This is a genomic window from Bacillus sp. NEAU-242-2 (assembly GCF_027853835.1).
In the GTDB taxonomy this organism is placed as follows: Bacteria; Bacillota; Bacilli; order Bacillales; family Bacillaceae; genus Bacillus; species Bacillus velezensis.
This window is the reverse complement of record NZ_JAPNNY010000005.1, coordinates 115344-173014: the sequence shown is the minus strand read 5'-3', so window position 1 is coordinate 173014 and position 57671 is coordinate 115344. Positions and strand designations below refer to the sequence as shown.

Here is a 57671-nt window from a genome sequence, read left to right as displayed (position 1 = left end):
GTATCACGGCAAATATGATGAAATGAAGAAATTTATTGAAGAACAATCGGTAAGTATTGAGGATGATTATAAAAAAGCATTTTTTCTTGCGTGTTTAGGTAGGTGGGAGGAATCCTATGACCTTTATTCAAAAATCATCTTAAATTCTATAGAAGATGAGCCAAATTGGTGTGTATATTATCTATCACAAATAAATAGATATAGGATCTATCAATCAATAACACAAGCTGTAACGCAGTTTAATGGTTCTGGTTTATTAATATTCGGGAGGAATTATAAACCATTTACTGATGATTTTCTTGCTAGGATCGAAAGAGAAATGACAAATTTTAGTATCGGTGATTTGTTTAATGGTATGTCATTTGAGTTTCAAAAGAAATATAAGATACTTGAGTTTTTAAGTGATAATCAGTTTTTATATGATGATACTGTAAAACTTTTTGAGTTGACTAATAAAGTGCGTTCTGAAATGAGTAAAGGATCTTATTCTTTTGGAATGTCGTCTGATATTGTTGTTCTTCTTCGGCTTTATGATAATTTACGGTTTTTATATGAAAATTGCTTATGGTCTGTTTCTTTTCATGAATTTCATCAATATATGCGAAACTCAATGAGCCTACTAATTGAAAAGGCTGAATATGAGCGAACGAGGGATATAGATGAATTAGGATTCTCTTTTTTTGGAACAAAAACAGGTTTTTTTATTGAATATTACGATTTTGTTAATATATCAAGAAACTTTAAAATTGATGACATAAAGAACCTTGAGAGAAGTTGCTCAATTGATAAAATTAAGTTTGGTGAACAGGAAAAAATAGAAGAATACTTAGTTGGTATAGCAGAAGAAATTACTAAGCAATTTTCTGCTAATGGAATGAACGTCGTTTTTTATACTCAGTTTATTTCAGAAGCAAAAGCAGCACTCTATTTTGCTAAATATGTAAAACTATCTGAAGAGGGACTTGGGAAAATAGTGAAAGCATTGTTGTTTTATTTTCCTGAGAGAGATTTGGATATAGGAAAACGCTATGTATGGTTAGAGAGGTTAACTAAATTTAATGGTTTACCTAAGTCAATAATTTCAATTATTGATGATTTTCTAGTGTTACATGCAGAGAAACATATTGATCAAAATTATTCAGAGGTATCATCAAATGGTTTATATTCCAGGGACTATGGTGCTTTAATTAAGCATTTTGAGAAGAATTTCATTTCAAAAAGATTATCAGAAATCACCTTATGTTTAACACAAGATAAGCAAAAACAATTTGATTTTTTGTTTAAATTATTACCCATACTTTCCACTAATGCAAAAAGTCATCTATTAAGTTTTAAAAAAGTTGAAAATATAAATGATTTAATGAATGGGATTAGAATAGGCTTAATTGATGAGTTCACTCCGGAGTATGAAGAATTAATTATTGAATATCTGGAGACACGAAAAGCAAATTATATTGTTGAAAAGGGGATACAAACTTTTTCTTCTAACGACTATATGAGTACCTTTGGTCTATGGTATTTTCTTGAGGAAATAAATAATTCAAAAATGGAAGAATTTATCGGAATGGATGATCAGTATGACTTTTTTGTAGACCCAGAGAACTTTGATTACAAAAAGTTTATACCTTCGTGGCTAAAAAATTATAATGATAAATTACTTGGTAAAATCGCTGGAAATAAACATATGAAACATCATGTGATTGAGGTACTAAAAGAAAGAGTTAAAAACTCAAATGATAAGAGGTATTTGGAAATTTTAATGAACCACTTTATCTAACTCGTTGTAAATCTTTACTAAAGGCGAATTCCACTGCTCAAGAAAATTTGCTATGATTTGTCTACACCTAGCTCTCTACGCATGTGGAGTGTGTGGCTGGACTGGAACTTAGAGAAGGGCAGCTAACCTCTTTGTGGGGTGTTGCCTTTTTTAAATAAATTTATATTTAAATCACTAATTTCTGATATATGCCATTCAAGTGAGGTCATCATTTTGGGGATCTCAAGCAGAAGTTTATCAACATCTTGAACATTGTTAGGATTAGTGTGTTCACTCTTCTTGAGAAGTTTGTCCATGGCGGCTAATAATACAGATAAGTCGGTTAGGTTGTCTTGTTGTTCTTTGAATTCTTCAACAGGCAGTATATTTGTTTGACCATTGTTATTTATCTTTTCTAAAAGGTTTACAATTTCTTTTAATTGGTTAAACTTTGCTTTCTCTTATCTTGTTTTTTAAGTCTTTTATTTTGTTTCATTCATAGTGGTAGTGAAAATCATAAACTCTGTCCATCGATTCAAAAAACGCCAGAGTCCCTGTTGGTAGAGCAATGAAAAATGCTTGTTTAGGCAATAGATTTTATATTATGTGTCAAGGTGATAAAGCATTAAATGTTTGAGATTCTTAAAGGACGATCTGGAAAATAGGTTTCTCTTTTCCACTATTTAAAACTTCTTCCACTATATTCAGTAAATAGGCCTATAGCTGATCAACTAGGTCCCGATATATAACCATCCAACATATACTGATTCCTATATTTGAATTGAATGGCTCCGTTTATATAGTTGAAATCAAGATCGGGTTTTACTTCTCTTAGTTCATGGAAATTATCAATTTGTATAAAATATGTATCGGTCTTATTAGGCAAATCAGATAAATTGGTTATGGTTTTGTTTGGTCTACATATGAGAGTTTGAATATAAAACATTCTATCACCTTGTCATCGTAAACTTATGAAAAAGAGATGCAGCCTAAGCTGCGTCTTATCCTTTTTAAATTCCACTTAAACATAGGAAACTGCACCAATAAATTTAAATGAATAGTTTTTTGCAGTTATTTCTTTCTCCCTGCCGTCATATTCAAAATTATATAAAAGAACAGCAGCATTGATTTGTTCAGGGAGTGCGATACCTACCATGTTTTCGAAACGAGGTAAGATGACACTATCGTATGAACAGCCGTCAATTAGTGCAGGTAAATTGTTACGATTATTTTCATGTGCAACTTTTTCTATAAAATCCTCATCTAAATCATCGATATCTATATCAAAGTCAATTAAAAATTGTGAAGGAAGAAAATCACCTTCATCTTCATTGTAAACTAATTCAACATATTTACTTAATGATTCATTATCCTTTATACTTCCAATCCACAATGATACGTAATTTTGGCGTTCCATATAAACCTCCTATTATTTAATCCTCAATCCTTTTGGCAGGGCTTCCACTCCACCTTTAAGTCTATAGTTTGCCCAATTATTCAATCTGCGGACAAATATATTATAGTTTAGAGAGGAATCAATAATTCCTAGCAATTCATTATGGGCAGCTGTAGAACCCAATCCCCCGTGTTTACCAACAGGATTTACGAACTCAACTTCGTTTATGGCAGTTCTTAAATCTCTTATTTGTTCCGCTGTAATATTCCAATGTTTAAAGGAAGGAGCTCGGGAAACTAAATGCCATTCGTGCATGCCGCTGGGTGCTCTTAGTTGTCTTTCAATTGCTCTTCTAACTTTTTTATCTGCCCAAAGTTCATTAAGTTGGGAAAGATTAAGAAACTTATCAGAGACTGTGCAAACATAGGAATAGGGTTTCCCTGAATCTATAAAGCCTCAATATTCTTTTCGATTTTTTGAATGACTTGTCCGAGCCATAGTATTGGGGATAGTCCGTAACTATTGATATCTACACCATCTGCAGACTCGTCTATAAAATTATTTTTTTCTTCATCTGGGTAATCGCTATTTATAAACGTTTTGAGTGCTACTACATCGTTTTCTTGTTCTTTTTTAGGTATCTCTGCTAAGTATTCTTCTAGAGCTGACTCAGGAGTGTCTATATCTTGATGGAAAATACCTCCTAAAAATTGAAATGCAGGTTCAGAAATATTTGTTTCAATCATTGATTTCACCTCGTGGGATAGCCTGTTAATATAAAGCTACCATCATTATTCTTTTTCAATATAATTTTAGCATTAGTTAAGTCAGAAATTTCGGCTGAGCCTTTGGTAATTCCTCTGCCTAACACTTCTGATCCTTTATAGGAGAGAACTAAAGGTTTTTTCACATCATAATTATTTAACCATTATTCTATTTTATCTTTATTATTTAATAAAGTAATATTAGCAACCTTTTCTGCAGTTGCTCTATCCTTAAAAGATGATGATCCGGATATTTTCTTGTTACTCATTTTGCTTTTTTCAAGCCTTTTCAGGAGTTCTTGGTCAGTCTTACCAACATGTCTTTCTATAAGGTGTCCGCCTTTTGCCTCGTGAGCAGCTAAACCCCCACCCGGTGCGAGAGGACTGCTGTCTCCTTGTTTAACACTATGTATATCGCTATTGCCAGAATTCACAGATTTTCTGAGAACACTCTCTTTCTGCTCTTCAATAATACTTTTCAATAAAGGCGTATTCTTCACATTGTGAGTATTTTCAATATCCTGTGCTATTCCGGCAAGCGCGGGTTCGTACTTGTTTTTCGAAAAGGAATTGATGTAGTTTTGTCCTTTTTCAATCCCGGTTTTTACATGTTTTGCAGTCGCTTTTTCACCGGCTTCCAAGACGTTATCCACTTTGGCGGCGCCTGTTTTGGCGAGCTTGTAGGTCATTGTCATTACAGCCATCATATTTACCGTCATATCTATTTTCATATTTAAAAAACAAAATAAATGACCTCTTCAGACCATACATAACGATGTAACAGGCAGCACCCGTTTACTGGATGCTGCCTGTTTTGTTTATCATTATTCTCGAAGCCATTACTTAATATTTAGATAATCCTTAACAAATTCCTTGTCCTCTTCATCTTCGGGGAAGATACCCAAGTTATTGAACTCCCAAATCATTTGTCTTTCGTATTCGTCCAAATCAGACTCAATAACATCTTCATAGTCATAATCAATTGAAAACGTTCCAGAGCTTTCAAGATTCAGTGTCAAATTTGTCCATGCTTCAGGATTATTTTCTTTAAATTCATTGTGTAACTGTTTAAATAACTCTTGAAGATCTAATAATAGTTCTGTATAAATTTCTTTACTAACTTGAAATTGTTCTGGAATGTCATGAGAGTATATATATTCATCGTTTTCGGGTGTTTGAAAGAAAAAATACACTTCTCTGGAACCGTCTAGTATTTCCGCATAAAGAACAACTTTGCTCCATTCGGAAGGGATCATATCATTAATTTGTTCAGCAATCTTTTGATATAGCACTTCCATCTTTTTTGTTTCCATTAGATTAACCCCCTGGTTTATTTTCTATAGTAACTTGTCTCGCTCTACGATTACCTATCTTATATTCAACATTAAATAATACAGGTCTTAGTGAATCTCCCTGATAAACGGGTTCTATATTAACTTTTACTTGCTTAGGAGGTTTTCCGTTTAATGCCTTTGACCACACTTGCTCCATTTTATACCATTTCCCGCCGCTCCTATTAATCTGAGAATTCATCGGCACGATGTTGTCAAATTGGCCTGAGCCTTTGAATTGGGTGGCGATTAGGTGACCTCCGTCGTCATCTGTCAGACGGTCTGGTTTACCTGCTTTTGACTGTGCATATTGGTTGCGTTTTGCTTCTCCCAGCTGTAAGTCTGCTTTGACACTTGTAATTCTACCATAGTTGTCAGTGGTGTACGTGTAGCCTTCTTTTGTTTTGTAGATGACATTCGGCTTCAATACTTTCTTTCTGGTCCATTTCGCAAAATGCTCGCCGTATTTGACCGTTACCGGCGGTACATGCGGTGCCGGTGTCCGTCTGCCGCTTGCGGAGGTTCCGTACGGTTTCGGCAGGATGACCTTGGCGAATTTCTGCAGTCCCTCTTTAAGTGTGACCCCGTTGACTGCGTTGTAAGGAACGCCTGCCGGCACTAAGTCGTGACGCGGATGATAGGGGAGAATATCAGCCAGGGTGAGATCTCCAATTTGATTTAACTTGGTTTTGACACGTTTTTTTGATACTTCCATGCCTGTGTTTACTTTTTGTTTGATGTGATCAACGGTTTGTTTTGAGACCGTTATCACTTTTTGTGCTGCGGCGGATTTGCTTGCTGCTGTTTTGACTTTGGTTGTCACTTTGGCGGCTGTGCCTGTTTTTGAGACGGCTCCGACGCCTTTTGTGCCGAGGACTGATGTCACAACGGTGCCCACTGCATATGATACCCATCTTGCTCTGGAGTAGGTGTCGCCATTCACCATGTCTTTTTGGTACGATTCTTCGATTGCCGCTGAAATGGCTTCATACGTTTTGATCGGGTGAGCCACCGCTCCTGTAATGGCTTCAACCGTTCCGCCCGGATCTGTGACCATATCCCATAAGCCTGTGACCGCGTCTTTTCCGGAATCATAAAGGCCGACGGCAACGCCTTTGAATCCGTCTGTGAGTTCACGCGTGTTTTCAATTTGAGTGAAGTAGCGCTTCTGTTCTTTTGTCAGGTTTTTATAGCCGATTGTTTTGGCCATTGAGTAGAATTCATCGGCATTCGCATAATCGTAGTTTTTCAGTCTTTCTTTCAGTTTTTCAATCTCTCGTTCTTTCGCTTCCTCTTTCTTCATCTTCAAATAAGCATCCGAATGTCTTGCGATATCGCCTTTTTTCTTATGGATGTCGCTTTCTCGGTATGCCTTGGCATTGTAGTGAAGCGGCGTGGCGTTTTTTCCTTTGCCCGTAGCGTTTTGAAGCTGTTGAAAGTCGGCTTGGATGAACTGTTCGTTTGCTTCGGTTTCTGCGTATTCTTTTGTTAGATCGTGATCAAGCTTGCCGAGTTTATGTATCGTTTCGCTTCTTTTTTTGTCAGCTGAAGACAGCTTTTGATCTGTGCTTTCGGTTGAAAACAGATCAAGCGAGATGATGTCTTCGATCTCACCGAGGATGGAGCGCATGTCTTTTTTCTGCTCTTCCATAATCGCCTTTGATTTACTGAGGGCGTGGGTGAGCTCATGCTCCAGGAAAGATTCCTCCACATGCGAATTGGAAAGTCCGGCGTCTTCGACCTTGCCGGGAAGGCTTGTGAGAAATGCGATTTTCATATCGATCAGATCAAGCCAGCTGTCTGTGACGCCGGCGTGGTCCTTGAAAAAAGCTTTGATGTTGTCGGCGCCCCGGCCTGAGAAATCGCCGTCACCGAGGTCAGCCATGCCTTGAAACGCTTTTTTCAGGTTGACCATCTGACCGCGCAGTTCTTTGTATTCACCCGCGCGCTTTTTGGCGGCGGCCAGGAGGGTGGTTGCTTCGAAAACTTTCATGACCATATCCTTTCTTTTATTCGATATCAAAATTTTACCACGTGAGTCAGGATATACAGTGTAGGAAATAGGTAATAAGAATAAAATGAATCTTTTGGCTTGCGACTTCCTTCCTGTATGAAGGGGGCTTTTTTATGTTTTGTACAATAATCCTCAAATTCGGCTTACTGCGCTCCGGTGATTTTAAGCGTGCCTGTTTTTTCTAATGTCTTACACTCGAAACAACCCAACCGCTGAGGTATAATAGAAGCAGAGTATTTATCATACAGATTCAATTCGTGAAAGAGAGTGGAACAAAATGGGCCGTAAGTGGAACAATATTAAAGAAAAGAAAGCATCAAAGGACGCAAATACGAGCCGGATTTACGCGAAGTTCGGCCGTGAGATTTATGTGGCGGCAAAACAAGGCGAGCCAGATCCGGAATCGAACCAGGCGTTAAAAGTGGTGCTTGAGCGCGCAAAGACGTACAGTGTGCCGAAAAATATTATTGAGCGTGCGATTGAAAAGGCGAAAGGCGGCGCGGAGGAGAACTTTGACGAGCTGCGTTACGAAGGTTTCGGGCCGAACGGTTCAATGATCATCGTTGATGCGTTAACGAATAATGTAAACCGCACGGCGCCTGAAGTGCGCGCCGCATTCGGGAAAAACGGCGGAAATATGGGTGTGAGCGGGTCTGTCGCTTACATGTTTGATGCGACCGCCGTTATCGGCGTTGAAGGCAAGACGGCGGATGAAGCGCTGGAATTGCTGATGGAAGCTGATGTGGACGTGCGCGATATTTTGGAAGAGGATGACAGTGTTATCGTATATGCCGAGCCTGATCAATTCCATGCCGTACAGGAGGCATTCAAAAATGCCGGCGTTGAAGAGTTCACGGTTGCGGAGCTGACGATGCTTGCGCAAAATGAAGTCGAGCTTCCGGAAGATGCGAAAGCTCAATTTGAAAAGCTGATCGATGTGCTGGAAGACCTCGAAGACGTACAACAGGTTTATCACAATGTGGATTTAGGCGAATAAAGACAAAAAGGCCGGGACGGCATAAGTTCCGGCCTTTTTATTTTGCTTATGCGGCCGGCCTGTATCGTATTTCTCCGTAAGCAATTATTGATTATTTCACCAAAACTGGGCGGATGCCCATACGTTTCCTTCCGCATGTCATAAACTGGACTGTAACCTATGTGAAGGAGCGATAAATCATGAATGAAAGAAGACCGATTTACGGCGGCGGCTATGGAGGCTACGGAGGCTACCCGGGGTACGGTTTTGGCGGCTACGGAGGCTACGGTGGCTACGGTGGCTACGGCGGCTTCGGAGGATATCCGGGATACGGTTTCGGCGGAGGCTACGGCTACCCGGGATACGGTTTTGGCGGTTACGGCGGTTTTGGCGGCTACGGCGGCTTCGGAGGATATCCGGGGTACGGTTTTGGCGGCTATGGCGGAGGCTACGGCGGCTACCCGTTCCATCATCATCATCATCGGGACAGCCAATTTATCTGACCATTCGGGAAAAGCACTCTTGGAACAGCAAGAGTGCTCTTCTCATGTTCTTGCAGCTGTGTTACGATTGGAGCAAAATCATCAAGTACATAGGACTTTTCTGTAAATCATGAGCAAGTTGTTTATAAACTGAAAAGCATGATCTGTAAAAATCTCTTTATCGGGAGGTTTTACATGTGAGAAGTGAAGACGAAATGATGAAATTGATTCTTGATATTGCGATGAAGGACGAGAGAATCCGTCTTGTCACTTTAGAGGGATCAAGAACCAATAAAAATGTACCGAGAGACAAATTTCAAGACTATGATATTTCTTATTTTGTGACCGATATGGACTCTTTCACATCTGACGAAAGCTGGCTGGATCAGTTTGGCGAAAGAATGATGATGCAAAAACCTGAAGATATGGAACTTTTCCCTCCGGAACTCGGAGACTGGTTCTCCTATCTCATGCTTTTTAAAGATCATCATAAAATCGACTTAACTTTGATCCCTCTGAGTCAAACAGAGGATTATTTTACACAGAGTGATGGTTTGGCGGAAATAGTATTAGACAAGGATGACCGAATCAACAGTAAGATGATTGCGAGTGATGAACAATATCATATAAAGAAACCGACCCCCAGAGAGTTTGATGATTGCTGCAATGAATTTTGGATGGTTTCAACCTATGTGATTAAAGGATTAATGCGTAAAGAAATACTGTTTGCGCTGGATCATATGAATGACATTTTAAGGCCTAATGTTTTGCGTATGATTGCGTGGAATATCGGGATAGAGCATCAGTTTTCATTAAGTGTAGGGAAGAATTATAAGTATATTCAACATTACATGAATGCGAAAGATTGGGAAATTCTGCTGAATACTTATGTCGGCAATACGTATGAAAGCGTGTGGAAGGCATTGTTTGACTGCCAGGATCTCTTCAGAGCATATTCAACGTCAGTGGCTGTTTTATTGAGATATGAATATCCTGAATATGATCAGCAAATTACGGAATATACAATTAAACATTATCAGCGCTTTCAATCAGATTTTTCATTATGATTTTTTACTTCAAATTCCAGATGAGCTGCATTGAGTCCGTTTTTAACGGGCTTTTTTTATTTTCTTACAGGGCATAAATGCCGATACGGATTCATACCTATTAAGGTCATGTGTTTAGGAAAGGAGGATCGTAATGAAAGAAAATCAGCCGTTTACACCGGTCAAATCCTATAAACCCTTCCACAGCCGGTTTGATCCCTGCCCGCCGATCGGAAGAAAATACTACAGAACGCCGCCGCATCTTTATATGCGGTTTCAGCCGTATCACTTGGAGCAGTTTTCTCCGATGGAGGCATTGAGAAAAGGAACCCTTTGGAAGGATCTTTACGATTTCTATGATAATCCTTATCGGGGGGGAATCGAATATGGCGAAAAAGATTGATGATGAATACTATCGGCTGCTGGAGCAAATTCAGGCGGCGGACTTTGTCTTGGTGGAGCTGACGCTTTATCTGGATACGCATCCCCATGACCGTCTCGCGCTTCAGCAGTTTCATGAATATTCCCGGTACTCAAGACAGCTGAGAAAGCGGTTTGAGCCTGAGTACGGACCGCTTCTGCAATTCGGCGTGAGTCAGGTCGGCGCTCAATGGGACTGGGGCCGCGGTCCTTGGCCATGGCAAGTATAAGGAGGGATCTGTAAATGTGGGTATATGAAAAAAAGCTGCAGTATCCGGTTAAAGTGAGTACATGCAACCCGATGCTGGCTAAGTTTCTCATTGAACAATACGGCGGGGCGGACGGCGAATTGGCCGCAGCGCTCCGGTACTTAAACCAGCGCTACACGATTCCTGATAAGGTGATCGGCCTGCTGACGGATATCGGCACGGAGGAGTTTGCGCATTTAGAAATGATTGCGACGATGATTTATAAGCTGACAAAAGATGCGACACCGGAGCAGCTGCGTGATGCAGGGCTCAGTGATCATTACGTCAACCATGACAGCGCGCTGTTTTATCACAATGCGGCCGGAGTTCCGTTCACAGCGTCTTACATACAGGCGAAGGGAGATCCGATTGCTGATTTATATGAGGATATTGCGGCTGAAGAAAAGGCGAGAGCGACGTATCAATGGATTATTGATATTTCCGATGATCCTGACCTGAATGATTCACTCCGTTTTCTGCGTGAGCGTGAAATCGTTCACTCTATGCGTTTCAGGGAAGCGGTTGAGATTTTAAAAGAAGAACGTGATAAGAAGAAAATTTTTTAAACGGCCCTCAAACATGACGGCTGTTTTTTTCCTTTCTGCGTTTGGTCTATAATAAAGGTGTCAAATATTCTGATTACAGGAGGATTTTATGACACCATTTACGATTACGGAGGAGAAGGCGGGGGCATTCCGGGCCACCTCCGCCCGGAAGGATGATGAAGAAGAGGTTATGGATCTGCTCGTGCAAGCGGCAGAATGGCTTCGCGATAAAGGGTCGAACCAGTGGAACGGCCTTCTGCAAGGGGAAGATACCCACAATATGCGGGAGGCGATCGCCAAAGGGTATGTTTTTTTATTCAGGCAGAATGAAGAGCTGGCCGGCGTCGTCATGCTGCTTCCCGAAGCAAGCGGGTGGGACAGACGTCTATGGGGCGATGAAGGACATGAGGAGTCCGTATATCTCCACCGGCTGGCGATTAACAGGCGGTTTGCAGGCGCGGGGCTCGGCCGGACAATCATGACTTGGGCGGAGACGGGTGTGTCTTGTCCGGGAAAAACGAAAATCCGGCTCGACTGCGTGGCCGAAAACAAGGCGCTTCAGTCGTTTTACAGCGGAATGGGTTACGAATCAAAAGGGCTCGCGCCGGGTTATCATTTGTTTGAAAAAAAGGTGAGTAAATAAAAAGCTCCTTATGACGGAGGTGCAAAAGACATGGGGTTTTTTTATCTGATCTGTCTGGCCGCATTTTGTCTTAACTTTGCCGTATCGGCTGTGCTCCGTAAGAAATGGCCGAAAAAGATGTGGCCTGAGTGCCTTTTGGCGGTGCTGGGCCTGACTGCTTTCGGTACGGTTGTTTACAGCATTTTCGGTGTCGGCGGCTGGGAAGGAATGGGCTTAGGGCTTGCCGCGATGTTTGCCGGTTCCGGAGCGGCAGCCGGTTATGCCGCTGAGGTGTGCTTACGGGTCGTCAGATCGAATCAAAAACAGTAAGCAGAAGTGAAAAAAACGCAGCCTCGGCTGCGTTTTTTTGTGTATTGCCGGCCGCTGTATAGAAAACAGGCGGATGTCCATAATGGTAATGACTTTTAAGAAGAAGGTGCGAATATGGGACATTTACTTACAGTGGCTTGGGAGTTAGTATGCGGCTTGGGTATTTTATTTGTGATTTTAAAATTGCTTGGAAAAACCCAATTCTCGCAAATTACGCCGTTTGATTTTATTTCCGCGCTCATCCTCGGCGAACTGGTCGGAAATGCGGTGTATGATAAAGGCGTCAGGATTATTGAAATCATTTTTGCTTCTCTGTTATGGGGGGTTTTAATTTATCTCATCGAACTGATTACGCAGAAAGTAAAAAGCTCCAGAAAGCTGTTGGAAGGCGAGCCGAGTATTATCATACATAAAGGAAAACTGAAATATGATGTGCTGAAAAAGAATAAGCTGGACATTAATCAATTGCAAAGCCTTCTCAGACAGGCGAATTGCTTTTCCATACAGGAAGCGGAGTACGCGATTTTAGAAACAAACGGGATGGTCAGCGTCCTGCCGAAATTCCAATATGACACGACGAAAAACGGCGACATGCAAATAAAGCCGAAGCAGGTCTCTTTGCCGGTCACGCTGATTATTGACGGCGAAGTGCTGTATGAAAATCTGAAAGAAGCCGGGCTGGAAGAAAAGCAGCTGACTCAGGAGCTGAAAAAGCTGAACATCAAAAGAACGGAGGACGTGCTGTATGCGGAATGGAAGCCCGATAAACCGCTGTTTGTCCTGCCGTATGAGGAGAAAAATTAAAAAGAGCATTGCCCTGGGGCAAATGCTCTTTATTATTTTTCGTGTACGCCTGTTTTAACGGCTCTGACATGATACATACCGACATCCGTTCCAAGCATATAATCAGGTTTCGGCTTGCCTTGGTTTGCTTTGTGGGCCGCGATGTGGTCTTCGCTTTTTTCCCATTGTTTCCAATGGTCTTCAGACTCCCAGCGGATTAACACGACGACTTCTTCATCACCGCGGCGGACTTTTTTTTCCAGAACCGTTACGTCTATCAAACCTTCCTGCTTTTCAATCACGCCTTCTGAACTGAAGCGTTCGATTACTTTGTCGGCATGTCCTTCTTTTACGGTCATTTTTCTGATTTGCACAAACATCTGGCAGCTCTCCAATCCTTTTCACGTTTTATCCAACATTTTAAATGAAAATGATTCTCAAAGTCAATTGAGATGCCTGACGGATTACGATTTCAGGAGAAAGACATGACCATCCTCATCTTTAAATTGCACGAAGCTGCCCCATTCCATTTGTTTCGGTTCATCTAAAAAGGTGATGCCGTTCTTTTTCATCTGTTCGTATGCGGCAAAGACATCTTCACACTCAAATACGATAGAAGCCTTCATATGCTCGGCGCCTTTCATCATCGATTTCGGATAAATAACCAAATGAGTGGCGGCCCCTTTGGGCGCTACCTCAAGCCAGAAGGCGCCCGGTCCCATCGGATGCTCGGCGACGGTTTCAAACCCCGCTTTTTCCGTCCAGAATGTTTTCGCTTTTTGCTGATCATCAGTGTATACGGCAACTGTCGCGATTTTTTTGATCATCATACTGACCTCCTGTTTCATTTCTTTTATAGTGTGTCCTCCTGCCGAAAAAAGCAATCAAAAGCTTTAATGTGCCGGCTTTTTTTAATTTCTCTAGTGCGATTGGCGATTCCGATTTATAATTTAGACAAAAGTACATATTCTTGAAAGAGGAGACGGCAGTGAACAAAGACCAATTACTTCATGATTATATTATTACACATTCGGCAGAGCTGACGGAAAAATGGCTTAAGCTGAGACGGAAGCTGAGAGGGCGTTTTTATTCTGCGGATCAATTAAGTGAGGAAATGAAACGGCTGCTGATCGAGCAGCATACCTTTACAAACACGGTCATCGCAAGCGCTTTTTTGGAAGATCCGGCCGTTTTTCAGCATAACAAAGAAAAATGGGCCGCACAGGTAGCGAAAAGCAGAGTGGAGCAAGACGCGGAGGTTCATGAGGTCGTTGAGGCGATCGGCAATTCAAGAACCGTCTTTTGGGAGGCGGTCACCCGTTTTATGGATGAGCATCAGGACATTGTAACAAATGAGGATGCCCGCCGCTGGAATTACATTGTCAACGGCTCGTTTGATCAGCTGATGACGGATTTTACTGAACAGTTTCAGAAATTAATGATCGCGAGGCTGTCATCTCAGCAGGAGCTTATTTCCGAATTGAGCTGTCCGGTTATTTTGATCGCGGATACGATCGGCACTCTGCCGCTTATCGGCGCGATTGATACAAGACGGGCGCGTGTGATTTTGGAGTCGGTGCCGGAAAACTGTGTCGCCAAACGGATCACAAACCTTGTGATTGATCTGTCCGGTGTGCCCATTGTCGATACGATGGTGGCGCAGCAATTGTATATGCTGTCGAAAACGTTATTTCTCCTCGGCATCAGAACCGTGTTTTCCGGCATTCGGCCTGATGTGGCACAGACTTCTATCCAATTGGGACTTGATTTTTCAGAGTATCAAACTTACGGCTCCCTGGAGCAGGCGCTCGCCAGCATGGGTGTCACATGTGTGATCGAGGAAGCAAAAGCATAGAAAAAAGGTGCTCCGGCCAGAGGCGGGGCGCTTTTTTTGTCAGCGGAAAACAATTTAAATATTCTAAAACTTAGTTGACAGCTAGGGATAGTTTGAATTATTCTTATACACATCGAACCGGCACAAATAGCTGATCGTACACAAACGAAAGCTGGCCGTTCTGTCCAAATCTGATACCGGTATAATTGCCCATCAGTCAACTGAAGGCATATTATTTCCCTTTTTTGAAAGGGGATAATATGCCTTTTTTTATGCGGAAAAAGAGAGGAGAAATCAGGCACATGAAAAAAACAGCGGCATTTTTAGTATTGATCTTATTGGCAGGGGCGCTGTCAGCCTGTCAATCTGAGTCCGGCAGCGCGTCATCAGACGGAAAGACCGTTCAGCTGCTGAATGTATCGTATGATCCGACACGGGAGCTGTATAAAGAGTATAATCAGGCCTTTTCTTCCTATTGGAAAAAGAAAACGGGTCAAGATGTAACCGTTCAGCAGTCGCACGGAGGTTCGGGGAAGCAGGCCAGATCCGTAATAGACGGACTCGACGCTGATGTCGTAACGCTTGCTTTAGGTTATGACATTGATTCGATAGCAGAAAAAGCCCGGCTCATTGATCAAAACTGGCAGTCACGTCTGCCGGATCAATCAACTCCTTACACGTCAACCATCGTATTCTTAGTCAGAAAAGGGAATCCGAAACACATCACTGATTGGGCTGACTTGGTGAAAAAGGACGTTTCGGTCATTACGCCCAATCCGAAAACATCGGGCGGAGCCAGATGGAACTATTTAGCGGCATGGGCATATGCCGATGAAACGTATCATCATGACGACACGAAAATCAAACAGTTTATGAAAGACCTCTACGGCAATGTGGAAGTGCTTGATTCAGGGGCGCGCGGAGCCACGACCAGTTTTACAGAAAGAGGGATGGGGGATGTGCTGATCGCCTGGGAAAATGAGGCCTATCTCACACTGAAGGAATTCGGCAAGGAGAAATATGAGATTGTCAATCCTTCAATCAGCATTCTGGCTGAGCCTCCTGTCTCTGTTGTCGACAAAACCGCCGATAAAAAAGGAACAAAAAAAGCGGCTGAAGCATATTTGTCCTACCTCTACAGCAAAAAAGGGCAGGAGATCGCCGCGAAGAATTTTTACCGGCCCCGCGATAAAGAGGTTCTGAAAAAGTATGAAAAACAATTCCCGCAGATTAAAACGGTGACGGTCGAAAAGGAATTCGGCGGCTGGAAAAAAGCGCAGGAAACCCATTTCAATGACGGCGGAACCTTTGACAGCATCTATGAGAAATAGAAAGAGGAAACGAGTATGAGAACGTTACTTTTCAAAAAAACAAAACCGTCCGTGATTCCGGGGTTCGGATTAACGATGGGATTTACATTTTTATATATGGCCGTTTTGGTTATCGTGCCGCTGTCCATGGTGTTTTTTCATACGATGTCAATGGGGCCCGGGGACGTCTGGCATATCATTTCTGAGCCGAGGGCCGCGGCTTCCTATCGGCTGAGCTTCTTGACGGCGGGCTGCGCCGCTTTGATCAATGCGGTTTTCGGCGTTGTCATCGCCTGGGTGCTGACGAGATATGACTTTCCGGGGAAAAGGCTGGCTGACGGCCTGGTTGATCTGCCGTTTGCGCTGCCGACCGCCGTCGCAGGCATTACATTAACGGCAATGTATTCACCGGACGGCTGGATCGGACAGTTGTTTCCTTTCCGTATTTCCTTTACACCGATCGGCATTGTCATCGCATTGACGTTTATCGGGCTGCCTTTTGTCGTCAGGATGGTTCAGCCCGTCTTAGAAAATCTCCAAAAGGAAACGGAAGAAGCATCTGCGTCACTTGGAGCTTCGAAATGGAAAACCTTCCAAAAGGTCATTCTGCCGGAGCTTTTTCCTTCTATTATATCGGGTTTCGCATTATCTTTTGCCCGCGCCCTCGGGGAGTATGGTTCTGTTGTATTTATCGCGGGCAATATGCCGTTTAAAACCGAGATTTCCCCGCTGATCATTATGACGAAATTAGAGCAATACGATTATGCCGGGGCAACAGCTGTTGCGGCAGTCATGCTTGTCATCACATTTTTCATTTTATTCATCATCAATGGATTGCAATGGCTCACCGCGAGAAAATACGCAGGAAGGTAGGGGATATGCCATGCAGCTGGAAACAGCGAAAACAGCCGTGCCTAAGCGGGAGATACGGGAATCACCCGTTGTGAAATGGGTGCTGATCTCAGCAGTTCTGCTCTTTTTGTCCATATTTTTAATCATGCCGCTTGCATTTATATTTATTGAAGCTTTTAAAAAGGGAGCGGAAGCATATATCCTCTTTGTCACGCATCCGGATTCCCTTGCCGCGATGAAATTGACGCTCCTCGTCGTTTTCATCACGGTTCCGCTGAATACGCTGTTCGGCGTCGCCGCGGCGTGGGCTGTGACCAAATATGAATTCAGGGGGAAAAGTCTGTTTTTGACACTGATTGATCTGCCGTTTGCCGTGTCTCCGGTAATCGCGGGCTTAATCTTTGTCCTTTTGTTCGGGCTTCACGGCTGGCTTGGTCCATTTTTACTTGATCACCAGATAAAAATCGTCTTCGCAGTCCCGGGAATCGTGCTTGCATCCTTGTTTGTGACGCTCCCTTTCATTGCCCGGGAATTAATACCGCTTATGCAAAGCTTGGGAAATGCTGAAGAAGAAGCGTCCGTCACCCTTGGTGCTGGTGGCTGGAGAACGTTCTGGCATGTGACGCTTCCTAATATCAAATGGGGGCTGATCTACGGGGTGATTTTGAGCGCGGCCCGAACAATCGGCGAATTCGGCGCCGTATCAGTCGTTTCCGGTCATATCAGGGGTGTTACCAACACGCTCCCGCTTCATATCGAAATTTTGTACAACGAATATCAGTTTACGGCCGCTTTTGCGGCGGCCTCCGTCATGTCGGTTTTTGCGATTATGACACTGTTTTTGAAAAACATCATTGAATGGAAAGCCGGTTATCGTTCTGTCAAAGCCGGATGAGGAAGGAGTCATTATGGAGATTACGATCGACACTATTTCTAAGCATTACGGAAACTATCAGGCATTGCGGGATATCAATCTTCACGTCAATAATGGCGAGCTGGTTGCGCTTCTCGGCCCGTCAGGCTCAGGCAAAACGTCATTATTGAGAGTCATTGCCGGCCTCGAGCAGGCAGATGGGGGACGTGTCCTGTTCGGAAAACAAGATGTGACGGATACGCATGTGAAAAGCAGACATGTCGGTTTTGTGTTTCAGCACTATGCGTTATTCAGCAAGATGACGATTTTTGAAAATGTCGCCTACGGATTAAAAGTCCGTCCGCGAAAGCAGCGTCCCGCCAAAAAGGAAATTGCCGAAAAGGTGAGAGAGCTTCTGGCGCTTGTGAAACTGGAACCTTATGAAAAGCGCTATCCCCCGCAGCTGTCAGGCGGACAAAGACAAAGAGCCGCCCTCGCACGCGCCTTGGCCGTAGAACCGAACATTCTGCTGTTGGATGAACCGTTCGGCGCGCTTGACGCCAAAGTAAGAAAAGAGTTAAGGCAATGGCTCAGACGGCTTCATGATGAATTCGGCATGACAAGTATTTTCGTCACTCACGACCAGGAAGAAGCGCTTGATGTGGCCGACCGCATCGTCATTATGAATGAAGGTGCAATTGAACAGATCGGAACGCCGCAGGAGGTGTATGATCACCCCGCAAATCCGTTTGTGTACGACTTTCTCGGCAGTGTCAACGTATTTGAAGGAAGAGTGGAGGAAGGAAAGCTGATCACCGGAAACGCAGCAATACCTGTCGGGCATGCTGATCAGGACAAGGGGATCGCTTATGTGAGGCCGCACCATTTTACCGTAGAAAAAAAACCGTCCGGTCTGCATTCATTTGAAGCAAAGGCGGCTCATATCCGTGCCATCGGACCGTCCGTCAGATTGGAAGCCGTCCGTACCGACACAGGCCAGCACTTGGAGATTGAGCTCTCAAAAGAGCAATATGACGCCTTGGGGGCGGGCGTCGGCGACACGGTTTATGTCAAAGCGAAGGAAGTGAAAGTTTTCGCAAAGAAAACATATCCGAAAATTGTGTAAATGCTGTTGATTTCTGAATGAAAACATAATAGTATAATTATATATTTCTTATCAGAATAGTATGAATTAAAACACTCATTGTCAAAAGACGAACGGCCAGACATAAAGGGGGAGCATGATGACGTCCAAAGGAAACGTAGATCCGCATGTGATCGAAAAGATTATCAGTGCGCTGGAAACGCTCGATTTCGGGACTGTTCAGATTACGGTTCATAATTCCCAAGTGACACAAATTGATAAGGTGGAGAAATATCGATTTTCCCTGAAGAGCAAAGAAGTAAAACAATCTTAAAAAACAGCCAATGACAGGAGGCGGTACATATGAAGCATTCAACTGTTCCTTTCCGGGAGAGCCGGTATCTGCACCTGCCCGAAGTGCGCTTTCTGCATTGGTGCACGAAGCAATACGGCATAAATAAAGGCGTGCTCAATACAATTGACGGCTGGTTTTATGATGCGGGCGTCATTCCGATTCCCGTCAGGCGTCTTTATGTGCTGGCATTCCTTGATTTCGTGAAAACGCCGGGGCAGAAGGGGAATATCCGATTCGGGCACGGCGGATTGACGAAAAAACTGCATGATTTCATGGATATGCAGGAGTGCGCAGCAAAACGTCAGGCCTGACATCCTTAAAATCTTCTTAAGATCATGCAAATTTCTCCCATTTTATTTATAATAGACCTATCACGATCATTTTTTGGGAGGACTTTTGACATGCAAACTGCTGCTTATGAGAGCAAACAATCTATTATGCAGCGCATTATAACGGTATTTGTGTTTACACTGTTAGTTGCGACAATCGGCCTGTATACGGGCCGGTTCATTCCGCCGGCATTGATGCTGCCGCTGTCGGTCTTAGAGGTCGTCATGATCATCGCCGCATTTTGGCTGCGCCGAAAAAAAGCCGTCGGATATGTGTTTGTCTTTTCATTCGCTTTTATTTCCGGAATGACGCTGTTTCCGATCATCAGCCATTATGCGTCCGCAGCCGGAGCCTATGTCGTATTGGAGGCATTCGGTTCTTCGTTTGTGATTTTTGCGGTGCTCGGCACGATCGGCGCTAAGACGAAAAAGGACTTGTCGTTTTTATGGTCCTTCTTGCTTGTCGCTCTTATCTCGCTTCTCGCAGTGGGGATCTTTAATATTTTCAGCCCGCTGAATTCCGCCGCCATGATGGCGTATTCCGTCATCGGAACGATTGTGTTTTCAATGTACATCTTATACGATCTGAACCAGATCAAGCACCGGGACATCACGGCTGACCTGATTCCTTTGATGGCATTGACGCTTTATATCGACTTTATCAACTTGTTTATCAACCTGCTTCGGTTTTTCGGGATTTTAAACAGTGATGATTAACCGCGCGAAAAAGGCGCCCTGCTGAGAGGGGCGCCTTTTTATGTTCTGTCTCCGGAAAACAGCAGAAGCTTATCAAATAAAACTTCAAGCATTTTTGTCAATTCCGCTTTTTCTCCAGCAGTGAAGCTTTCCATGACTGCTGAAATGTTGGAGAAGTGGCCGGGAAGAAACAGCATCAGCTTTTCTTTTCCTTCCCTTGTAAGTTCGATGCTGATTTTTCGTCTGTCACCGGTATGCCGGCTGCGGTTTACAAAGCCGTCCCGTGCGAGTCCGTCGATCAATCCGGTGATGGTCGCTTTGGTGACATTGGATTTTTTCGCCAGCTCCGTCGGACTCAGGCTGTGGCCGGGTTCGTCAAACAGAAACATTAAAATTTTGAATTTCCCTTCGGACAATCCGTGACTTGAGAAATAATGCTCCATGACCTGATTCATTTTTTTAGACATATCAAATAACGTCAAAAATGTTTTCAATGATTCAGCATCCATATCGGCGTAAATCTCAGCGCGTCCGGCAATCTGCGAGTAATCCGGCAAATGTCTCAACTCCATTTTTGTAAGCCTCCGTACCATTTTAGTGATTCAAAGTATAAGCTTGCCGGATTCAAAAGGCAACCTATAAAGATTGACAGTTTTTCAGCCTATATAGTAAGGTGACTAATAGTTAATGAATGATAAATAAATAGAGAAGGCGGTATCGTGATGAACCATGAAGTGAAAAAGATCATCATAGCGGGCGGAGGGATCGGCGGCCTGTCCGCAGCGATTTCTCTCGGCAGAGCAGGTTTTGAAGTAACCCTTTGCGAGGCGGCGTCCGACATGCGAAAAAGCGGAGCGGGCATTCTTCAGCCTCAAAATGCGCTTCGGGTGCTTCGGGAAATCGGTGTGTATGATGAATGCTGTCAACACGGCTTTCAAACGGATTGGCTGAAGCAGCATGATGAAAACGGAACGCTGCAGTTTAAAGTGAGTGAGGCGTTTTTAGATGATACATTGCCGGGGCGGAATAATATATTGCGGCAAACATTAAACGATATCCTCAGGAAGCATGCTGAAGCGGCGGGAGTCACGATTCTGCCCGGTAAAAAAGTCGTGTCTTACGAAGAAACGGCAGATGAAATAACGGTGCATTGTGGAGACGGAACCGCGATGACGGCTGACATTCTCGCCGGCTTTGACGGCATCCGCTCCGCTGTCCGCGATCAAATGCTGCAAAGGGAAGTGAAAACAGAGTATCTCGGCATGGGAGCGCACAGATTTTACATTTCTTTTCCCGAGCCGGTTTTTCATGATTCAACACTGATGTATAAAAAAGGGCAGACGCAGGTCGGGGTCGTGCCGCTCTCTGAAAAAACAGGATACGTATTTATCATCCGGCCGTATGACGCTGACTTCAGGGATGACGAGGACACACGTTTTGAACGGGTGAGAGACTTGCTGCGCGGAATTCCGGGAGTAAAGTTTGTGACAGAGAATATGTCAAGGGAATATCCCGTTTTGTTTCATAAGATTGAGCAGATGGCGGTCAAAGAACCGTGGCACAGAGGCCGCGTCGTTCTGGGCGGGGATGCCGTCCATGCAGGAGCGCCGACATTGGCGCAGGGAGCGGCGATGGCGATTGAAGACGCGATTGTGCTTAGTGAAGAACTGCAAAAGCACGAAAACTATGAAACTGCATGTCAATCATACTTTGAAAGACGGGCGGAGCGGGCATTACAGGTGCAGAATCTCTCATCTGAAATCGTCCGCCGCGAGATAAAGGGAACGCCCGGCGTCCAAGACATCATCGGTGAATGCTATCGATTGCTCAAAGAGCCTTATTAAATAAAGAAAGTCCAGAACATGGCGTCTGGACTTTTGTCAGTCTTGTTCAGATTTATTCCGTATCCGCTCAATCACCTCATGCAGCCCCTCAGGCTTGTGAAACTCCACCGGCGAACTGCCTTTTTCAAACGAGATCGTCTCCGCCTCAATGAGCGCGACATAGCGCCCGTTCACTTTTGCGAGATGGATGGATTCGCCGAAATCAGCCAGTAATCCTTTAATCTCTGTTTCTCCGACTTTCATTTTCAGCTCGGCTTCCGGCGTGTGTTCAATGATCTGCGCGGATGCCTCGATGACTTGATGGGTGTCGAGGCGCTCCTGAATTTCCCGCTTTTCACTCGCTTCCCAAATTTCAATGTCGTGCTCAAACTGCTGAAGCTCTTCGCTGTTTTCTTCAAAAGTTTCATACACGTGCTCCTGCACCATGTTCATGACTTGGTTTTTCATGATTTCCGGCATCGATTCGCCATATTCGACAAATTTGAGAAAATCTTCGAAATAACGGGCGTGCGAGGCCTGGTGGATTTTCAGCTCATGCTCTTCCGTCATGCCTTCTTCCGGCACATACGGATATTGAATGCTTTTCATGTTTTTTGTCGTGATGGCCATTTCGACCTTTTTAATGAGAGACGAGGCGTCTGAGATGCGGGCGACCTTCGGCTCGAAATCGCATTTCATCATAAAGACGAATTTGTCCTCAAAATATTTGCGCGGAACGGCCGATGCCACGATAAAAACACCGCCGCGCACGGCGCTCGTGTCAAGATAAGTACGGACGAACTGCTCGCTTGCCTCGATAAATGCTTCCTTCGTATCCGCAAGTCTGGCGCGGTTGAAAAGGTTGTAATTCGGATTTGAATCAAGCTCATGGCCCGGCTCCGTGATAAAATGGCCGATTTTTGTGGGGACCTGCTCGGATTGCGGATGCCGTTCGGCTTTCCGTTTGACGATTTTCTTCAATTCCCCGTCAAGAAAATCCTTCAGCTCGCTTTCTTCAAATTCTTCCGTGTCAAGGGTCTGGAAATGTTTGAACTGTTTATTTGCCTGTTCGTCTTTTCCTTCCACTTGAATGACATAAAACGATAAAAACTTGATTTCAAAATCCATATGTGAACTCACCTTATTTCTGTATTTGACAAGCCTCTCCAGTATAGAAAAAACCGTTATTGATCGTCAATCCGGGGATTGATCCGTAACGGCGGATAATCGGCCGGTGAAAAGGGCACTGTAGTTGGAAGGAACGCATCAATGTGTAAGAAAGGGTGTTATTCATGAAGGAAACAGGTCCGATTCCGCAGCCGAAGACATTCGGTCCGCTCGGCAATCTTCCTTTGCTTGATAAAGACAAGCCTACAATGTCGCTGATCAAACTGGCAAACGAGCAAGGGCCTATTTTTCAGCTGCATACCCCGGCGGGCGCCATTATCGTCGTGTCCGGACATGAACTGGTGAAAGAGGTTTGTGATGAAGAGCGGTTCGATAAAAGCATTGAAGGGGCTTTGGAGAAAGTCCGGGCGTTTTCCGGTGACGGGCTGTTTACAAGCTGGACGCATGAGCCTAACTGGCGAAAGGCGCATAATATTCTGATGCCGACCTTCAGCCAGCGCGCGATGAAAGATTATCATTCGATGATGACTGATATCGCGGTGCAGCTGATTCAAAAATGGGCTAGGCTGAATCCGGATGAGGCCGTTGATGTGCCTGCTGATATGACCCGCCTGACGCTTGATACGATCGGGCTTTGCGGCTTTAACTATCGGTTTAACAGCTATTACAGGGAAACGCCTCATCCGTTTATCAACAGCATGGTGCGCGCCCTTGATGAAGCGATGCACCAAATGCAGCGCCTTGATGTTCAGGATAAACTCATGATCAGGACGAAGCGCCAATTTCATCATGACATTCAGGCGATGTTTTCGTTAGTAGACAGTATTATCGCAGAGCGCCGGTCAGGCGGACGGGATGAAAAGGATCTGCTGGCCAGAATGCTGAATGTGGAAGACCCGGAAACGGGCGAAAAACTTGATGATGAAAATATCCGGTTTCAAATCATCACGTTTTTAATTGCCGGCCATGAAACGACCAGCGGCCTGCTTTCCTTTGCCATCTACTTTCTGCTGAAACATCCCCGTGTTTTGGAAAAAGCCTATGAAGAAGCCGATCGGGTTTTGACCGATCCCGTTCCTTCTTATAAACAAGTACTGGAGCTTAGTTATATCCGAATGATTTTGCAGGAGTCATTGCGCTTATGGCCGACCGCGCCTGCGTTCAGCCTTTATGCGAAAGAGGATACGGTGATCGGCGGGAAATATCCGATCACGCCGAAAGACAGAATTTCCGTCTTAATTCCCCAGCTTCACCGTGATAAAGACGCGTGGGGAGACAATGCGGAGGAATTTTATCCGGAGCGGTTTGAACATCCTGATCAAGTGCCTCACCATGCGTACAAGCCGTTCGGAAACGGTCAGAGGGCGTGTATCGGTATGCAGTTCGCCCTGCATGAAGCAACTCTTGTTCTGGGGATGATTCTGCAGCATTTTACCTTTATCGATCACACCGATTATGAGCTCGATATTAAACAGACACTGACGATCAAGCCCGGCGACTTTCATATCCGGGTGCGGCCGAGAAACAAAGGAGCCGTTGCGGCAGCTCTCCCGGCGGCTGAAAAAGCGGCGGAAGACGTCGAAAAAGAAAAACGGGAAACAAAAGGCGCATCCATTATCGGGCTTGATAACCGACCGCTTCTGATTTTGTACGGCTCAGATACGGGAACCGCAGAAGGCGTGGCGCGGGAACTTGCCGATACTGCCGGGATGCACGGCGTCCGGACTGAAACGGCGCCTTTAAATGACCGGATCGGAAAACTGCCGAAAGAAGGAGCGCTCTTGATCATTACGTCCTCTTATAACGGAAAGCCTCCGAGCAACGCGGGACAATTCGTTCAATGGCTTGAAGAAGTCAAACGCGGGGAACTGGAAGGCGTCCGATATGCCGTCTTCGGCTGCGGTGATCATAACTGGGCGGCGACATATCAGGCTGTGCCGAGACTGATTGATGAGAAGCTTGCCGAAAAAGGGGCGGAACGCTTTTCTGCCCGAGGCGAAGGGGACGTCAGCGGCGATTTTGAAGGAAAGCTTGATGAATGGAAAAAAAGCATGTGGACGGACGCCATGAAGGCATTCGGTCTCAAGCTGAATGAAAATGCCGAAAAAGAGCGAAGTGCGCTGGGTCTTCAATTTGTCAGCGGGCTTGGCGGGTCTCCTTTGGCAAAGACGTATGAAGCGGTTTACGCATCCGTTGCGGAAAACAGGGAACTTCAGGCGCCGGAAAGCGGCCGGAGCACAAGGCATATCGAAATCACTCTGCCGAAAGAGGCTGCCTATCATGAAGGGGATCATCTCGGCGTGCTGCCGGTAAACAGCAAAGAGCAGGTCAGCCGTGTTCTCCGCCGGTTCCATCTGAACGGGAACGATCAAGTGCTGCTCACGGCCAGCGGACAGAGCGCGGCTCATCTCCCGCTCGATCGGCCGGTCAGGCTGCATGATCTTCTGAGCAGCTGTGTCGAATTGCAGGAAGCGGCATCAAGGGCCCAAATCCGGGAAATGGCCGCTTATACGGTCTGTCCGCCGCACAAACGGGAATTGGAAGATTTTCTTGAGGAGGGCGTCTATCAGGAGCAAATCTTAACATCGCGCGTCTCGATGCTCGATCTCCTTGAAAAATATGAAGCGTGTGAACTGCCGTTTGAGCGATTTCTGGAGCTTTTGCGCCCGCTGAAGCCGCGGTATTATTCGATTTCAAGTTCGCCGCGGAAACATCCCGGGCAGGCCTCAATTACCGTCGGTGTCGTTCGCGGCCCCGCCCGGAGCGGTTTGGGTGAGTATCGCGGAGTCGCTTCGAATTATTTAGCGGACCGCGGCCCTGAGGATGGTATCGTAATGTTTGTCCGCACTCCGGAAACACGATTCCGGCTGCCGGAAGATCCGGAAAAACCGATTATTATGGTCGGTCCCGGCACAGGAGTCGCCCCGTTCCGCGGATTTCTGCAGGCCCGCGCGGCGTTAAAAAAAGAAGGGAAAGAGCTGGGGGAGGCTCATCTGTATTTCGGATGCAGAAACGATCATGATTTTATTTACCGTGATGAGCTTGAAGCTTATGAAAAAGACGGAATCGTGACGCTTCATACGGCTTTCTCCCGCAAAGAAGGCGTACCGAAAACGTATGTGCAGCACTTAATGGCGAAAGACGCCGGCGCTTTAATTTCCATCCTCGGCCGGGGAGGGCACCTCTACGTATGCGGCGACGGCAGCAAAATGGCGCCCGATGTAGAGGCAACGCTGCAAAAAGCGTATCAGTCGGTCCACGAAACAGACGAACGGCAAGCGCAAGAATGGCTTTTGGACCTCCAGACAAAAGGCATTTACGCAAAAGATGTTTGGGCGGGGATTTGACCGATGTGATGAAAAGGACTGGATGACTCCGGTCCTTTTTCCTTTAATAAAATGAATTGCTTTCCAATCGATATACATTCGGCTTGTCCAACCACACCTGGTCAAGATATCTTCCCTGCTTGACTCCCGGACCTTCTATTTTGGTCATTTCTAAAACCTGCAAAAATTGTCATCAGAAGTGTGGCTTAAAAGTTTTACCGTATGTTCCTCCGTTAGCCAGAAATTCAGACAGCCATTGCATGCTATCTATTGAGTTGAAGATCAGCAGGCTTCTCTTTTTTATTAGGATGCTTATATAAAGGACGTCTCATGCTGTAATGGAAGCATACCGGCGCAAAGAGTCCCATCTGCTGTTCCCAAGACTAAATAGTTGCGCCTATTTTGGATAAAACCTCTTTACAAATATATGGAATTAGAATATACTCTGTTTCACAAAGTACTTTGCGAAAAGAGGAGCCTGTCTTATGTCAAATCAGAATTTTCGTGAATCAGAGATAGCTGAAAACTTATCTCATATCAAAGTCTTGACGAATTACAAGACTGAGTACTCAAGGCAAACCAGTCCATATTTCATTATTTGGGGCTGTATATGGATTATTGCGTATTCCGTTTCTTTATTTAAGGTACTTTCTGTAGTCCTTGCTTGTGTCTGGTTAATACTGGCAGTATTAGGATGGATACTGACTTTGAAGACATATCTTAAGCAGAAACAATTTGATCCTATGCCCACTTTCTTAAAGAATCAATTAAAATATGCTTGGATTGGATTCATATTAGTGGTATGCATTTTTGTTTTCCTGTTTTTAATGGGATTATTGCCGCGAACAGGAGAATTTCTATCGTTTTTGATTGTTTTAATGGTGTCTATTATGTACATATTCTTAGGCATCGTGTTAACAAAAGAGATTTTTGTTATGGGATTTTGGCTGAGCATACTCGGTATGCTTACATTCTGCCTATTTCCTGATGCAATGAATATTGTTTTTGCATTTATTGGCGGAGGCAGCCTATTACTTACAGGAATGATTTTGAAAAGAAAAGGGCAAGGAAATGAGTAATGTTAACAATATCAATGATTTAATACATGCCAAAGTGCGGTTGGGAATTATGAGTTTATTGATGACTTATGATCAATGTGATTTTACTTTCCTGAAAAAGTCATTAGACATCACAGATGGGAATTTAGGTTCGCATCTGAAAAAGTTAGAAGATGCAGCTTATATAGAACTAACCAAGAAGTTCGTATCCAAAAAGCCGAAGACTATTGTTCAGATCACGAAAGAAGGGAAAGCAGCCTACAAGGAGTACATTAATACGATTGAATCCATATTTAAAATAAATAACAGTGGGGGCATGGTGTAAATGCTGCAAGTTGAACATATAAGTAAGCGCTATGGCACGACTCTGGCTTTGGACAATGTTGCTTTAACAATTCCGAAAGGAGTCTGCTATGGACTTGTTGGACCGAACGGATCCGGCAAATCTACCTTAATTAAGATCATCTCGCGCATCATCCGCGAATATGACGGTAAGGTTGAATTTGTCGGCAAGGAAAATGGCAGGCTGGGTTATGTTCCGCAGGATATCAGCCTTGAAGAAAAATTAACCGCAAAAACCAATATGGAATTTTTCGGAAAGTTACACAGGCTGAATGGCTTAAAACTAAAGCAAACAACAAAAAAACTGTTAGAAGATATCGGGTTGTTAGAAAGGGCAAACGACGTTGTGGAGAACTTTTCTGGAGGAATGAAGCGCCGTTTAAATATCGGGTGTGCATTAATGCACGATCCAGACTTAATTATTCTAGATGAGCCGACGGTAGGTGTGGACCCGCAATCACGCCGCTACATTTTTAAAATCGTAAATCGACTCAAAAAAGCCGGTAAAACCATTATTTATGTGAGTCATTACATGGAAGAGATTGAAACTCTTTGTGACTATGTAGCTTTTATCGACAGAGGGCAAATTATCGATGAAGGAGAAATAAATGAACTGCTTAAACGACATGAAGAATCATCTATTATGTTTAACTCCTCATTGTCTCCTGAATTAATAAAGAGCCATGGTTTTGAGTTTTCAGTCGTTAATTCAGGGTTGATAATAAAAACCAAAGAACCTTTAGAAACCATGGAGCGCTTAATTAGGGTCAGTAAGGAAAACAATATTGTGCCTCATCAGTTGTTTTTATATAAGCCAAAATTAGAAGATGTATTCTTTAAACTTACCGGCACTGATTTGCGTGATGAAGAATAAAGGGGGAATTTATCATGTTACCGCTCGCTCAAATTGAAACGCTAAAACAGTTAAAGGATAAGTCTCTGTTTTTTTGGACGATTATATTACCCATTGTGTCCATCATATTGCTGATTGAGCTATTTACGACAGACAGTGCAAACAAAACTTTAGTAGCTTCTCAATCTGTAACCGGCATGAGCGTATTCTTTTCAACATTCATTATTATCTCCATCGTTATAAGTTTTGTAAAGGATCGGGAAAAAGGAATTGTATCAAGACTGGCAAGTACTCCTTTAAAGCCTTATAACTTCTTCTTAGGAAAAAGTATCCCTTTTTTAGTCATAACTTTTATGCAAATTCTTCTCCTTTCCGTTCTGGGAATATTTCTGTACGATATTGAAATTAATAATTTTCCGGCGTATTTGTGGGTTGTTGTGTTGATATCTTTACTAGTTACATCCTGGGGAGTTGCTATTTCGGTCTTTGCAAAGACTGAAAATACCGGCTTGGTCATGACAAATGTGATTGCATTAGGTACCGCTGTTGTATGTGGTTTATGGACTCCTTATGATCAATTGCCAAGCTATCTTCAAACTATTGGAATGCTCTTCCCTCAGTACTGGGCGCATCAAGGGTTAATTCAATCGGTCTCGACGATATCGGGAGGAGAAAGTCTAGTATGGGTAACATTTGTTGTACTGGGCTATACAATACTAGGATTTATAGTTTCTCTAATTGGATACAGACATTACATTAAAATGGCGAGAAATTAAACCTCCGTGAGAATTAAGATATTAAAACGCAGCTGGGACTAAAAGGAGAGCGGGAAATGATTAGTGAAAAACTAAAACTGTATGTCGAGGCTCAATTTAAAAAGTATGAAAAAAACTCGTTGTTGAACAGAAAAAAAACGGAGCTAATTCCTTTATTGGCGGGTTTGATGAAACCAGTTCACAATTTTTTTCGCTAATGAGAAACAGAAATTTGCAAGACGCCTTAAGGACCAGTGTTGGAGAACAGTTTAAGCAGTCACAAATGCCAGCTCTGCTGCATGGTTGGATTATAAAAAACAAAAGGTATACGTGAAGAAAGCATTTTTGTATATCTTTAGGGTCTAAGCGATAATTTGACAGGGAAAGGACTGGATGACTCCGGTCCTTTTTTTACCTCACAAAAAAAACCTTCAAGTTTTTCAGTCCCTTTGCATACAATAACTTCAGCCCGCCTGTTGGGCGGCTGTCTTTGATATTCATTTTTCGTTTTTAGAAGTTTGTGTTATTCTTATATTTGGTATCTCCTAGTTTCAGACCGGGTCTGATACGGTACCTTTTAATGCCAGAAAAAAATGTGAAACGAAGAACGGATATCCTGCGTCTAATGGCTGGCGGGATAAGATGTTCAATGGGCATGACACGAATGATAAATATATCGTTTTTTAAAATGGTGTGTTTATGGGGCTGTGTGATGCTTTCGTTTTGCTCGGAAAGCAGGAATTGAAGCAAAAAGTAAGAATACAGATTTAAAGTGTTTAGGAAAGTAGAGGTTGCCATGAAGAAATTATTTTCTTACAGACTTAGTTTTTTTGTACTGGCTATTATTTTGTTTTGGGCCAAAACGTATTTAGCCTATCATGCTGAATTCAACCTTGGGGTGAAGGGTCCGACGCAGCAGTTTCTGCTTGTGATCAATCCGTTCTCAAGCGCCATTTTCTTTTTAGGACTGGCATTGTTTGCGAAAGGCCGCAAATCAGCGATTATCATGGTGATTATTGATTTCATCATGACGTTTATTTTGTATGCAAATATCCTATTCTATCGATTCTTCGATGATTTCTTGACATTCCCGAACTTAAAGCAATCCGGTAATGTCGGAAATATGGGAGACGGCATCTTCAGCATTATGTCCGGCCATGATATTTTATACTTTGTTGATATTATTATTTTAATCGCGCTTCTGGTGTGGAGACGTGAGCTGAAGGAATTCAAGCTGAAAAAACGGTATACGTCATTAATTATCGTGACGGGTATTGTGTTGTTCTTCGTGAACCTGGCGATTGCCGAAGAGGACCGCCCGGAGCTGCTGACAAGAACGTTTGACCGCAATTACATTGTAAAATACTTAGGCCTTTATAATTACACGATTTATGACGGCGTACAGACGGCGCAGACGGAATCACAGCGGGCATATGCCAGCAGCGATGACCTGACGAGCGTTGAAAACTACACATCGTCGCATTATGCGAAGCCGAACGCCGAGTATTTCGGCAAGGCCAAAGGCAAAAACATCATTAAGATTCACCTGGAGAGCTTCCAATCGTTTTTGATCAATTACAAACTTGACGGAAAAGAAGTCACGCCGTTCCTGAATAAACTCGCCCGCGGCGGAGAGGACATGACGTACTTTGATAACTTTTTCCACCAAACGGGCCAAGGTAAAACATCTGACGCCGAGCTGATGATGGATAACAGTCTGTTCGGACTGCCTGAAGGGTCAGCCTTCGTGACAAAAGGGGAAAACACGTATCAATCGCTTCCTGCCATCCTTGACCAAAGTGAGGGCTATACAAGCGCCGTTTTACACGGTGACTACAAATCATTCTGGAACCGTGACCAGATTTACAAACATATCGGCTACGATAAATTCTTTGACGCCAGCACATACGATATGTCTGATGACAACCTTGTCAATATGGGACTGAAGGATAAACCATTCTTCAAAGAATCCATACCGAAGCTTCAATCGCTGAAACAGCCGTTCTACGCGCATCTGCTCACGCTGACGAACCATTATCCGTTTACGCTTGATGAAAAAGACGCAACGATCGAAAAAGCGAAAACGGGCGACGCGACTGTGGATGACTATTTCCAGACGGCGCGTTATCTCGACGAAGCGCTTGAACAGTTCTTTAAAGATTTGAAGTCATCCGGTTTATATGACAACTCGGTGATTATGCTTTATGGAGACCACTACGGAATCTCTGAAAACCATAACCGCGCGATGAAAGAAATTCTCGGCAAAGAAATTACGCCTTATCAAAACGCGCAGAATCAGCGTGTGCCGCTTATGCTTCGCATCCCCGGCAAAAAAGGCGGGGTGAACCATACGTACGGCGGTGAAATGGACGTTGTGCCGACGATCCTTCACTTGGAAGGCATCGATTCTAAGAAATATATTAATTTCGGCACCGATCTCTTCTCGAAAGACCATGATGATACGGTGACGTTCCGTAACGGAGATTACGTCACGCCGAAATATACTTCCATCTCCAATGTCGTATACGATACGAAGACAGGAAAAGAACTGAAAGGCAATCAGGAAACGAAAAACCTGAAAGCCAGAGTCACAGAGCAGCTGAAGCTGTCTGACAGCGTGATGTACAAAGACTTGCTCAGATTCCACAAATTGAGCGACTTTACGCCGGTTGATCCGTCTAAATATCATTACGGCAAAGAAAAGCTGAATCAGGATAATAAATAATAGAAAGAGCCTTACGGAATTTCCGTGAGGCTCTTTTTTTGTGTGTATCTTCACCAATCTGAAAAAAGAGAGAGCTTTTGGTCACAAAGGGCGCCAATCTCTCATATCTTACAGTAGATTTTGAAACCGGTGATAGAGAATCGGACAAATTATCGGGTTGGTTTCTCTTATACGGGCGGTTTCGAATCCAATATTCACAGAGAAGAGGGGTAGAGATGAAAGCAGTCATTCTCTGCGGCGGAAAAGGAACGAGAATGAGCGAAATCACCAATGAACGTCCCAAACCGCTCGCCATGATAGGCGGCAAACCGATTCTATGGCATATTATGAAACTCTATCAATACTATGGCGTGAACGAATTTATCCTGCTTCTTGGTTTCAAAGGAGAGATGATTAAGGAATATTTCTTAGATTATGACTGGAAGAATCACAGCATGACGCTGGACAGCTCTACCGGAGAAGTGCGGATATTGGGAACATCCGAGCCGTGGAAAATCACTTTTTTAGACACGGGGGAACACACGCAGACAGCGGGGCGGCTTTTACAGGCGAAGGACATCATCGGTGATGAAACCTTTCTTATGACGTACGGGGACGGACTGGCGAACATCAACCTGTTTCATCTGATCAGCTATCATCAATCAAAAGGGGCTGCGGCGACCGTCACCGGTATAGAAAAGACCTCGCAATTCGGAACGCTGACGGTTGAAGACGGTATGGCGAAAAGCTTTTCTGAAAAAAACTCAAGTGACGGCATCATCAACGGCGGATTTTTCGTGCTCAGCCCGAAGGTATTTGATTATCTGCCGAAAGACAGGGACGTCATGTTTGAAGAAGAACCGCTGAAGGAGCTGGCAAAGGACGGCGAATTGGCGGTATACCGGCATTACGGTTTCTGGACGGCGATCGATACGTATAAAAACCTGCTGGAAATCAACAAGATGTGGGACCGGGGACAACATGTATGGAAGGTATGGTGATCAAGTTTGAGTTTCTGGAAAAATAAAAATGTGTTTGTGACGGGATGTACAGGTCTTTTAGGAAGCAGCTTGGTGAAGGAACTGATCGATCAGGGGGCTAATGTGACGGGGCTTGTCCGTGACACTGTGCCCAAGTCGAACCTGTATCAGGGAGAACAAGTGAAGCAAATGAATATCGTGCACGGCGCGCTTGAAGATCTGGATGTGATTGAGCGGGCGCTGGGCGAATATGAAATTGACACAGTCTTTCATTTAGCCGCTCAGGCGATCGTCGGCGTCGCAAACCGCAATCCGATTTCCACATTTGAAGCCAATATTCTCGGCACATGGAACATCCTTGAAGCGTGCCGCAGGCATCCGCTCATCAAACGGGTGATCGTCGCGTCCAGTGATAAAGCGTACGGCGACCAGCCGACACTGCCGTACGATGAAAACATGCCTCTTCAGGGCAAACATCCGTATGACGTATCAAAAAGCTGTGCCGATTTATTAAGCCACACATATTTTAATACGTACGGACTTCCGGTCTGTATTACGCGCTGCGGCAACTTGTACGGCGGCGGGGATTTGAACTTCAACCGGATTATTCCGCAGACGATTCAGCTCGTGCTGAACGGTGAAGCGCCGGAAATCCGCAGCGACGGCACATTTATCCGTGATTATTTTTACATCGAGGATGCGGTCGAGGCATACCTTTTGCTGGCGGAAAAGATGGAGGAGCTCAATCTTGCGGGAGAAGCGTTCAACTTCAGCAATGAGATTCAGCTGACGGTGCTGGAACTTGTAGAAAAAATTCTTAAGGCGATGGACAGTGACCTCAAGCCGAAAGTGCTCAATCAGGGAAGCCACGAAATCAAGCACCAATATTTATCAGCGGAAAAGGCGAGGAAGCTTCTGAATTGGACGCCCGCGCATACCATTGATGAAGGATTGGAAAAAACGATCGAATGGTATAAAGCCTTTTTTCAAAAGTAACAGAAACAGAGGTGAGAGAAAGACGTGACAAGCGCATATTGCACAGTTTTATCAAAAGGAAGGCTGTATCAGGCTATCGCTTTGTTCGGCTCATTGAAAGCGGTTCAGGCGGACGCCCCCATTTTTACTTTGTGTATGGATCAAGACACCTATGACGTGCTTCAGGCAATGCGGCCGGATAATGTCACCTTGATTCAGGTGTCCGCACTGGAAAATGAGGAGCTCCTTGAACTGAAGCGGACGAGGGATCAGAGCGAATACTGCTGGACGGTGAAGCCGGTATTTCTCGAATTCGTGCTGGACGGACATCCGGAATTAGAGCGTGTCACGTACATTGATGCCGATTTGTTTTTCTTCGCTGATCCTCGCGCGATTTTTGACAATCAGCCGGATTGTTCGGTGCTTCTGTCACGGGGCGATATCGTCATTCCCTCATTTGAAAAACAGGAAATCGACATGCTGCAGCGTCTTTTAGGCCGGTATAATTCCGGTTTTCTCAGCTTCAAAACCGACAGTGCCGGCACAGATTGTCTCAGATGGTGGAAAGAACGCTGCCTGGAAGAATGCAAAAATGCGCCGGGCGAAGGAAAATTCGGAGATCAAGGCTACTTGGATTACATGTCCGGCCTGTTCCCGAATGTGTGTGACATCACCACGCCCGGCGTGAATATCGGCCATTGGAATTACGGCCGCCACACGTTTTCATGGAAGGACGGGCGTCTTGTGCTCGAAGACGGAAGTCCGCTGATTTTCTATCATTTCAGCGGATACCGGATCGTCACAGCCAGCGACATTCGGCAGATTCATGAGACGGACCGGACCGACCTGCCGTTTGTCCATCAGCTTTATCAGGACATTCTGAAGCGGGTGATCGGGACGGTCAGCGCCGTCTGCCCGGAGTTCAGCGGCTTTGCATCTGAGGATGATAACAAATAAATGATCATATACAGGAAGTGAACGAAAAGTGAAGGCAAGCGTCATTGTTCCCGCATATAATTCCAAGGAGAGGCTTTATAACAGCCTGCTGTCCCTGAATGAACAGGAATGCACAGAGCCGTTCGAAGTGATTGTGGCTGACAACGGTTCGGAAGACGGAACCTTATCCATGCTTGAATCATTCAGCGCGAATTTTCCGCTGATTTTTGTAAGAATTAAAGAAAACAGAGGGATCGCTTACGGCCGGAATCAGGCGGTCCGCAATGCCAGAGGCGATATTTTGATTTTCCATGACAGCGACATGCTTGCCGAAAAGGATTTGGTGGCGAAGCATATCAAGGCTCATGAGAACCGGGACGATCTTGTCGTATGCGGTATGTTCTGGAAGCGGATTTACAGCTTTTATTATGACCGTTTTGAAAAAGAGCATAAGGAAAAACTCGCCGAACTGTATGAAGAGCTGCCGGGCGATAAAGAGGCGCTCCTTGATGAAAGTGACATCAGAGACGGAAGCTTTCTTGACCGATGCTTTGATTTAGATACCGACTTTATCCGGGTGCTGAAAAGCATTTTGGAAAAATACGGAGATGATTTGAACGGCTACCGTCTGCCGTGGCGTTTTTTCATTACGAACAATTCATCAGTTAAGAGGCAGCACGTGGCAGATCTCGGCCTGTTTGATGAAGGCATTGTCAGATACGGCTTTGAAGATTATGATCTCGGCATCAGGCTTCATCAGTCGGGAATGAGATTTCAGCTGCGGCGCGATATCATGAGCGTCCATCAGGAGCATCCGAGCAACTGCGCTTCCGTTGATGACATCAGGGCGAATATCGCGTACATGTGCGACAAGTACAATGACATTCATTCGCTTGACGTGCACCTCGCGTTTAACGGACCGTTTGACGCGGAGTTAACCAACAGCATGATGGCAGATATCGAAGTGCTGCTTGATTATGAGAAATATGAAAGCCTGCTGCACATTTTTCTCGAGCTGCTGCACGCGGTTAAAGACCGCAACCTTGACCCGGACTGGAAGACGAAAAGCCCGCGGATCACGGCGAACAGCTTCCAGCTGCCGGAGGTCGGAAAGCTTTTGGCAAAAGCGGAAAAAAAGCTGGGCGTCACGCACTTTGCAAGGGCGTTCAAAGCGCTGACTGCTGATTTACTGCATGTGGATCTTAAATAAATTGGATGTGATATGGTGAGTAAATATCATTTTTCAACCATTGTTTCCAGAACGCATATCTTTAAACTGATGCCGATGATTCATTCTCTCCATGAGCATTGCCGGGATTTTCATCTGTATGTGCTGTGTGTCGATCAGAAAGCGTACGAACTGCTTCAGCAGGTGCCGTGGGAACATGTCACGGCGGTTCAGCTCCATGAAATGGAGGACCCGGAGCTGCTTGAAGCAAAGGGCGGCCGGACGTTTCATGAATATTGCTGGACGCTGAAGCCGGCTTTTCTGTTCCATGTGATGACGGAGTATGATGAAGCCGAATATTTTGCCCATTTGGACACCGATCTCTTTTTCTTCTCAGATGCGGGCGAGCTGTTTGCGGAAAAGCCGGATGCTTCCCTTTTTCTGACGGATCACCGCAATTCAGAACGGTTTGCGTCTTATTACAAGCTGACGGGGCAGTACAACACCGGGTTTGTCGGCGCGCGGAATACCGGGGAAGCGTATCGGGCGGTCTGGCAGTGGAGACAGGATTGCATCTCCTATTGTACGGTGGAGATGAATGAAGAAAAAAAGACATACGGTGACCAAAGGTATGTTGAAAAGTGGCCCGCGCAGTTTGAACACGTTCATGTCACGGAGTCGATCGGCGCGAATGCGGCGCTGTGGAATATTGAGCAATATGACGTCAGCCTGCGCGACGGGGCTGTATATGTCAATGACACCCCGCTGATTTTTTATCATTTTTCAGGCTTTACGCTCGTCACGGAGAACGAATTCAATCTCTGCTGGTACTATCACATTGATGACGAGGCGACAGTCAGTATGATTTACGTCCCGTACATCAAAAACGTAAAAAAATGGATTGATGAAATTCAAAAAGCGTTTCCTGATTTCAGAGACGGGTTTATTCCGAAATATGCGGTTCCTGACACTCATTTTTATACGGTTGAAACATAAAATCCCTGCCTTTTCGGCAGGGATTTTTTTATGAATGCCATTCTTTTAATGTTTTGTCGCTCGGCAGGACAAAGGCGAGCAGACCTAAAACGGGCAGAAAGGCGACGGCTGTCATGGTCGGCGTCAATCCCGCTGAATCAATAAGAGCTCCGAGCGCAACCGCTCCGATCGCGCCCATTCCGAAGGCGAGCCCGACCGTAAGCCCTGACATCGTTCCGATTTTGCCGGGAACAAGCTCCTGCGCGTAGACAACCGTCACGGAGAAGCTGGACATCAGAACAACGCCGATCAGCGCCAGTACGCCATAGGCGATGACAGGTCCCGCAAACGGAAGGAAAATCGTCAAGGGAGCCGATGCCGTCATGGAAACGATGATGACGTTCCGCTTTCCGAAACGGTCTGCAAGCGGCCCGCCGAGAAACGTTCCGACAGCTCCGAAAAATAAAAAGACGAAGATGTAGCTCTGTGCCTGCTGAATGCTGACATGATAGGCATTCATCGCATAGAACGTATAAAAGTTGCCGATCGCGCTCACATACCAGGAGCGCGCGAAAATTAAGAAGATAATCATGATAAGGGCGAGAATAATCGGTTTTGTAATGACGGTCTGCACAGCGGCGGCCGGTGATTTTTTACTTACGGCGCGCAAATGAATCAGGCGGCCTTTATACCATTTGGCGATATAAATGAGAAACAGCACAGCGATTGCGGCGACAAGCGTAAACCAGACAGAGCCGAATTGACCGAGCGGAACGAGAATCAGCGCGGTAATCAAGGGCGCCATCGCCTGGCCGGTATTCCCTCCGACTTGGTAAATCGATTGCGCCAAGCCGCGCTTTTCGCCGGCGGCCATGTAAGCGACACGCGATCCTTCAGGATGAAAGACGGCGGAGCCAAGGCCGATAAAAAAGACACAGCATAAAATCGTCAGAAAAGACGGGGCGAACGCGAGACCTAAAATGCCGAGCATGCTTGCGGTGAGTCCGAGCGGCAAAGCATACGGCATCGGGCGTTTATCCGTATACCAGCCGATGACGGGCTGCATCACGGAAGACACCATATTCAGCGTAAAGGCGATAATTCCGAGCTGCGTAAATGTAAGATTCATGGAACGTTCCAAAATCGGAAACATCGCCGGAATCACCGCTTGCAGTGAATCGTTCAGCAGATGACAGATCCCGATAATGAACAGAATAGAATACATGGTTGTCTCGGGACGATGGACAGGTTTTTCTTTAAGCGGGGCGGCAATTGCCAAAGTGATTCTCCTCCTTTTTATGTAAACGAAGCATACACCATATTATTCATAAGGTGAATGAATTATCAAGTGCAAAAAAGGCTCTTCTTTCTCAAACAGAAAAAAGAGCCTCCCTTTTTATTTATTTAACAAACTGTGTTTTCTCGAATACATCATATAAACGACGATCCCGGCGGCGATCCAGATGACAAAGGCGAGCCATGTCACGCCCGGCAGGCTGCTTGCGAGATACAGGCATAAGCATGCGCTGATGATCGGCACAAAAGGCACGAAAGGAACACGGAAGGAAGATTTGATCTCCGGATGTTTCTTTCTTAAAACGATGACGGCGATCGCAATGACCGTAAAGGCCGCCAAGGTTCCCATATTGACGAGATGCGCCAAGGTTCCCAGATCAATAAAACCTGCGATCCCGGCGGCAACGATCCCCGTCACCCATGTGTTTTGAAACGGTGTTTTAAAACGCGGGTGAACCTTGGAAAACATGCGGGGCAAGAGGCCGTCTCTGCTCATCGCAAATGTAAGGCGCACCTGAGCGTAAAGCAGAGCGAGCATGACCGTTGTAATCCCGATAATCGCGCCGACGGAAATAATGCCTGCTATTTTGTTCTGGCCGACAAATTGGAGCGCGAAAGATACAGGGTCTCCGACATTCAGCTTGGTATACGAAAGCATTCCCGTCAGGACAAGCGATACCGTAATGTAAAGGACGGTGCAGATGGCAAGCGCGCCGATGATTCCGACAGGCATTGATTTCTGCGGGTTTTTCACTTCTTCCGACGCGTTTGACACGGCATCAAATCCGAGATACGCGAAGAAAACGGTCGCGGCGCTCGTGATGACGCCTTTCATTCCGAACGGCATAAACGGCGACCAGTTTTCCGGTTTCACGTAGCCGAAACCGACGACGATAAACAGCAGAATGATCGCAATTTTCATCAATACAATGACATTGTTAAAGCGGGTGCTTTCTTTCACGCCCCTTGAAACAATCGCGGTAATGACCAAGATAATGATAACGGCCGGCAGGTTGAACACGGCACCCGTTTTGCTGCCGGGTGCGGCGGTCAGCGCCTCCGGAAGATGCAGCCCGAAGCCTGCAAGAAGCGACTGGAAATAAGATGACCAGCCGGTTGCGACGGCGGCGAGCGCGATAACATATTCAAGCATTAAGTCCCATCCGATTAAAAACGCGAGACACTCCCCGAGAGTGACATATGAATACGTATATACGCTGCCTGAAATCGGAATGGATGAAGAAAATTCCGCATAACAAAACGCGGCGAGCGCGCAGGCAAGGCCCGCGAGCACAAACGACAGAATCAAAGCCGGTCCTGCGCCTGTCGCGGCCACAGTCCCGGTAATCACAAAAATCCCCGTGCCGACAACACAGCCGATTCCGAGCAAAACCAAGTCAAAAGCGCTTAACGAGCGGGACAGGCTGGTCTGTTTGCTCTGGGCCTTTAAGTCGGCCAGCGGCTTTTTCCGAAATAGTAAAGACATATGGGTCCTCCTGAAAATTCATAATATTCTTATCATTATATACACTGACGTTTGTATTATATTGTCGAAATTTCTCGCAGTCAATTAAAGAATTTTCCACTTTAAAAGGACAAAGCTAAAAAGCGTCGATGCACGGAAGGAAAGGGAATTTTATTGTGAAATAGTTCAATTTTCTCACCTTAAGACCGATACAAAAGATGACTCATCAACTAATTTCAAGTTTCGGTGAAAGGGAGATGTTTACATGTTTCAATATGAAGAACTAAATAAGCAGTTTATCGGCGGCCGATGGAGGGATGGGAGCAGCCGGAACGTATTGGAAAACAGAAATCCTTATACTCAAAAAGTCATCACCTCATTCCGAAAAGCGACGCCTGATGACGTGGATGCGGCATATCGCGCCGCGGCTCTTGCGAAACAAGAATGGGACAAAGTAAACCCTTTTAAAAAGCGGGCCATTTTGGAAAAAGCCGTTTCTTTCATTGAAGAGCACGAAGAAGCGATTATTTACTTAATCATGGAGGAGCTTGGCGGAACACGGCTGAAGGCTGAGTTTGAAATCGGACTTGTCAAAAATATGATAAAAGAAGCCGCAACATTTCCGGTGCGGATGGAAGGGAAAATTCTCCCGTCCACGATTGACGGAAAAGAAAACAGGCTGTACAGAATACCCGCCGGAGTCGTGGGGGTGATCAGCCCGTTTAATTTCCCGTTTTTCCTTTCGATGAAATCTGTTGCGCCGGCACTCGGCGCGGGGAACGGCGTCGTGCTGAAGCCTCATGAAGAAACGCCGATCTGCGGCGGAACGCTTATCGCGAAAATTTTTGAAGCGGCCGGCGTACCGGACGGGCTGCTGAATGTCATCGTGACGGATATCGGGGAGATCGGCGACAGCTTTGTTGAGCATCCCGTGCCGCGGATAATCTCATTTACAGGTTCAACCGGAGTGGGCAGCTATATCGGACAGCTTGCGGTCAAACACTTTAAAAAACCGCTGTTGGAGCTTGGCGGAAACAGCGCGCTGATCGTGCTTGAGGATGCTGATCTTGAATACGCCGTCAATGCGGCCGTATTCAGCCGGTTTACGCATCAAGGCCAGATCTGTATGTCGGCGAACCGCGTGCTCGTTCACACATCTGTATATGACAAATTTACAGAGCTTTACGAAGCGAAAGTGTCATCGCTGAAAGTCGGCGATCCGATGGACCCTGATACGGTTATCGGTCCTTTAATCAATGAGAGACAGGCGGAAGGTCTGAGACGGTCTGTCGAAAAAGCGATAGAAGAGGGAGCGGTTCCGGTGCTGTCCGGCCGATTCAGCGGAACGGTCGCTGAGCCCGTCATTTTAAAAGATGTGAAACCTGAGATGAGCATCGCGAAGGAGGAGCTGTTCGGACCGGCCGTCTGCATCATGCCGTTTGAAACGGAGGATGAAGCGGTAAGCATCGCAAACGCGACACCGTTCGGTTTAAGCGGAGCCGTGCATACGGCAAACGTGGAGCGGGGCGTTGAGTTTGCTAAGCGGATCGAAACCGGCATGATTCACGTCAACGATACGACCATTAATGATGAACCGAATGTCGCGTTCGGCGGCGAGAAACAATCAGGTCTCGGCAGGCTGAATGGCGAATGGAGTCTTGAAGAATTCACCACGCTGAAATGGATTTCGGTTCAGCATAAAAAACGTCAATTCCCATATTAAGAAGGAGTGAAAGAAATGAGTATACAGACGGAGCAGCAAACGCACAGCCTGCTTGACGCTTTTGTCAAAGTTGCGCCTTTTTTAAACAGCCTGATCCAAGATGACATCACCATCGGAATTTATGATACAGAAAAATTAATCGTGAATATTCCGGCTAAAACGTTTTCTCTTAATGTAAAGCCGGGAGACCCGCTGCAAAAAGGGGACATCATTACAGACGCGATCCGCATGAATCAGAAGAAGACAAGCATGGTGCCGAAAGAGCTGTTCGGATTTCCGCTGATCGCCAGAGCGATTCCGCTTCATGATGAAAACGGAAAAGTCATCGGCGGCGTCGGTCTCGGCACGAGCCTTGAAAAATCAGCCAAGCTTCATGATGTCGCTGAAAGCCTGTCCGCCGTCGTGGAACAGACCGCTTCGGCCATCGCGGATATCTCAGAATCCATCAACGGCTTTTCAGCACAGATGACCGGAATTTCCGCTCAGGCGAAACAAGTCAGTGAAAGCGCGGGAGAAATCGCTGACATTTCCGTCACTGTCAAGGGCATCTCGGATCAAAGCAATCTGCTCGGTTTGAATGCGGCCATTGAAGCCGCGAGAGCAGGAGAATCCGGCAAGGGCTTTTCCGTGGTGGCGGATGAGATCCGCAAGCTTGCCACTCATTCAAAAGACAATGTCGGCCAAATTGACCAGATTACGAAAAAAATCCACAGCCTGCTGAAAGGGCTGGAGGACTCAATTGAATCCATCAACCAGAACACGGACGGCCAAGCGGCGGCGGTTGAACAAATTTCTGCCACGATGCAGGAGATTTCAGGAAGCGCCCAGCATTTAGCGAAAATGGCTGAAAACGTTCTCGGAGAATCATAAAAAAAGGGGAGCTTACGGGCTCCTTTTTTGTTTTCCCTTTATCAAGCGGAAACTGCACTTACACGTTTGATCCGTCATGCTAAAGGGGTACACATACGAATACATCACCAATGATAAAGGAGAGTCTTGTATGTCTGATGCAAATCTGCACAACCCGCTGACGAAATATGATCATGATGAATTTCCAAAACAATATCAAGAACCGCCCGGCTTGCAGAAAGAGATGAAGCCTGTGCCGGATTGCGGTGAAACAAGCTATAAAGGAGCCGGCAAGCTGAAGGGAAGAAAAGCCCTCGTCACCGGCGGCGATTCAGGTATCGGCCGGGCCGCCGCAATTGCTTATGCCCGGGAAGGGGCGGATGTGGCCATTAACTATCTGCCTGAGGAACAGCCGGATGCAGAAGAAGTGAAAGCGTTAATTGAAAAAGAGGGAAGAAAAGCCGTTCTGCTGCCGGGAGATTTAAGCGATGAAGCGTTTTGCGGAGAATTGGCGGAAAAAGCGTATCAAGAGCTTGGCGGTCTTGACACGCTCGCTCTTGTTGCCGGCAAACAGCAGGCAGTGGATGATATCAGCGATCTTACTACAGAACAAATCTATCAAACATTTGAAGTCAACGTATTCTCACTGTATTGGCTCGTCAAAGCCGCGCTTCCGTATCTGCCGGAAGGCGCGTCTATTATCACGACAACGTCCGTAGAAGGGTATAATCCAAGCCCGATGCTGTTGGATTATGCCGCGACGAAACATGCCATTATCGGTTTTACCGTCGGCCTAGGAAAGCAGCTGGCGAATAAAGGAATCAGAGTCAACTCGGTAGCGCCGGGGCCGATCTGGACACCGCTGCAGATTTCAGGAGGACAGCCCGGTGAAAACATTCCGAAATTCGGCAAGGAAACACCGGCCGTTCCATTACAGCGTGCCGGACAGCCGGCGGAGCTGGCAGGAATTTATGTCTTTTTGGCCTCAGAAGAATCGAGTTATGTGACATCCCAAATTTACAGTGTAAGCGGAGGAATTCCGACAGCGTAATCAAAAAGGAGCTGCCCTTCATACGGGGGCAGCTCTTTTTTTCGATGTTATGTGCCGAGGACGTTTTGATTATACAGGACACTCGGATGTGACGGATGATAGGAGGCGGCTTTGTCGTTATGAATCTTCGCTTTTTCTCTGTCGCCGAGCTGCCAGTGGCAGACGCAGAGCTGCAGATGGGGGTACCAGGTGGAATATTCGAGCTGGGTAAAGCCTGCATCACTGCTTTTGGCGGATAGGGCGAGCTCATACCAAAACACGCCCTGCCGGTATTGCCGTTTCTCCGCAAAATAGTCGCCGAGCCTGCAGCAGAACTCCGGCCGCGGACAATCGATCAGAAATGATTTTAAGAGAGACGTCATGGCGGCCTCTTCATGGCCGACCGCCCTGTAGCAATCGGATAGATATTGGCACGTTCTGATCTCGTCTTCGATCCAGCACTGTTTTGTGGAAAGAAAATGGTGATAATACGTAATGGCGCGCTGATACTGGCCGTGATCCTTTAATTCATTCGCGAAGTAAAACAAATCGCGCGGTGTCATCGTTTCACTGTTTTCCGCCATTTTCTCATAAATCTTCAAGTTGCGGTCCGAGGGAGGCGAGTGCTTTTTCTCGGATTTCCGGTGTGTGACGGCAATATCGGTTTCTATGATGTTTCCGTATACTTCAAGATACTCATGCACGGCTCCGATCCAGCGGAATCCTTTTTCACGCTTGACGAGTCGGTTGCGGCGGTATCTGAAGCTGACCTCTCCCCGATCATCAAAGCCGACGTGATAATACATGGATACCGCGTCCACCTCTTTTGAAAGCGACGCCTTTAGTTCAATCAGCTTTTCACGGTCCTTTTCCGTCAGCATATCGTCGGCGTCCAGCCACAGAATATAATCCATTTCCGCTTTCGAAAACACAAAATTACGGGCGGCCGCAAAGTGATCGATCCATTCAAAATCATAAATCTTATCCGTATAACGGGCCGCGATTTCTTTCGTCCGGTCGGTCGAGCCCGTATCAGCAATCACAATTTCATCCGCAATGTCTTTGACGGAATCAAGACAGCCCGCAAGCACCTCCTCTTCATTTTTCACGATAACGCACAAACTGACGCTGATCATGTCATCACCTCTTCCCCTCCAGTGTATAAAAGGAGAGGCGGAAACATTCTTCGGACAAAATGATCTCTTCCAGGAAATTTGTCTGTCCTTTTACTAGTTTTATTCCAGCGCCTGATTTAAAATGAACACATGAACTTACGTGAGGATTGATAGGAACCATGAGCATCATAAAAGCGGAAAACCTTTATAAAACATACGGAGATAAGACATTATTCGACCATATCTCCTTTCATATTGAAGAGAATGAAAGAATCGGTTTAATCGGCCCGAACGGAACGGGGAAGTCTACGCTTCTGAAAACCATTGCCGGCCTTGAATCAACGGAGGAAGGCGAGATTACGTCTTCAGGAAACGTGCATATTGAGTTTTTGCATCAGGACCCTGAGCTTCCGGCCGGACAAACCGTTCTTGAACATATTTATTCCGGCGGATTAGCCGTCATGAGAACGATGAGAGAATACGAAAAAGCGCTTCAGGCGCTGAATGAAGAACCGGAAAATGACCAGCGCCAGAAACACCTGCTTGATGCGCAGGCCCAAATGGACGCGAATGATGCGTGGGAGGCGAATACGTTAGCCAAAACGGTTTTAACCAAACTTGGCGTCACCGATCTGATGAAGGATGTCAGTGAGCTGTCCGGCGGCCAGAGAAAGCGCGTCGCGATTGCGAAAAACATCATCCAGCCGGCTGACCTGCTCATTTTAGATGAACCGACAAACCACTTGGACAATGAAACGATTGAATGGCTGGAAGGCTACTTATCGCAATATCCGGGCGCCGTTATGCTTGTCACGCACGACAGATATTTTCTGAACAGGGTGACGAACAGAATTTACGAGCTTGAGAGAGGCAGCCTTTATACGTATAAAGGAAACTATGAAGTATTCCTGGAAAAACGGGCCGAACGGGAAGCGCTGGCGGAGCAGAAAGAAACAAAACGTCAAAACCTCCTGCGCCGCGAATTGGCGTGGCTCAGAAGAGGAGCGAAAGCGCGCTCGACGAAACAAAAAGCGAGAGTGGACAGAGCGGAGGCGCTCAAGGAGCAAAAAGGGCCGGCAGTCTCCGGATCACTCGATTTCGCGATCGGTTCCCACCGTCTCGGAAAACAAGTAATCGAAGCCGATAACGTCGCCATTACCTATAACGGCCAAGCGCTGATCAGCCAGTTTAATGAGCTTGTCATCCCGGGGGAACGAATCGGCATCATCGGGCCGAACGGAATCGGGAAAACGACACTTTTAAACAGCCTCGCCGGCAGAATTCAGCCTGACAGCGGTAATATCACCATCGGGCAGACGGTCCGGATCGGCTACTACACCCAGGATCACAGCGAAATGAACGGTGATATGAAAGTCATTGACTATATAAAAGAGACGGCTGAAATCGTCAAAACGGCGGAAGGCGATGTCATCACCGCGGAACAAATGCTTGAGCGTTTTCTGTTCCCGCGTCCGATGCAGCAGACATATATCAGAAAGCTGTCGGGCGGGGAAAAGCGCCGTCTGTACTTGCTGAATGTACTGATGCAGGAGCCGAATGTGCTGTTTTTAGATGAACCGACCAATGATCTGGACACAGAAACATTAAGCGTGCTCGAGGATTATATCGAACAGTTCCCGGGCGTCGTCATCACTGTATCCCATGACCGCTATTTCCTTGACCGCGTCGTGGACCGCCTGATTGTATTTGAAGGACACGGCATCATTTCCCGTTTCCAAGGTTCGTACAGTGAATACATGGAACAAGCAAAAGCGAAGAAGACGGCGGTAAAACAGCCGGCCGAAGAAAAAAAGGCGGAAGAAGAGCCGAAGAAAAAGCGCAAAAAGCTTTCGTACAAGGATCAGATCGAATGGGACGGCATCGAAGACAAAATCGCCGGCCTTGAAGAAAAGCATCAGCGTCTGGAAGCGGAAATCGCTGAAGCGGGAAGTGATTTCGGAAAGATACAAGAACTGATGGCCGAACAGGCAAAAACGGCTGAAGAGCTTGAAGCGGCGATGGAACGCTGGACCGAATTGTCACTGATGATTGAAGAACTTGAGAATTAAGAAAAGCCGGTACGGCCCCCGAGAAGACGGCGGGTCATACCGGCTTTTTGTTTTAAACAAATGTCTCCCGGCGCTTTAAAGACAAAGGTTCCGTCCAAGCTAAGTTTATTCGGCATAAAAAGTTTACGTTTACGTTAAGGTTCAAATGGTGTATAATAGAAACAGATACGACAAGAGGGGGATTCACCTTGGAATGGATGAAGATTGATCAAGTTGCCAAGCGAAGCGGACTGACAAAACGAACCATTCGTTTTTACGAGGAGATTGGTTTGATTCCTGCTCCTAAACGGACAGAAGGCGGCGTCCGGCTTTACTCTGAAGATGATATGGAGGAGCTCGAAAAAGTCACCAGCACAAAAGAAGTGCTCGGTTTTTCCCTTCAGGAACTTCAGCAGTTTATGGAGATGAGCCGTCAGCTGGAATTAAACAAAGAGGGGTACTTGTTGTCACTGGATCCGAAGGAACGGAAAGAAAAGCTGGAAGAGATTCAGCACGCTTTGAACCACCAGCTTGAGATGATTGATGAGAAGATCAGCACATTTCAGCATTTTAAAACGCGCCTTAACGGAATGAAAGAAAAAGCTGACCGCGCCATTCAATCAATCGAATGATTTTGCTGTAAACGCTATGGATATAGCGTTTCTTTTAATGGATAAAACAGGAGGTCTGGTCAAATGGATACATCATCACAACAGAAAACAGGCTTATTCAGCCAGCCGAAAGCCGTTTGGGCGGTTGCGTTTGCCTGTGTGATTTCCTTTATGGGAATCGGTCTTGTCGATCCGATTCTTCCGGCGATCGCCGCACAATTACATGCTTCACCTAGTGAAGTATCACTGTTATTTACAAGTTATTTGCTCGTTACCGGTTTTATGATGTTTTTCTCCGGCGCGATTTCCAGCCGGATCGGCGCAAAATGGACGCTGCTTCTCGGACTTATTTTTATCATCGTGTTTGCCGCTCTCGGCGGAAGCTCAAGTTCAATCGCTCAGCTTGTCGGCTATCGCGGCGGCTGGGGGCTTGGGAATGCTCTCTTTATTTCAACCGCGCTTGCCGTCATCGTCGGGGTATCTGTCGGCGGCAGCGCCAAAGCTATTATTCTGTATGAGGCCGCGCTCGGACTGGGAATTTCCGTCGGGCCGCTTGCCGGCGGAGAGCTAGGCAGCCTTTCATGGCGCGCTCCGTTCTTCGGAGTGTCTGTCCTGATGTTTATAGCGCTTTGCGCGATTTCACTCATGCTGCCGAAGCTGCCGAAACCGGCGAAACGCGTCGGTGTGTTTGATGCGATGAAGGCGCTCAAATATAAAGGCCTTTTGACAATGGCAGTATCTGCATTCTTATACAACTTTGGATTTTTTATTTTGCTTGCTTATTCTCCGTTCGTGCTGGATTTAGATGAACACGGTCTCGGATATGTCTTCTTCGGCTGGGGCCTTCTGCTGGCAATTACGTCAGTCTTTACGGCGCCGCTCGTGCACAAAGCGCTGGGCACAGTGCGTTCGCTCGTCGTTCTCTTTATCGCCTTTGCGGCCATTCTCGTTATTATGGGGGTCTGGACTGACCATCAGACGTTGATCATTACATGTATCGTTGTTGCCGGTGCTGTCCTCGGTATGGTGAATACGATCATGACAACCGCTGTGATGGGTGCTGCGCCGGTTGAACGTTCAATCGCGTCTTCAGCCTACAGCTCAGTCCGCTTTATCGGCGGTGCGCTCGCTCCGTGGATTGCGGGAATGCTGTCAGAACACTTCACCGCAAGCACTCCATATACAGTAGGCGGGATCGTCGTTTTTGTAGGCATGCTTGTCCTTCTCATGGGACGCAAACATCTCGCCGGAATAAAAGCCGGACATTAAGAAAAAAAGGAACTTCCGCACGGGCGGGAGTTCCTTTTTGTGTTTACAGCACTTTTGTCGTCCAAGACTCACAATTCCATGTTTCCGTCGCGATATCCATGTAAAACTCGGGTTCGTGGGAAATCAGCAGAATGGAGCCTTTGTATTCTTTCAGCGCGCGTTTCAGCTCTTCTTTCGCATCGACATCCAGGTGGTTTGTCGGTTCGTCAAGCACAAGTAGATTTGTTTCTGAATTGATCAGCTTGCACAGTCTGACCTTCGCTTTTTCTCCTCCGCTGAGAACGGAGACGCGGCTTTCAATGTGTTTGGTCGTCAGGCCGCATTTGGCGAGGGCGGCGCGGATTTCGTACTGGGTAAAGGAAGGAAATTCGCTCCACACTTCTTCGATGCACGTATTGTTATTGGTTTCTTTCACTTCCTGCTCGAAATAGCCCGTGTATTGATGCTCGCCGCGCTCCACCGTGCCTTCCAGCGGCTGGATTTCACCGAGCAGGCTTTTTAACAGCGTCGTTTTCCCGATGCCGTTTGCGCCGTACAGGGCGACTTTCTGTCCGCGCTCCATTCTGAGATTGAGCGGGCGTGACAGCGGAGTATCGTAACCGATGACTAAGTCCTTCGTTTCAAAAATGAGCTTGCCTGACGTTCTCGCAGGCTTGAAATGGAATTCCGGTTTCGGTTTTTCGGCCGCCAGTTCGATCATATCCATCTTATCAAGCTTTTTCTGACGGGACATCGCCATATTTCTCGTGCTGACGCGGGCTTTGTTGCGGGCGACGAAATCTTTCAGCTCAGCCACTTCCTGCTGCTGTTTTTTATAGGCGGCTTCGAGCTGCTGTTTTTTCACTTCGTAGACTTCCATAAACTGATGATAATCACCGACATAACGCGTCAGCTCTTGATTTTCCACATGATAAATCAAATTGATTACGCTGTTTAAAAACGGAATGTCATGGGAAATTAAGATGAACGCATTTTCATATTCCTGCAAATAGCGTTTCAGCCATTCAATATGCTGTTCATCAAGGTAGTTCGTCGGTTCGTCCAACAGAAGGATTTCCGGCTTTTCCAAAAGCAGTTTGGCGAGCAGCACTTTCGTCCGCTGTCCGCCGCTTAAGTCAGTGACGTCGCGGTCTAGGCCGACTTCCTGCAGGCCGAGGCCGCGGGCGATTTCTTCAACTTTGCTGTCAATCACGTAGAAATCATTGTTTGTCAGGGCGTCCTGAATGACACCGACATCTTCAAGCAGCTGCTCAAGCTCATCAGGGTCCGCTTCGCCCATTTTGTTGTAAATCTCGTTCATTTCTTCTTCCATCGCAAATAAGTAATGGAACGCATCCTTCAGCACGTCGCGGATCGTTTTTCCTTTTTCAAGCACGGTATGCTGATCGAGATAGCCGACACGCACGTTTTTCGCCCATTCAACCTTACCCTCATCAGGCTCAAGCTTTCCGGTAATAATATTCATAAACGTTGATTTACCTTCGCCGTTTGCTCCGATTAAGCCGACGTGTTCCCCTTTTAAAAGACGGAACGATACATTGTTAAAAAGCGCACGGTCACCGAAGCCGTGGCTTAAATCTTTTACGGATAAAATACTCATCATTACACCTCTATCGTTATCAGACACGCTTTTTTTATCATGTGTCTTTCTCATTTATGATTATAAAGGAGGAGACCGTTTGTTAAAAGGCTTGGAAGGAAAAAGAAAATTGCGTTTGCCGCGTGCATTTGAGATACTATGGAGTAGATTTTAAGAATTGAGGAGAACGACATGACCCAAACATGGCCATTTTTACAGCATACACAACCATTTATCGCCGAAAACTGGGAGGCGTCAGGTTTTCAGGAGCCGACCGTTATTCAGGAAAAAGCCGCTCAGGTGATCATGGAAGGGAAAGACGTCATTGCCGAATCCCCGACGGGAACGGGAAAAACATTGGCGTACACGCTTCCGGTTCTGGAGCGGATCAACCCGGAACAGAAACATCCGCAAGTGATCATTTTAGCGCCGTCCCGCGAGCTTGTGATGCAGATTTTTCAAGTGATTCAGGAGTGGAAAAAAGGCTCCGATCTTCGCGCTTTGTCTTTGATCGGCGGGGCAAACGTGAAAAAGCAGGTGGAGAAGCTCAAAAATAAACCGCATATCATTGCAGGCACACCGGGCAGGGTGCTCGAATTGATTCAGGCGAAAAAGCTGAAAATGCATGAAGTCAAGACGATCGTTCTTGATGAAGCGGATCAGCTCGTGACAAAGGAACACCGCGAAACGATGAAAAAAATCATTAAAACGACGCTGAAAGACCGACAGCTTTTAAGCTTTTCCGCTACGCTGCAGCCGGAGACAGAAGAGGTGCTGAATGCCATCGCACATGAACCGGCCGTTTTGAAAGTGGAGCGGAATACGGCGGAAAAAGCGCGCGTCACGCATCAATATCTCGTCTGCGATCAGCGGGATAAAGTGAAGCTATTGCAAAAGCTGTCACGGCTGAACGGCATGCAGGCGCTCGTGTTTGTCAGAGATATCGGAAATTTAAGCGTCTATGCGGAAAAACTCGCCTATCATCACGTGGATCTCGGCATCCTGCACGGAGAAGCGAAAAAAATGGAGCGGGCAAAGATATTATCAGCGTTTGAAGGGGGAGAATTTCCGCTGCTTCTGGCGACTGACATAGCGGCGCGCGGACTTGATATCGATGATCTTCCGTACGTCATTCACGCAGACATCCCGAATGAAGACGGATATATCCACAGATCCGGCCGGACGGGGCGGGCCGGTAAAGAAGGAACCGTACTCAGCCTTGTCACGCCGATGGAAGAATCCAAATTGAAAAAAATGGCCAAATCACTCGGAATTGAGCTGAAAGAGGCCGTTTATTCAGGCGGAAAATTATCTGAGAAATAAGAAACGGAGGGCGGGAAGCCCTTCTTTTTTCATTGTAAAATAATAGAAAAGGTTCGGGCAGGGGAGTGGGAAGATGGGTTCAATAGACCGATTTCAAATATTGAAGGAACGTGAGCTGAAAATACTTGAACACTGGTTTAAGAACGATAACATCAGACGGAGAATGGATGCGATGCTGCCATTAGACGCGTGGTATGCACGATTGAATAAAGATGAAGACGATACTGTCATTATGGCATATGACGGGCAGCTTCCGGCAGGAATGGTCTCTATAGAGTTTGTGGAGGAACGGGCGTATATCGGATTGATCGTCAATCCTTTGTACCAGCTTCAAGGGTACGGAAAACAGATTTTGCAAAAACTGCTGACTGATCCTGGGTTTACCGGCGTGCGGGAATGGGCGGCAAGCATCGAAAAAGACAATCAAATCAGTTTAGCCTGCTTTCAAGCAGCGGGATTCACTTTGGAAGATACGGAGCCTGATGAAGACGGCTTTCTGACTTTGATTCTTCGCGGCTGATGCGAAAAAGCAAAAGGAGGGGACAAAGCCCTCCTTTTTTCATCATCATGTTAACTTAGATCACTGACTTTGATGATCTGTTTGCCTTTGTTTTCTCCTTTAAACAGGCCGAGGAACGCGTCAGGAATATGGCTGAATCCTTCCGTAATCGTTTCTTCATAATGAAGCTTCCCGTCCTTGAGCCATTCGGCCAATTGTTTCGCGCCTTCGGAAAAGCGGTCAGCATAATCACTGACGATGAACCCCTGCATCAGCGCTTTTGTTTTGATCAGCTTCGGCTGGACGCGGGGGCCCATGTCTTCCTCTTCACTTTCGGTATTATATGAAGAGATCGCTCCGCATACCGGAATGCGGGCGAATTCATTCAGCAGGTTTATCACCGCATCTGAAATCGGTCCGCCGACATTGTCAAAATAGACATCGACGCCGTCAGGGCATGCCTGTTCAAGCGCTTTTTGAATATCATCCGCCGTTTTGTAATTAATGGCTTCATCAAATTGAAGCTCCTCTTTCAGATACGCGATTTTTTCGTCAGAACCGGCGATGCCGACAACCCGCGCGCCTTTGATTTTGGCAATCTGCCCGACCGTTGAGCCGACGGCGCCCGCAGCCCCTGAAACGACGACGGTTTCGCCCTTTTTCGGACGGCCGATATCGAGCAGCCCGAAGTAAGCGGTCAGTCCGGTCATCCCTAAAATGCCGAGATACGCCTGGGCGGGTGCGATATCCGTATCCAACTTGCGGAGGGCGGACTCATTGACGGCTGAATATTCCTGCCATGCGAGATTTCCGATCACAACATCTCCTTTTTTCAGCTTATCGCCGTCTGTCAGAACTTCGGCAATCACTCCGCCTGTTATGGCTTCATCTAAAGCGAACGGCTCTACATATGATTTTGTATCCTGCATCCGTCCGCGCATGTACGGATCAACGGACACATAACTCGTTTTCACAAGCACTTCGCCGTCTTTCGGTTCGGGAACGGCAATCGTTTCAAAGCGGAAATCGTCATGGACGGGAACGCCTTTGGGGCGTCTTGCCAATTGAATCTGCTGCTGATTTTTCGGCATGATGCATCCTCCTTCAACATGAGTGTTTGTTCCAAATGTAACACGAACCATTTCCCGAATACAAAATCAAACCGTCCGCCGGCAACAAAAAAAGAAGGGCCAGGGCCCTTCTTTCCTTATATGCGTATTTAAAAGAATAACCGGTACACATCGGTGTTTTTCTCATGTTCCAAATATTCATAGGCATTCGTTTTTGAAGAATGAAGCATGTCAGCGGTAATGACGGGCTGAAGCGCGGTCAGATAAGAACCCAGCTTATTTTCAATTTCTTTCGGCAGAACGGATTCGATATCACCGATATTGATAATGATAGAGAAAACGAAATCGATATTAATATGAAAAGTATCTTCAGCAAAGACCGTAAGCTCTTTTATTCCATCCGGGCAGCGGGTATGCCGGCGGAATACCTGCTTCACTAAATCACTGACAACCCAAGCGTTAAATCGCTGTTCCGGTGAAAAGTAATGAATAGGAACCACCTCCCTGCTTAATCGGCTCATGAAGATTTTTATTTTTCTGAAAATGTAGCTTTCCCTACTGTAACATGTCCCGCCGGAAAATATCCACCGACAATCTGCCCGTTTTTTCCCGGAACTCTCTTTCTTTTGTTTGACCTTTGGTTGAGCGGGTAAACATCCAATATACAAAAACAAAAGGGAGGACTTATCAATGAAACCGGTAGTAAGAGAATATACAAATGATCAAAAACTGATGCAGGACGTAAAAGAGCTTCAGCAATTGGGTGTCGCAAAAGAAGACGTATATGTGCTTTCTCATGATGACGACAGAACGGACCGCCTGGCAGATAATACTGATGTCAATACCATCGGAGCGAAAGAAACGGGCATTAAACACGCGGTCGGCAATATGTTTAATAAAAAAGGCGACGAGCTCCGCAACAAAATTCACGAAATCGGCTTTTCAGAAGAGGAAGCATCACAATTTGAAAAGCGCTTAGATGAAGGAAAAGTTCTTCTATTTGTCACGGATAACGAAAAAGTAAAATCATGGGCGTAAGCTGAACAGATCCCAAGGGGTTTTCGGTCCCTTGGGATTTTTTTGCGGTTTCCGCAATAAAACCGAAAGGCACATGCTGTACATTTTCGGTGCCGTTTCTCAACTGATTTGATAGAATTCAATTGTAATAAATTGGAACGAAAAATCAGGAGGAGTACAATTCATGAAAAAAATGTTATTTATGCTGGCGGTTTGTTTATGTATGATCCCTGCGGACGTCTATGCCGCTGACCTGGGACGGCAGACGTTAGGAACAAATGACGGCTGGGGAGCCGCTTCCGGCGGGACAACCGGCGGCGCGAAAGCCTCTTCATCGAATGTCTACACCGTATCAAACAGACAGCAGCTCGTTTCTGCATTAGGGGGAAGCGCCAACAGCACGCCGAAGATTATTTACATACAAGGCACAATCAATATGAATACGGACGACCGGAATAAAACGCTCGGCTTTAATGATTATAAAGATCCGGCATATGATCTCAACGCTTATCTGAAGGCGTACGACCCGGACAAATGGGGGAAAAAAGCGCCGTCAGGCACCCAGGAAGACGCCAGACAGCGATCTCAAAAAAACCAGAAAGCACGGGTCGTGATTGACATTCCTTCAAATACGACGATCATCGGTTCGGGTTCAAATGCCAAAGTGACAGGCGGAAGTTTTAATATAAAGAACGGCGTCGACAATGTCATCATCCGCAACATTGAATTTCAAGACGCTTACGACTATTTTCCGCAATGGGACCCGACGGACGGCAGCAGCGGCAACTGGAACTCGGAATATGACAATATCACCATTAACGGCGCGACGCACATCTGGATCGATCATTGCACCTTTAATGACGGATCGAATCCCGACAGCGGTTTTCCTTACTATTACGGGAGAAAATATCAGCACCATGACGGCCAGACGGATATAGCCAACGGGGCGAATTATATTACATTGTCCTATAATAAATATCATGACCATGACAAAGGCTCCGTCATCGGAAACAGCGACAGCAAGACGTCGGATGAAGGAAAACTGAAGGTGACCCTTCACCATAACTATTACCAGAACATCGTCCAGCGCGCACCGCGGGTCCGGTACGGGCAGGTTCATATTTATAATAATTTTTACGCAGGCTCTAAAAGCGCCGCATACCCGTTCAGCTATGCGTGGGGCGCAGGCCACGCGTCAAAAATATATGCCCAGAATAATGTCTTTGAAGTGCCGGGACTGGCTGCTGATAAAGTCATCAGCGTCTTCAGCGGCGGAAAAGCGCTTCATGAAGACGGCACTCTTTTAAACGGCGCCTCCATCAACGCGTCAGCCGCCAACGGATTAAGTCAGTCCGTCGGCTGGACACCGTCATTGCACGGTTCCATCGGCTCATCATCAAATGTAAAATCAGATGTTATATCTAAAGCCGGGTCGGGTATATTAAAATAATAAACAAGAAGCACAAAGGAAAATATTCCTTTGTGTTTTTTAATTAACAAAAACGTTTATTAACTTAGTTAAGTAGTAAAATGGGATAGGGGATGGAAGACAACAAAATAGGAGGAGACCTGTAATGGCTTCAGAAAAAGACGCAAAAAAACAGCAGGCAGTAAAAATCATTCCTTTGCTTATTACTGTTGCTGTGGGATTAATCATTTGGTTTATTCCCGCGCCGTCCGGACTTGAACCTAAAGCATGGCATTTGTTCGCTATTTTTGTCGCAACAATTATCGGCTTTATCTCCAAGCCCTTGCCAATGGGCGCAATTGCAATTTTTGCATTGGCAGTCACCGCGTTAACGGGAACGCTATCTATTGAAAATACGTTAAGCGGATTTGGAAACAAGACAATCTGGCTGATTGTCATCGCCTTTTTTATTTCCCGGGGATTTATCAAAACCGGGCTCGGCGCCAGGATTTCTTACGTATTCGTACAACGGTTCGGGAAGAAAACACTCGGCCTTTCTTATTCACTGCTTTTCAGTGATTTAATTTTATCACCTGCCATTCCGAGCAACACGGCACGGGCGGGCGGCATTATTTTTCCTATTATCAGATCATTATCCGAAACTTTCGGATCAACGCCGGCAGACGGAACAGAGCGGAAAATCGGCGCTTTCTTATTAAAAACCGGTTTTCAAGGAAACTTGATTACGTCTGCGATGTTTTTGACGGCAATGGCGGCGAACCCGCTGATCGCCAAGCTGGCCCACGATGTCGCAGGGGTGGACATCACATGGACAAGCTGGGCAATTGCGGCCATTGTACCGGGATTGGCGAGCTTAATCATTACGCCGCTCGTCATTTATAAGCTGTATCCGCCGGAAATTAAAGAAACACCGGATGCGGCTAAAATCGCAACGGAAAAATTGAAAGAAATGGGTCCGTTTAAAAAATCCGAACTCTCCATGGTTATCGTCTTTTTATTGGTGCTTGCGCTGTGGATTTTCGGAGGAAGCTTAAATATCGACGCAACGACGACGGCCCTGATCGGATTATCCGTTTTGCTTTTGTCACAGGTATTAACATGGGAGGACATCAAAAAAGAACAAGGTGCATGGGATACGCTGACTTGGTTCGCGGCGCTTGTGATGCTGGCGAATTTTCTGAATGAGCTCGGCATGGTGTCTTGGTTCAGCGATATGATGAAATCATCTGTTTCCGGTTTTTCATGGATTGTGGCATTTATGATTCTGATTGTCGTGTATTATTACACGCATTACTTCTTTGCGAGTGCAACCGCGCATATCAGCGCCATGTATGCGGCATTTCTCGCCGTCATCGTGGCGGCAGGCGCTCCGCCGCTGTTGGCGGCGCTCAGCCTGGCGTTTTTCAGCAACCTTTTCGGTTCGACGACGCATTACGGCTCAGGAGCGGCTCCGGTCTTTTTCGGAGCGGGTTATATATCGCAAAGCAAATGGTGGTCCATCGGCTTTATCCTGTCAATCGTCCATATTGTGACATGGCTTGTGATCGGCGGATTATGGTGGAAAGTATTAGGGTTATGGTAGAAGAAAAAAGGCAGACTCAGGTCTGCCTTTTTTTATTTCGGTAAGGAATGGGAAGGGCCTGCACATGATGACTTCAATGCGAATAGAATATTGCCGGGGTGATATTATGAGCAGCGGCCGTAATCAATACATGATATTGAAACAGAAACCTTACAAATATATGAGCAGACATATGAAACGCCGGTATGAACAATTACCATGTGAACTTGAAAGTCCGGAAACAGGGACGGAAAAACGGTTTCCGTCTTCAGATGAAAATCGATCTGCCTTGTGCGTACCCGGGCTGCGAGGTCCCGAAGGCAAAAGAGGACCCGCCGGCTCCCGCGGTCCGCAAGGGGAGGCGGGTCCGCCCGGTCCCCCGGGGCCTGAGGGTCCGCCGGGAGCGGTTCCTGCGGTAGCTTTTCAAAATACAGCAGAACTAATGACGATTCCGTTAGAAGGAACACCGATAAACGTGTTAAGCGCAGTGATAGCTGCGCCGACAGATCAATTGGTGAAAACGGATGCCGTCATACAAGTAAATGTGGAATTAGATCCGCTCGCGTCTCATTTCTCATTGGTCTTAGCTGTCGAGCTGCAAAGAAATGGCGTATCGATACAAACACAGAGACAAGAGAGGAACCTCTTTTCTTCAGGCGGGCAAATCATAGGAATTCCTTTTACGTACATCGACGAAATGAAGGCGGATGAAACAGCCGCGTATCAGCTCTATTTATC

The 57671-nt window shown here is 46.0% G+C and carries 57 protein-coding genes and 1 pseudogene (2 of these 58 cut by a window edge); 42 read left to right on the top strand and 16 right to left on the bottom strand.

Going from position 1 to position 57671, the window contains the following annotated elements; translation table 11 throughout:
• Positions 1-1777, top strand: partial view of an SIR2 family protein gene (locus OWN49_RS15830; protein ID WP_176283175.1) — the 3' portion only. 1178 nt of this gene lie to the left of the window's left edge; the window shows 1777 of its 2955 coding nt (coding positions 1179-2955); its start codon lies off the left edge, out of view; it ends in the stop codon at positions 1775-1777.
• 1000 nt (positions 1778-2777) lie between these two features.
• Here the strand turns inward: OWN49_RS15830 and OWN49_RS15825 are convergent.
• From OWN49_RS15825 to OWN49_RS15795, 6 genes and pseudogenes are all read right to left on the bottom strand, one after another.
• The gene (locus tag OWN49_RS15825) at positions 2778-3173 is read right to left on the bottom strand and encodes an immunity 22 family protein (protein ID WP_176283176.1); all 396 of its coding nucleotides are present in this window, start codon (positions 3171-3173) and stop codon (positions 2778-2780) included.
• A 12-nt stretch (positions 3174-3185) separates the two neighbouring features.
• The gene (locus tag OWN49_RS15820; RefSeq protein ID WP_229153852.1) at positions 3186-3467 is read right to left on the bottom strand and encodes a hypothetical protein; all 282 of its coding nucleotides are present in this window, start codon (positions 3465-3467) and stop codon (positions 3186-3188) included.
• 131 nt (positions 3468-3598) lie between these two features.
• Positions 3599-3898, bottom strand: coding sequence for a contact-dependent growth inhibition system immunity protein (locus tag OWN49_RS15815; RefSeq protein WP_176283177.1), 300 nt, complete (start codon positions 3896-3898; stop codon positions 3599-3601).
• A 5-nt stretch (positions 3899-3903) separates the two neighbouring features.
• Positions 3904-4602: pseudogene (locus OWN49_RS19470) on the bottom strand (RNase A-like domain-containing protein); the annotation flags it as partial.
• A 153-nt stretch (positions 4603-4755) separates the two neighbouring features.
• Positions 4756-5229 (bottom strand): antitoxin YezG family protein, encoded by a 474-nt coding sequence (locus OWN49_RS15800; protein ID WP_077721916.1) that lies wholly within the window; start codon positions 5227-5229, stop codon positions 4756-4758.
• A gap of 4 nt (positions 5230-5233) precedes the next feature.
• On the bottom strand, positions 5234-7240 hold the full coding sequence (locus OWN49_RS15795) for a T7SS effector LXG polymorphic toxin (protein WP_176283180.1): 2007 nt from the start codon (positions 7238-7240) through the stop codon (positions 5234-5236).
• Between the two features lie 298 nt (positions 7241-7538).
• Between OWN49_RS15795 and OWN49_RS15790 the strand changes: the two genes are divergently transcribed.
• From OWN49_RS15790 to OWN49_RS15750, 9 genes are all read left to right on the top strand, one after another.
• Complete coding sequence (locus OWN49_RS15790; RefSeq protein WP_003155709.1) at positions 7539-8258, top strand: YebC/PmpR family DNA-binding transcriptional regulator; 720 nt, start codon at positions 7539-7541, stop codon at positions 8256-8258.
• Positions 8259-8437: 179 nt separating this feature from the next.
• Positions 8438-8740: a hypothetical protein gene (locus tag OWN49_RS19555; protein WP_194298557.1), complete on the top strand. Its 303-nt coding sequence runs from the start codon at positions 8438-8440 to the stop codon at positions 8738-8740.
• 176 nt (positions 8741-8916) lie between these two features.
• Positions 8917-9786 carry an aminoglycoside 6-adenylyltransferase gene (ant(6), locus tag OWN49_RS15780; RefSeq protein ID WP_077721918.1) on the top strand — a complete coding sequence of 290 codons (870 nt, stop codon included), beginning with the start codon at positions 8917-8919 and terminating at the stop codon, positions 9784-9786.
• 133 nt (positions 9787-9919) lie between these two features.
• Positions 9920-10168: a spore coat-associated protein CotJA gene (cotJA, locus tag OWN49_RS15775; RefSeq protein ID WP_003155704.1), complete on the top strand. Its 249-nt coding sequence runs from the start codon at positions 9920-9922 to the stop codon at positions 10166-10168.
• Entirely contained in the window at positions 10152-10415 is a 264-nt protein-coding gene (gene cotJB, locus OWN49_RS15770) for a spore coat protein CotJB (protein ID WP_007408934.1), read from the top strand. Before cotJA ends, cotJB begins: the two co-directional genes overlap by 17 nt.
• Before the next feature lie 14 nt (positions 10416-10429).
• Positions 10430-10999: a spore coat protein CotJC gene (cotJC, locus tag OWN49_RS15765; protein ID WP_003155700.1), complete on the top strand. Its 570-nt coding sequence runs from the start codon at positions 10430-10432 to the stop codon at positions 10997-10999.
• 88 nt (positions 11000-11087) lie between these two features.
• Complete coding sequence (locus OWN49_RS15760) at positions 11088-11621, top strand: GNAT family N-acetyltransferase (RefSeq protein ID WP_077721919.1); 534 nt, start codon at positions 11088-11090, stop codon at positions 11619-11621.
• Positions 11622-11651: 30 nt separating this feature from the next.
• Positions 11652-11930 carry a YesK-like family protein gene (locus OWN49_RS15755; RefSeq protein WP_017419062.1) on the top strand — a complete coding sequence of 93 codons (279 nt, stop codon included), beginning with the start codon at positions 11652-11654 and terminating at the stop codon, positions 11928-11930.
• 114 nt (positions 11931-12044) lie between these two features.
• Positions 12045-12734, top strand: coding sequence for a YetF domain-containing protein (locus tag OWN49_RS15750; RefSeq protein ID WP_077721920.1), 690 nt, complete (start codon positions 12045-12047; stop codon positions 12732-12734).
• A 32-nt stretch (positions 12735-12766) separates the two neighbouring features.
• Here the strand turns inward: OWN49_RS15750 and hmoA are convergent, their stop codons facing one another.
• Positions 12767-13093, bottom strand: coding sequence for a heme-degrading oxygenase HmoA (gene hmoA / locus OWN49_RS15745; protein WP_003155696.1), 327 nt, complete (start codon positions 13091-13093; stop codon positions 12767-12769).
• Between the two features lie 84 nt (positions 13094-13177).
• A complete protein-coding gene (locus OWN49_RS15740) occupies positions 13178-13540 on the bottom strand; it encodes a VOC family protein (protein WP_007408938.1) in 363 nt (120 codons plus the stop codon).
• 161 nt (positions 13541-13701) lie between these two features.
• Between OWN49_RS15740 and OWN49_RS15735 the strand changes: the two genes are divergently transcribed.
• The 8 genes from OWN49_RS15735 (at position 13702) to OWN49_RS15700 (ending at position 20047) form a co-directional block, all read left to right on the top strand.
• Positions 13702-14568, top strand: coding sequence for an STAS domain-containing protein (locus tag OWN49_RS15735; RefSeq protein ID WP_063174331.1), 867 nt, complete (start codon positions 13702-13704; stop codon positions 14566-14568).
• A gap of 281 nt (positions 14569-14849) precedes the next feature.
• On the top strand, positions 14850-15878 hold the full coding sequence (locus OWN49_RS15730; protein ID WP_063174337.1) for a sulfate ABC transporter substrate-binding protein: 1029 nt from the start codon (positions 14850-14852) through the stop codon (positions 15876-15878).
• A 15-nt stretch (positions 15879-15893) separates the two neighbouring features.
• Positions 15894-16730: a sulfate ABC transporter permease subunit CysT gene (cysT, locus tag OWN49_RS15725; RefSeq protein WP_060674487.1), complete on the top strand. Its 837-nt coding sequence runs from the start codon at positions 15894-15896 to the stop codon at positions 16728-16730.
• A 10-nt stretch (positions 16731-16740) separates the two neighbouring features.
• Positions 16741-17604 (top strand): sulfate ABC transporter permease subunit CysW, encoded by an 864-nt coding sequence (cysW, locus tag OWN49_RS15720; RefSeq protein WP_060674489.1) that lies wholly within the window; start codon positions 16741-16743, stop codon positions 17602-17604.
• 13 nt (positions 17605-17617) lie between these two features.
• Positions 17618-18688 carry a sulfate/molybdate ABC transporter ATP-binding protein gene (locus tag OWN49_RS15715; RefSeq protein ID WP_176283182.1) on the top strand — a complete coding sequence of 357 codons (1071 nt, stop codon included), beginning with the start codon at positions 17618-17620 and terminating at the stop codon, positions 18686-18688.
• 118 nt (positions 18689-18806) lie between these two features.
• Positions 18807-18980 carry a YezD family protein gene (locus OWN49_RS15710; protein ID WP_003155693.1) on the top strand — a complete coding sequence of 58 codons (174 nt, stop codon included), beginning with the start codon at positions 18807-18809 and terminating at the stop codon, positions 18978-18980.
• 29 nt (positions 18981-19009) lie between these two features.
• The gene (locus OWN49_RS15705) at positions 19010-19312 is read left to right on the top strand and encodes a hypothetical protein (protein WP_003155691.1); all 303 of its coding nucleotides are present in this window, start codon (positions 19010-19012) and stop codon (positions 19310-19312) included.
• Between the two features lie 90 nt (positions 19313-19402).
• Positions 19403-20047, top strand: coding sequence for a Bax inhibitor-1/YccA family protein (locus OWN49_RS15700; RefSeq protein ID WP_172614520.1), 645 nt, complete (start codon positions 19403-19405; stop codon positions 20045-20047).
• A gap of 38 nt (positions 20048-20085) precedes the next feature.
• Here the strand turns inward: OWN49_RS15700 and OWN49_RS15695 are convergent, their stop codons facing one another.
• Positions 20086-20598, bottom strand: coding sequence for a MarR family winged helix-turn-helix transcriptional regulator (locus OWN49_RS15695; RefSeq protein WP_060674495.1), 513 nt, complete (start codon positions 20596-20598; stop codon positions 20086-20088).
• Positions 20599-20748: 150 nt separating this feature from the next.
• Between OWN49_RS15695 and OWN49_RS15690 the strand changes: the two genes are divergently transcribed.
• On the top strand, positions 20749-21870 hold the full coding sequence (locus OWN49_RS15690; protein WP_176283188.1) for an FAD-dependent oxidoreductase: 1122 nt from the start codon (positions 20749-20751) through the stop codon (positions 21868-21870).
• Between the two features lie 36 nt (positions 21871-21906).
• Here OWN49_RS15690 and OWN49_RS15685 read toward each other — a convergent pair whose 3' ends face one another.
• Positions 21907-22977: a DUF3900 domain-containing protein gene (locus tag OWN49_RS15685; RefSeq protein ID WP_077721923.1), complete on the bottom strand. Its 1071-nt coding sequence runs from the start codon at positions 22975-22977 to the stop codon at positions 21907-21909.
• A 164-nt stretch (positions 22978-23141) separates the two neighbouring features.
• Here OWN49_RS15685 and OWN49_RS15680 point away from each other — a divergent pair, with 164 nt between their 5' ends.
• From OWN49_RS15680 to OWN49_RS15630, 11 genes are all read left to right on the top strand, one after another.
• The gene (locus OWN49_RS15680) at positions 23142-26324 is read left to right on the top strand and encodes a bifunctional cytochrome P450/NADPH--P450 reductase (RefSeq protein WP_176283183.1); all 3183 of its coding nucleotides are present in this window, start codon (positions 23142-23144) and stop codon (positions 26322-26324) included.
• A 464-nt stretch (positions 26325-26788) separates the two neighbouring features.
• Positions 26789-27382, top strand: a complete 594-nt coding sequence (locus OWN49_RS15675) for a hypothetical protein (protein WP_077721924.1) — start codon at positions 26789-26791, stop codon at positions 27380-27382.
• Complete coding sequence (locus OWN49_RS15670) at positions 27375-27686, top strand: winged helix-turn-helix domain-containing protein (protein ID WP_007609957.1); 312 nt, start codon at positions 27375-27377, stop codon at positions 27684-27686. Before OWN49_RS15675 ends, OWN49_RS15670 begins: the two co-directional genes overlap by 8 nt.
• Positions 27687-28577, top strand: a complete 891-nt coding sequence (locus tag OWN49_RS15665) for an ABC transporter ATP-binding protein (RefSeq protein WP_167859962.1) — start codon at positions 27687-27689, stop codon at positions 28575-28577. It abuts the gene before it with no gap.
• Between the two features lie 14 nt (positions 28578-28591).
• Positions 28592-29332, top strand: coding sequence for an ABC transporter permease (locus OWN49_RS15660; RefSeq protein ID WP_077721926.1), 741 nt, complete (start codon positions 28592-28594; stop codon positions 29330-29332).
• 775 nt (positions 29333-30107) lie between these two features.
• The gene (locus tag OWN49_RS15655) at positions 30108-32036 is read left to right on the top strand and encodes an LTA synthase family protein (protein ID WP_003155677.1); all 1929 of its coding nucleotides are present in this window, start codon (positions 30108-30110) and stop codon (positions 32034-32036) included.
• Between the two features lie 215 nt (positions 32037-32251).
• Positions 32252-33016 (top strand): glucose-1-phosphate cytidylyltransferase, encoded by a 765-nt coding sequence (locus OWN49_RS15650; protein ID WP_079005179.1) that lies wholly within the window; start codon positions 32252-32254, stop codon positions 33014-33016.
• A gap of 6 nt (positions 33017-33022) precedes the next feature.
• Complete coding sequence (locus tag OWN49_RS15645; RefSeq protein ID WP_063637010.1) at positions 33023-33991, top strand: GDP-mannose 4,6-dehydratase; 969 nt, start codon at positions 33023-33025, stop codon at positions 33989-33991.
• 24 nt (positions 33992-34015) lie between these two features.
• Entirely contained in the window at positions 34016-34927 is a 912-nt protein-coding gene (locus OWN49_RS15640) for a putative nucleotide-diphospho-sugar transferase (RefSeq protein WP_102422892.1), read from the top strand.
• Positions 34928-34955: 28 nt separating this feature from the next.
• A complete protein-coding gene (locus OWN49_RS15635; RefSeq protein WP_176283184.1) occupies positions 34956-36116 on the top strand; it encodes a glycosyltransferase family 2 protein in 1161 nt (386 codons plus the stop codon).
• A gap of 15 nt (positions 36117-36131) precedes the next feature.
• On the top strand, positions 36132-37070 hold the full coding sequence (locus OWN49_RS15630; RefSeq protein WP_003155671.1) for a putative nucleotide-diphospho-sugar transferase: 939 nt from the start codon (positions 36132-36134) through the stop codon (positions 37068-37070).
• 28 nt (positions 37071-37098) lie between these two features.
• On the opposite strand, the gene OWN49_RS15625 is transcribed toward OWN49_RS15630, so the two are convergent.
• A complete protein-coding gene (locus OWN49_RS15625) occupies positions 37099-38328 on the bottom strand; it encodes an MFS transporter (protein ID WP_065180693.1) in 1230 nt (409 codons plus the stop codon).
• A 117-nt stretch (positions 38329-38445) separates the two neighbouring features.
• The gene (locus tag OWN49_RS15620) at positions 38446-39831 is read right to left on the bottom strand and encodes an amino acid permease (protein ID WP_025649927.1); all 1386 of its coding nucleotides are present in this window, start codon (positions 39829-39831) and stop codon (positions 38446-38448) included.
• A gap of 244 nt (positions 39832-40075) precedes the next feature.
• Here OWN49_RS15620 and OWN49_RS15615 point away from each other — a divergent pair, with 244 nt between their 5' ends.
• The 3 genes from OWN49_RS15615 to OWN49_RS15605 all read left to right on the top strand — a co-directional run bounded on the left by OWN49_RS15615 (position 40076) and on the right by OWN49_RS15605 (position 43433).
• Positions 40076-41533 (top strand): aldehyde dehydrogenase family protein, encoded by a 1458-nt coding sequence (locus OWN49_RS15615; protein ID WP_176283185.1) that lies wholly within the window; start codon positions 40076-40078, stop codon positions 41531-41533.
• Between the two features lie 15 nt (positions 41534-41548).
• On the top strand, positions 41549-42403 hold the full coding sequence (locus tag OWN49_RS15610) for a methyl-accepting chemotaxis protein (RefSeq protein ID WP_017419081.1): 855 nt from the start codon (positions 41549-41551) through the stop codon (positions 42401-42403).
• Positions 42404-42533: 130 nt separating this feature from the next.
• A complete protein-coding gene (locus OWN49_RS15605; protein WP_014304589.1) occupies positions 42534-43433 on the top strand; it encodes an SDR family oxidoreductase in 900 nt (299 codons plus the stop codon).
• Positions 43434-43480: 47 nt separating this feature from the next.
• On the opposite strand, the gene OWN49_RS15600 is transcribed toward OWN49_RS15605, so the two are convergent.
• Positions 43481-44548, bottom strand: coding sequence for a glycosyltransferase (locus tag OWN49_RS15600; protein WP_025649929.1), 1068 nt, complete (start codon positions 44546-44548; stop codon positions 43481-43483).
• Between the two features lie 158 nt (positions 44549-44706).
• Here OWN49_RS15600 and OWN49_RS15595 point away from each other — a divergent pair, with 158 nt between their 5' ends.
• From OWN49_RS15595 to OWN49_RS15585, 3 genes are all read left to right on the top strand, one after another.
• Entirely contained in the window at positions 44707-46596 is a 1890-nt protein-coding gene (locus OWN49_RS15595) for an ABC-F family ATP-binding cassette domain-containing protein (RefSeq protein WP_176283186.1), read from the top strand.
• Positions 46597-46784: 188 nt separating this feature from the next.
• Positions 46785-47207 carry a MerR family transcriptional regulator gene (locus OWN49_RS15590; protein ID WP_003155658.1) on the top strand — a complete coding sequence of 141 codons (423 nt, stop codon included), beginning with the start codon at positions 46785-46787 and terminating at the stop codon, positions 47205-47207.
• Between the two features lie 63 nt (positions 47208-47270).
• Entirely contained in the window at positions 47271-48455 is a 1185-nt protein-coding gene (locus OWN49_RS15585) for an MFS transporter (protein WP_014304592.1), read from the top strand.
• A 43-nt stretch (positions 48456-48498) separates the two neighbouring features.
• Here OWN49_RS15585 and OWN49_RS15580 read toward each other — a convergent pair whose 3' ends face one another.
• A complete protein-coding gene (locus tag OWN49_RS15580; RefSeq protein WP_003155656.1) occupies positions 48499-50055 on the bottom strand; it encodes an ABC-F family ATP-binding cassette domain-containing protein in 1557 nt (518 codons plus the stop codon).
• Between the two features lie 171 nt (positions 50056-50226).
• Here OWN49_RS15580 and OWN49_RS15575 point away from each other — a divergent pair, with 171 nt between their 5' ends.
• Together OWN49_RS15575 and OWN49_RS15570 are read left to right on the top strand one after the other, a co-directional pair.
• Positions 50227-51357: a DEAD/DEAH box helicase gene (locus OWN49_RS15575; RefSeq protein ID WP_003155655.1), complete on the top strand. Its 1131-nt coding sequence runs from the start codon at positions 50227-50229 to the stop codon at positions 51355-51357.
• Positions 51358-51430: 73 nt separating this feature from the next.
• Complete coding sequence (locus OWN49_RS15570; protein ID WP_033574967.1) at positions 51431-51877, top strand: GNAT family N-acetyltransferase; 447 nt, start codon at positions 51431-51433, stop codon at positions 51875-51877.
• A gap of 50 nt (positions 51878-51927) precedes the next feature.
• Here the strand turns inward: OWN49_RS15570 and OWN49_RS15565 are convergent, their stop codons facing one another.
• Positions 51928-52947, bottom strand: coding sequence for an NADP-dependent oxidoreductase (locus tag OWN49_RS15565; protein WP_033574968.1), 1020 nt, complete (start codon positions 52945-52947; stop codon positions 51928-51930).
• Positions 52948-53075: 128 nt separating this feature from the next.
• The gene (locus OWN49_RS15560; protein WP_050515827.1) at positions 53076-53426 is read right to left on the bottom strand and encodes a DUF3212 family protein; all 351 of its coding nucleotides are present in this window, start codon (positions 53424-53426) and stop codon (positions 53076-53078) included.
• Positions 53427-53616: 190 nt separating this feature from the next.
• On the opposite strand from OWN49_RS15560, the gene OWN49_RS15555 reads away from it, so the two are divergent.
• The 4 genes from OWN49_RS15555 to OWN49_RS15540 form a co-directional block, all read left to right on the top strand.
• Positions 53617-53964: a general stress protein gene (locus OWN49_RS15555; protein WP_003155650.1), complete on the top strand. Its 348-nt coding sequence runs from the start codon at positions 53617-53619 to the stop codon at positions 53962-53964.
• Between the two features lie 163 nt (positions 53965-54127).
• Entirely contained in the window at positions 54128-55393 is a 1266-nt protein-coding gene (locus OWN49_RS15550; protein ID WP_165409762.1) for a pectate lyase family protein, read from the top strand.
• 124 nt (positions 55394-55517) lie between these two features.
• Positions 55518-56954, top strand: coding sequence for an anion permease (locus OWN49_RS15545; RefSeq protein WP_015417012.1), 1437 nt, complete (start codon positions 55518-55520; stop codon positions 56952-56954).
• A 106-nt stretch (positions 56955-57060) separates the two neighbouring features.
• Positions 57061-57671, top strand: the 5' portion of a protein-coding gene (locus OWN49_RS15540; RefSeq protein WP_063174323.1) for a hypothetical protein. Its footprint extends 88 nt past the window's final position; 611 of the gene's 699 nt are visible here — the first part of the coding sequence; its start codon is at positions 57061-57063; the stop codon falls past the right edge of the window.

Excerpts from the sequence above, each read along its gene's own strand:
- OWN49_RS15825 (WP_176283176.1), bottom strand. The coding sequence starts at position 3,173 with ATGGAACGCCAAAATTACGTATCATTGTGGATTGGAAGTATAAAGGAT.
- OWN49_RS15820 (WP_229153852.1), bottom strand. The coding sequence starts at position 3,467 with ATGCACGAATGGCATTTAGTTTCCCGAGCTCCTTCCTTTAAACATTGG.
- OWN49_RS15815 (WP_176283177.1), bottom strand. The coding sequence starts at position 3,898 with ATGATTGAAACAAATATTTCTGAACCTGCATTTCAATTTTTAGGAGGT.
- OWN49_RS15800 (WP_077721916.1), bottom strand. The coding sequence starts at position 5,229 with ATGGAAACAAAAAAGATGGAAGTGCTATATCAAAAGATTGCTGAACAA.
- OWN49_RS15795 (WP_176283180.1), bottom strand. The coding sequence starts at position 7,240 with ATGAAAGTTTTCGAAGCAACCACCCTCCTGGCCGCCGCCAAAAAGCGC.
- OWN49_RS15790 (WP_003155709.1), top strand. The coding sequence starts at position 7,539 with ATGGGCCGTAAGTGGAACAATATTAAAGAAAAGAAAGCATCAAAGGAC.
- OWN49_RS19555 (WP_194298557.1), top strand. The coding sequence starts at position 8,438 with ATGAATGAAAGAAGACCGATTTACGGCGGCGGCTATGGAGGCTACGGA.
- cotJA (WP_003155704.1), top strand. The coding sequence starts at position 9,920 with ATGAAAGAAAATCAGCCGTTTACACCGGTCAAATCCTATAAACCCTTC.
- cotJB (WP_007408934.1), top strand. The coding sequence starts at position 10,152 with ATGGCGAAAAAGATTGATGATGAATACTATCGGCTGCTGGAGCAAATT.
- cotJC (WP_003155700.1), top strand. The coding sequence starts at position 10,430 with ATGTGGGTATATGAAAAAAAGCTGCAGTATCCGGTTAAAGTGAGTACA.
- OWN49_RS15760 (WP_077721919.1), top strand. The coding sequence starts at position 11,088 with ATGACACCATTTACGATTACGGAGGAGAAGGCGGGGGCATTCCGGGCC.
- OWN49_RS15755 (WP_017419062.1), top strand. The coding sequence starts at position 11,652 with ATGGGGTTTTTTTATCTGATCTGTCTGGCCGCATTTTGTCTTAACTTT.
- OWN49_RS15750 (WP_077721920.1), top strand. The coding sequence starts at position 12,045 with ATGGGACATTTACTTACAGTGGCTTGGGAGTTAGTATGCGGCTTGGGT.
- hmoA (WP_003155696.1), bottom strand. The coding sequence starts at position 13,093 with ATGTTTGTGCAAATCAGAAAAATGACCGTAAAAGAAGGACATGCCGAC.
- OWN49_RS15740 (WP_007408938.1), bottom strand. The coding sequence starts at position 13,540 with ATGATCAAAAAAATCGCGACAGTTGCCGTATACACTGATGATCAGCAA.
- OWN49_RS15730 (WP_063174337.1), top strand. The coding sequence starts at position 14,850 with ATGAAAAAAACAGCGGCATTTTTAGTATTGATCTTATTGGCAGGGGCG.
- cysT (WP_060674487.1), top strand. The coding sequence starts at position 15,894 with ATGAGAACGTTACTTTTCAAAAAAACAAAACCGTCCGTGATTCCGGGG.
- cysW (WP_060674489.1), top strand. The coding sequence starts at position 16,741 with ATGCAGCTGGAAACAGCGAAAACAGCCGTGCCTAAGCGGGAGATACGG.
- OWN49_RS15715 (WP_176283182.1), top strand. The coding sequence starts at position 17,618 with ATGGAGATTACGATCGACACTATTTCTAAGCATTACGGAAACTATCAG.
- OWN49_RS15710 (WP_003155693.1), top strand. The coding sequence starts at position 18,807 with ATGACGTCCAAAGGAAACGTAGATCCGCATGTGATCGAAAAGATTATC.
- OWN49_RS15705 (WP_003155691.1), top strand. The coding sequence starts at position 19,010 with ATGAAGCATTCAACTGTTCCTTTCCGGGAGAGCCGGTATCTGCACCTG.
- OWN49_RS15700 (WP_172614520.1), top strand. The coding sequence starts at position 19,403 with ATGCAAACTGCTGCTTATGAGAGCAAACAATCTATTATGCAGCGCATT.
- OWN49_RS15695 (WP_060674495.1), bottom strand. The coding sequence starts at position 20,598 with ATGGAGTTGAGACATTTGCCGGATTACTCGCAGATTGCCGGACGCGCT.
- OWN49_RS15690 (WP_176283188.1), top strand. The coding sequence starts at position 20,749 with ATGAACCATGAAGTGAAAAAGATCATCATAGCGGGCGGAGGGATCGGC.
- OWN49_RS15685 (WP_077721923.1), bottom strand. The coding sequence starts at position 22,977 with ATGGATTTTGAAATCAAGTTTTTATCGTTTTATGTCATTCAAGTGGAA.
- OWN49_RS15680 (WP_176283183.1), top strand. The coding sequence starts at position 23,142 with ATGAAGGAAACAGGTCCGATTCCGCAGCCGAAGACATTCGGTCCGCTC.
- OWN49_RS15675 (WP_077721924.1), top strand. The coding sequence starts at position 26,789 with ATGTCAAATCAGAATTTTCGTGAATCAGAGATAGCTGAAAACTTATCT.
- OWN49_RS15670 (WP_007609957.1), top strand. The coding sequence starts at position 27,375 with ATGAGTAATGTTAACAATATCAATGATTTAATACATGCCAAAGTGCGG.
- OWN49_RS15665 (WP_167859962.1), top strand. The coding sequence starts at position 27,687 with ATGCTGCAAGTTGAACATATAAGTAAGCGCTATGGCACGACTCTGGCT.
- OWN49_RS15660 (WP_077721926.1), top strand. The coding sequence starts at position 28,592 with ATGTTACCGCTCGCTCAAATTGAAACGCTAAAACAGTTAAAGGATAAG.
- OWN49_RS15655 (WP_003155677.1), top strand. The coding sequence starts at position 30,108 with ATGAAGAAATTATTTTCTTACAGACTTAGTTTTTTTGTACTGGCTATT.
- OWN49_RS15650 (WP_079005179.1), top strand. The coding sequence starts at position 32,252 with ATGAAAGCAGTCATTCTCTGCGGCGGAAAAGGAACGAGAATGAGCGAA.
- OWN49_RS15620 (WP_025649927.1), bottom strand. The coding sequence starts at position 39,831 with ATGTCTTTACTATTTCGGAAAAAGCCGCTGGCCGACTTAAAGGCCCAG.
- OWN49_RS15615 (WP_176283185.1), top strand. The coding sequence starts at position 40,076 with ATGTTTCAATATGAAGAACTAAATAAGCAGTTTATCGGCGGCCGATGG.
- OWN49_RS15610 (WP_017419081.1), top strand. The coding sequence starts at position 41,549 with ATGAGTATACAGACGGAGCAGCAAACGCACAGCCTGCTTGACGCTTTT.
- OWN49_RS15605 (WP_014304589.1), top strand. The coding sequence starts at position 42,534 with ATGTCTGATGCAAATCTGCACAACCCGCTGACGAAATATGATCATGAT.
- OWN49_RS15600 (WP_025649929.1), bottom strand. The coding sequence starts at position 44,548 with ATGATCAGCGTCAGTTTGTGCGTTATCGTGAAAAATGAAGAGGAGGTG.
- OWN49_RS15595 (WP_176283186.1), top strand. The coding sequence starts at position 44,707 with ATGAGCATCATAAAAGCGGAAAACCTTTATAAAACATACGGAGATAAG.
- OWN49_RS15585 (WP_014304592.1), top strand. The coding sequence starts at position 47,271 with ATGGATACATCATCACAACAGAAAACAGGCTTATTCAGCCAGCCGAAA.
- OWN49_RS15580 (WP_003155656.1), bottom strand. The coding sequence starts at position 50,055 with ATGAGTATTTTATCCGTAAAAGATTTAAGCCACGGCTTCGGTGACCGT.
- OWN49_RS15575 (WP_003155655.1), top strand. The coding sequence starts at position 50,227 with ATGACCCAAACATGGCCATTTTTACAGCATACACAACCATTTATCGCC.
- OWN49_RS15570 (WP_033574967.1), top strand. The coding sequence starts at position 51,431 with ATGGGTTCAATAGACCGATTTCAAATATTGAAGGAACGTGAGCTGAAA.
- OWN49_RS15565 (WP_033574968.1), bottom strand. The coding sequence starts at position 52,947 with ATGCCGAAAAATCAGCAGCAGATTCAATTGGCAAGACGCCCCAAAGGC.
- OWN49_RS15555 (WP_003155650.1), top strand. The coding sequence starts at position 53,617 with ATGAAACCGGTAGTAAGAGAATATACAAATGATCAAAAACTGATGCAG.
- OWN49_RS15550 (WP_165409762.1), top strand. The coding sequence starts at position 54,128 with ATGAAAAAAATGTTATTTATGCTGGCGGTTTGTTTATGTATGATCCCT.
- OWN49_RS15545 (WP_015417012.1), top strand. The coding sequence starts at position 55,518 with ATGGCTTCAGAAAAAGACGCAAAAAAACAGCAGGCAGTAAAAATCATT.